Source organism: Psychrobacter sp. UBA3068, assembly GCF_002366815.1.
Lineage (GTDB): Bacteria > Pseudomonadota > Gammaproteobacteria > Pseudomonadales > Moraxellaceae > Psychrobacter > Psychrobacter namhaensis.
Window position 1 is genome coordinate 1 of sequence record NZ_DFBY01000041.1, and the last position, 57,671, is coordinate 57,671.

Consider the following 57,671-nt stretch of genomic DNA (forward strand, 5'->3'; position numbering starts at 1 on the left):
GTCAAAGAATCGTGACCAAGCCGAGGCAAGATCGCGTACCTTTTGTTGTAAGGACACGGCATTTGAGCTTGTTTTTAAGAACTCAAAATCAGGGTTGTTCTTTAAGCCAATGATTTTATTAACGAGGTTGGTGGCATTGATAAACTCATTTTTAGCAAACATCTCAAGCGATATTGCCAGCAAGTGATTCCAAACAAAACGCGCAGAGCCGACAAGATTATTTAGAATAATCTCCTGCTCTATAGTAGGCTCAAGCCTAAATTTGTACGCTTTGTTAATTTTCATAAACATCAATTCATTTTACTGATTTTAATGTGATTTCTAAAGTTTATTATAGCTTGTTTCAGTATATAGTTTTTATGAATATATAATAAACACTAGGCAAAATTCACCGCCACCCTAATGTCGGCTGGCGTCCTCTTTCGCGGTTTTGATAGCTTTTTGCCACCAAACGATAGCTAACTGTGATACGAATTTGTATAGCAGTCACCCTAAGCAACTGACGCAAGTTACTGTAAACAATAAGATTAAAAATATATTTTTAATTATTTACTAAAATTTTTAAAATACTATTTGACAGCCAACTGTAAATCTATATAATACACACCCACAGCAACGGAGCTTAGTGACAAACTTAAGAGCTCAGTTGATGTTGAATAAATTGCATAGCAATTATTCGAAGGGTGATTAGCTCAGTTGGTAGAGCGTCTGCCTTACACGCAGAATGTCGGCGGTTCGAATCCGTCATCACCCACCACTTCTTAGCGAGTGGGTAAATAAGCTAAGACGACCTAAGCAGCGGTAGTTCAGTTGGTTAGAATACCGGCCTGTCACGCCGGGGGTCGCGGGTTCGAGTCCCGTCCGCTGCGCCATATTTAAAACGAATTTAGACTATTAAGTTTAAGCAAGTTTCGCCTCAAACATTAGATTGTTTGGGGTTTTTTTGTGTCTGTAGAATCGTATAATTTGTATTAAACCTCCTAGTAAAAACTATAAAGTAAAGAGTATTGAAAATTTGTTAAACACTTTAGCTTGATGAACGCTGACTCATTCGACTGACGCTCGCAATCAGGGCAACCATGATGACACCCATAATAATGAGAAGGCCTGACATCATGTGCGCCGCCTCGTAGTTCAGCGCTTCAACTTGCTCATATATCGCAATCGACACCACCTTAGTCTCACCTGAGATACTACCGCCTATCATAAGTACAACGCCAAACTCACCAATAGTATGAGCAAAGCTAATCAAACTGCCCAGTACAATACCCACCCGCGCTTGCGGTAAGACCACCCTTATAAAACGCCTCAAATAGCTGGGCTCTAATAAATGAGCAACATCCATGACGTTTCGAGGAATACGCAAAAACTGAGCATACACAGGCTGGATATAAAAAGGTAATGAGTAAATAATCGAGCCGATAACAAGCCCTTCAAAAGTAAAAATCAACGAGCTCATGTTGTGCTCGTTAAGCCACTGACCAATGCCCATGCTGGGACTTAGCAATAACAAAAGATAAAAGCCTATGACCGTAGGAGGCAAAACAAGGGGCATGGCAATAGTGCCCATGAGCAAAACTTTAAGACGTGCCCCAACTTGCGTACGGCTGGGCTTAGCAAGCCAATACGCTACAGGGGTGGCAAACAATAATAGGCATAAGGTGGTAATACTAGCAAGCTTGATGCTTACCCAAAATGGACTTAGCATATCTGACATAAGAGCCTGATCTATCATAATGTCACTGCTCGTTCCATTGGTAGAATTTATATGGGATTTAACTATTGAATACTCAAATACCCTGCTTGCACAAAGTGTTGTCTACCTGCCGTCGAGCGTAGATAATCGGTAAAGGCCACCGCACCGGCTTGGTCACTGATCACAATGCCGTCTTGCAAGATAGCTGGATAAGACGCTGGCGGTAAGGTCATAAACTGCTCAGGCGTGGCCTTAATCGCCGTCAACTGTGATTGAGCCACCAACCCATAATCAACACTGCCCGTATGCGCATACTGAAACGCTTGACCAATGTTTTCAGCTTTTATCACACGTTTTTGCTCAGTCAGGTCGTCATAGAGGTTTTGTGCTTGTAAATATGCTTGCGCAGATGCCCCATAAGGCGCCAGCTTAGGATTGGCAATGGTTATTTTGCTATGAGGGCTGCTCATTAATAAGTCGTTTAACGTGGTAGGATCAAACCCTTCTAAAGACTGAGTCACACTATACAGCGCCAATTGACCTTGCGCATAAGTAAACGGTCGATAGAGCACACTGCTTTTCTCAGAGGTACTGACTGGCCTGTCTGCCGCAAGCTTAGCAGGAAATGCTTGATTGGCAGACAAAAACACATCATAAGGGGCACCCGCTTTAATTTGCGCATACAGCTTCCCTGAGGATGCATAAGTCACGTCCACCTGTTGCCCAGCACCGTTGTTATCTGCCTGATAGTCATCAATAATATCTGGCAACACATCAGACAAGTTGGCCGCCGCCGCGATACGAAGCGTTTGGGTTTGCTCAGATGATTTGGTAGTAGAGACTGTATTAGTGCTACTCTCTGGCGTGCAAGCGCTTACCGCTAACAGTAAACAAATAAATGTGGTAGACACAGCTACCGTGAGCTTACCCATTATTGCTGAGCCACTTAGAGGGCTCATCCTCATAATACTCTTGCTTCCACACAGGAATGTCCGCCTTAACCGTATCGAGTATCCAGCGGCACGCATCAAAGGCGGGATAACGATGGGCTGATACCACACCCACCCATATGGCCACATCGCCAATGTCTAACGCACCGATACGGTGTATGGCAATGGCATGCGTAATCTCAAAGCGTTTTTTGGCCTCTTCTATAATAGCGCGACCTTGATTGAGGGCTAAGTCTTCATAACCGTAGTAGGTCAAGCGCTCAACGCTGGTGGCATTGTTATGATTGCGGACGCGTCCCTCAAAGCACACGAATGCCCCGCAGCTGTCATCATCGAGGGTGTCTTTTAGACGCTTCTCATCAATGGCGATGTCTAATAGGGCAAAACCATCCCGTTCAGCAACTGCATATGCTTCGTCAACGCTACGTTTGATGGTCATGGCATGGCTATGGACGTTGTCTGTCATTTTCTCTCTCTATTGTTGTTTCTGATACATGGCGCTTTTTATCGTTGATTCACTTTAAAAATACCAGTAGTACTGGGATGAATTTTTCGTAGCCTCTGTCTGCAACGGCACAGCAAGCGAGAAAAATTTATCCCAGTCGCATAAAACTTTCTATTTATTGATTATGTTGGTACTAATTGTATTAAACACTAACCACCCGCGACTGGGGTGATAAATACCACGCTATCACCATCAGTAATAGGATCTGTCCACTTAGCGAAGTAGTCATTCACGGCCACCCGGAGCTCTGACTGCGAACGGCTAAAACGGTGCTTTTGGCAAAGCTGTTCATACAGTTCAGTCAAGGAGGTTGACGGTGGTACGGTGACGCGCTCTTGTTGGCAATTGGCTTCATCCGCAAGGCTGGCGAAATATAAAACATTAATATGCATCGCGGCTTCGGTGTTTGTGTCGACAGCGCTGGTACTCATAAACCCTTCCTTCTTACAAGCTGCTCAGCTTGATGTTCATCATGTGTTGAATCGATAAAACGACCATTTATGGCGTTATGTGTGTTTATAATCTGATTTGCCACCTGTCTTTTTTACTAGGTGAATGTCATCAATGACGATGTCATGCGATAAGGCTTTGGTCATGTCATAGATGGTCAAGCAGGCAACGCTGACGGCGGTTAAGGCTTCCATCTCAACCCCTGTCTTGTGTGTGACTTTGACAATGGCACTGACGGTTATGCTGCTTAGGGCATCATTATAATCAAAGGTTAAGCCAATCTTATCTAATGGCAGGGGGTGGCAAAGTGGAATCAAGTCATGGGTGCGCTTGGCGGCCATGATGCCGGCAATGTGGGCAGTTTGGGTGATGCTGCCCTTTTTGGTCATGCCGTCAGCGGCTTTGATTTGCTGATATATCTCGCGAGGAAAGCGGACGTGCCCGACAGCAGTAGCCTCGCGCGTGGTGGCACGCTTGCCACTGACGTCGACCATGCTGATGTCGCCTGTACTGTCTAGGTGCGATAGGGATGGTTGACTGTTTTTTTGGCTATTGTTTTTTTGGCTATCCATACTCATCTATATTCTCTTAACAAATATTTTTATAAATCGTCTAAAGCCGCGCAAGCATGCGTAAACTCTGTCGGCGTATTAAAATTGGTTAAGTGCCGCCAATCGTTTAAAAATCGCACCGTTTGGACCACGGGTTTGATAAACGGCATGACTCTACGATGACCACTATCAATATACGCCTGTAAATCGGCTTCAATACTGACGCGATAAATGCCCAACAGCGGATATAAATGATCCTCATCTGTTAAGCAAATCACTTGTTTGTCTGCAGCATGTACTATGGATGACTGCAGTTTTTGCCACAAATCGGCCGCTGGTATTAAGCTATCACAGCTCATAACCAGCAGCCATGACGATTGTAACAACCACTTAGTTTCTGATGCCGCGGCGTTATTCAGCTTTACCAATCTTTGCAAAGCAGACTCAATCGCAACCAATGCCCCACCTGTAGCAATCTTTCCGTCGCTATTGGTAGAACCGTAATCAGAAATGAAAGAAACTGGTGACTGCGGCTTGTGCAAGGCGAGCGCTGAGCTGACGTTAAAGCCACGCTCATTGTCTGCAATCATAATGGGCACATTCAAATGCAATGAATGCCGCACATGATAGTCCAGCACCTGCTCACCTGTCGGCAGCGTGAGCCCAGCTTTGGGTGTCCCCATGCGCCTAGATGCGCCGCCCGCTAATATAACCACACCTGCCAAGCCATCTAGATGATTAGAGGGGTCAGTCATGACTTGGATTGGTACGCAAGAAATGCGGTACAAAGTTACAAGGACGCGTACGGCTATCAAACTGATCTTTTAAGATCTTTGTCCAACCAGTACGGCAAGCACCAGATGAACCAGGTAAGCAGAATATACCCGTACCATTTGCCATACCAGCCACGGCCCGCGATTGTACGGTTGACATCCCAATCTCATCTTTTGAGAGTAAACGGAACATCTCCCCAAAGCCATCAATCGATTTATCGAACAAGACATTCACCGCCTCTGGCATGCTGTCTCGAATATAGAATCCTGTCCCGCCCGTCGTGATCACGGCATGAACGCTTGGGTCTGCAATCCAGCCACTAATCACCGCTCTAATCTGATAGATATCGTCGGTAATCAGCTGGCGGTCTGCGAGATGATGTCCCGCCTCCGTTAAGCTGTCTGCTAAATATTGTCCTGAGGTATCTTCTGCGAGCGTACGACTGTCAGAAACCGTTAGAACGGCGATATTTAAGGGGGTAAATTTTGCAGCGGGCTTACTCATAAGTATTCCTTGATAGCGTTAATAGGTAATAATTAAAGTGTAATGATAATGAATCTTTTATGCTTAAAAAAAGCAGCCTATCAATCAGCCCGTCTAACCGCCAATGATTGACAGATTGTGCATGATGCCACTGTTTGAATCATGGAGGTGATGGTGCTCCGGTTTGATCGGCATAAAGCTGTGTAAGGTACCAACCAACCCTGCGATATCATTCTGCTGTAGATGCTGACGAATATCGTAATTGCCTTGATCAAATAGGCACAAATGCACTTTGCCTTGACTACTGACCCGCAGACGATTGCAAGTATCACAAAAATGCGCGGCATACGGTGCAATCATACCAATGCGGCCGACATAGTTTGGATGACTATACTCTACTGCCGGACCGTCAGCGCTGCCCCGCTGATGGGGCTGCCAGCCGTGCTCTAATAGATAGTCAATGATGATGTCAGACTGCGCATGCTGAGCAAAGAATAAGTCGCTATTATCACTGGTCTGCATAAATTCAATAAAACGATAAGTAACCGCTCTGTCTTTGACATAGTCGATGGCTTGCACAAGGTTTTCAAAAGCCGTTTCTGCCATCAAAATACTGTTTATTTTAAGTTTAATATCTGTGGTTGCAAGCAATGTATCCATGTCTGCGAGCAGTTGCGGCAACGTGTTAAAACCTGTCATTTTATAAAAGGTTGCGGCATCAAAACTGTCCATGCTGATATTCAGCTGATCCAATCCGGCGGCTTGCCAACTGGCCAAATGCTTGCCAAGCTTGTAGCCATTGCTGGTCATGGCAACGGTTTCGATGCCCTTCGTTTGTTTGATGGTTTTAATAATCTCGACCACGTCACGGCGTATAGAGGGTTCGCCGCCCGTGATTCTGACCTTTTTAGTGCCTACTTGGGCGAAGCCGCGTACCAATGTGGCAATCTCAGACACGCTTAATTCATCATCAGGACGCTTGCCTTGATAGCCGTTGGGTAGACAGTATTCACAGCGAAAGTTACAAAAATCGGTAATAGACAACCGCAGATAAGTGAGACGACGGGCAAATCCGTCTGTCAAAGGCCGATAGGATTCATCCGCTTGATCGGCAGGCGCACCTATCATCATTGGTCTATACCCATCGATGATAGGGGACGCGGAGGTAGGCGAGTACCATTGGGCGTTGTCTATTTCAAAGTTAGTATCACTCATATTTTATTGCCACCAGTATTGCTTGTCATCAGCACTACTTTATTATTCGCATTTAGCATAAATTTGTCAGATTGTTTTGCCATTTTCCTTTAGCTTTTTTATCCTTCTTTAGAGCCACCAGCAAATGATAAATTAAGCGTATAGCCAAGGAAAAGGTTGTACCGTGACCATCGTGTTTGCTGACACATTACCACTGTCTTTATCCAAAACAACAAAGCAGTTCGCACGGCTCAATTGTTTGATTCTATGCGATTGTTGGCTTGAAAAACACTCCACTTGGTAACTGCCTACGTCATTTTGTGACAAAAATCCACGCTGAAAGTCTTTGCGACCGGCCATTTTTCTGACGTCATTGGTCAGGGTGGCTTTGACACTCAGCTGCATAGGCTGCTCTTGTATCGAAGCACCTGACATCTGCCACAATGCTGGTATCACAAACTGTAGAGCGCCAACGACTGTGGACAAAGGATTGCCAGGCAAGCCAAAATACAATACAGGTCTAGCCAGATCTTTGTTTAATTCACCAAACACAAAAGGCTTGCCAGGTTTCATCGCCACTTTATAGTGGTTAATCTGTCCCAATTGTTGAATGACAGTAGTTAAAAAGTCATAGTCACCAACCGAGACACCAGCAGTAGAGACAAGCACATCACACTCTTGCATGGCCTCATGGACAGCGGCCGTCGTCTGTTCTAGATTGTCGGGAACAATGCCATAATCACGAATATCAATGGGTAAATCTGACAGCAAGCTTTTAAGCGTTGGGGTATTGGAGTTATATATTTGCGCCAAGCTTTCAAGCGCATGACCAACGGCAACGAGTTCATCGCCCGTCGCCAATAGGCCTACAGTCAGTGGTTTGAACACCTTAACTTTATCGATACCCAAATTTGCCAGTAGGCTGATATCAGTAGGATTCAGTCGTTTGCCTACTGTTAACACCGCTTCACCCAACTTAATTTCTTCACCTTGTTTGCGTATATTATTATCAAGCTGAGCACTTTGTGTCAGCGTTATGGTGTAAGGTTGTGACTTATCAAGCGTCTCTCTTATCTCAGCAAAGTTGGTATTTTCTTGCATGATAACGGTATCACAGCTATTTGGCACCACTGCCCCAGTAAAAATACGAACGCCTTGTCCCTCTGTGAGCTTACCTGTATAAGCACTGCCAGCTTGCGACTCTCCAATGATTTCAATCGTACTGTCTTTTGCTAGAGTACTACCTTGAGCAATCGCATAACCATCCATCGCTGATAGATTTTGTCTCGGTACGTCAAAGGGCGAGACGATATCTTCTGCCAGTATGTGATTACGACTGTCTATCAAATCGTAGATAGCGACTGCTCTTTTACTTAGCGGATGGTCGTTAGTATTGTAAGTGTCTATGCGCTGCTTGATGGCAGACTGCAATGCTTCCATGGTAATCATAAGGGGTCACCCTGTTAGTCGTTCTTATTATTTATATGGTAAAAACACGTTATCAAGAGTTTATCATTCACCGTCACACTTTTCTTGTCCCAATATCAGTTTTTGCAAGTTTGACACAGCCAAATACGTTGCTAAGACTGGTGTGTATTAACAATTGTTGTAGCAACCATAACCAGTCTAGGTCATGTCAATACCGTCGTTTGTACCCGAACGGTAAGCTTTATAAAAAAACCTGTCCTAGAGTAAAGCAAAAAAGCACCCTAATAAGGTGCTTTTTTGTTGTACTTATAAGGTCATAGTTTTAATGCTAGCGCTTTAAAAACTCGCTGAAAAAAGCCGTTTTTAAAACAGTTGTTACTAAAAAGTAGTGCCAGCAATCCACTTTACCATGAGGCTAAAGAGGCGGCGCTACGCTGCGTAATAAAGCCATCTGGTGTCTGTCCGTTATCTGCTTGCCAGCGCTGGAATGCTTTGCGAGTGTTAGTACCAACGATACCGTCAGCCCCTTTCGTGTCGTAACCCATACCCGTCAAACGCTGCTGCAAATTGCGTACTTGCGTCGTTGATAACGGACGCTCATAGCGCGGCCACGATTTTTGCAAGCCCCCTTGTCCAGCAAGTGCCTTGCCCAGTAAGCTCACCCCTAGCGCATAACTTGAAGAGTTGTTATAAACCTTGATGACATCAAAATTTGGACTCAATAGGAGTAATGGACCATCTTTACCAGCCGGCAGCCATAGCTCCATCTCTGTGTTAGCATCCAAGTGTACATCGGCTATCGTATCCACACCCATCGCCGCCCATCTAGCCGCAGGTTGCTTACTGCCCACCACTGAATAATCAAAAGAGGTAGGCACCGTCACCTCATAAAACGGTGCTAGACCACGAACCCAACCTGAGTTACTCAGATAATTGGCAGTAGAAGCCAAAGCATCAGCCGTTGCCCACGGATTGCGATGACCATTGCCATCGCCATCCACGCCTTGTTTGAGCCAAGTGTCAGGGATAAACTGCGTCTGCCCCATTCCACCTGCCCAAGAGCCATCAAGCTGTGACCAAGATACATCGCCACGTTGCAACAATGTCGCTAATGATAATAATTGAGTTTCAGCAAACTCTTGACGGCGACCGTCATAAGCAAGGCTCGCAAGTGAGCTTGGTATACTACTGTTACCAGTCACCGCCCCGTATGAAGACTCCATGCCCCATATCGCAGCGATAATTTCTGCATTGACACCATACTGTGACTCTAATTGCGATAAAAACGCTCGTTGCTCGGCAAACTTACGCTTACCCGTGCTAACTCGACCGTCTGATACGGCAGAGTCGACATACTCCCACGGCATTTTAGAAAACTCTGGCTGTCCTGAGTCAAGTGAGATGACCTGTTGATTCAAATAAGCCAAATCAAGCAGACGCCGAACCGTCGCCGCATCATGACCTGAAGAAATGGCTCGCATAGAAAAGTCTGACTTCCAATCAGAGAAACTGCTATAGCTTGGCTTTGCAACAGGCTGCGGCTTAATGACTGGCTGCGGTGTTGGCTTCACTTGAATGGTTTGAGTCTGGGTGATCTGAACGTTGCCTTGACGCACAGGCTTGCTCGTTTTTTGCATTGCCTGTTGGCTCGTACACCCAACCATCACTAAGGCTGGAAAAAGGGCAATGTATTGTTTTTTTAACATCATAAGAAGTCTCAGGTATGAATAAGTAACGTGGCTTAGATATTACAGCAAACTTAACGCCCCAATACCGCACGTGGGTCAATAGGATTGCCATTTAAGCGCACTTGAAACTCCAACCCTACTTGATTGGTTTGACCACTGCTACCCATATCGGCAATACGCTGACCTCGTTGTACGGCATCCCCTTCTTTGACGAGGAGCTGACTGTTATGTGCATAGGCCGTGATATAGTTATCACTATGGCGAATCATAATGAGATTGCCGTACTCTGGCAAGCCATTACCCGAGTAAAGCACCGTTCCAGATTGGCTGGCAACCACTGGATCGCCGACATTACCAGCAAACCACATGCCCATGGTGCCAGCGGCGGCATCAAAATTGCGGGTTACTTGATTGCGACTTGGATAGTCATAACCTGAGGTTGCGTTGGCTGTGACTTCATACACGGGACTTGGTGAGCTATTATTGGTCGTGTTTGTCACAGGGGATGTGTACGTCGGCTGTGAGACAGTCGGTGTAGAGGCGCCGTAGCGATTATTATTGGCTGGCGCGGCTTGTCCTTGCCACAGCTTAAGCCATTGACCACTATAAATCGTATACTTACTGTCTAAACGATTGAGTGCCCCAATTTGGCGATAATTGAGACGATAACGCTCAGCAATTTGACTGACCGTATCACCGCGCTGTACACGATGATAGTTAGGAACCCCTTGAGCATTGGTGATAATTTTTGGACCAGCTTGGTTGGCTGACTGATAAGTTGGCTTCGTTGCACAGCCGACCATCGTTAACGTTGCTGCTGTCATGGTGCCAATCAATGCCACTGTTGCAAAGCGCGATCCAGCAATAAGCTTCTTCATACAAGATTTCCTATTCTTTATGTTACTCACAAACTCCTTGTGTTACTCACAAGCACTTTGCTAACTGTTATACCGTTTAGTATTGGATAAGTACCATCAAAACACCTGATGGAAACGATTTTCTTTCATTTTTTGCTACCAATAATTCGCCTTACCTCCAACATCACTCCTTTACAAAGCTAACTTGGAGAGCTTCTCCAGCGTGGCTGCTGGCGTATGATGCAATCTTACTGGCGATAGACTAATATAACCTGCTGCTACCGCTTGGTTATCCGTCATGTCCATGGTTAATGGGCGAGCTTCTGTTGAGGCTGTTTGTTGAGACAGCACTGTTTGAGAAACCACGCTTTGCCCTAATGATGACTCATTATCACCATCTGCAGATAACTCATATGGACGCTTGCGCAAAGACAACCAATACGCATCGCGCCCGCGTGGGTCGACTACATGGTGTACAGGACGTGCAATCTGACTGTGCCCTAAAGCGGTTATCTTTCGACCTTTAATCTCACAGGCATTATCAACATCAGGAATATTAACGTTTAATACGTGATAGGGCAAATTTTTACAAGTATCTAATATCGGTGTTTCGACCAATAATTTAACAATCTCATCGGCCGCTATTTTATAGTGACTGGCCTGCTCTTGCCCGCCGCCTTTGGCTCCCCCGCCCACCAGTGAGGTTGCCATAGCCGGTATGCCAAAAAGTTGCGCTGTTAATGCTGCACCAAAAGTGCCAGAAAATAAAACGTCTTGCCCAAGATTGGCCCCTGAGTTAATACCAGTAATCACAAAATCAAAACGGGTGTGACGATACAGCTCATGTAACGCTAAGTAAATACAGTCAGCAGGTGAGCCGTTCACTGCTACAAAGCCAGAGGTTAGTTTGTGAGTGTACAATGGCATTGAGACACTCAAAGCGCTGGCACAGCCACTCTGCTCATTATTGGGCGCAACCACCGTCACCTCTCCAACAGTAGACAACGCCTGATACAGTGCCAACAAACCTGGCGCATACACCCCATCATCATTACTAATCAAAAATCTCATTTCTGCTCAATATCTCATCAATGACCGTCTGTCCACTTATGCACTTTATCATTGTAAAGTTGCTATAATCAGACCCGCAAATGGTGGCTACCCTGGTGAATGTTACCTTGCTTGGTATAGCAAAGTTATAAAATCTTATGGGACCACCATAATGGTGGAGGATTATATCCTAATCATACGCTGACACGAAGTCAGACCGTTACTCAGAGCTCGTTTCACCTTTAGTTGTACTGCGCCCTTTGTCCGCCTCATTATTACCGCCGTAACGCAAAAAAGCGTGGCAACACGTTACAATAGGCAACAACCTACAACAATATAAACTTATATTTTTATGCTGTCGTAACTTATGAGTCTATGCTACTGATATGTTGCTAAAAAACGGCTTTGGCTCACAAGATATCTACACATAAATCAATATTTTATGTGACTTTTGTTTTCTGACCTATTAACATATCACCATTAAATAAAGATAAGCGAGTGTAATGCTGAATGAAAAATCAATCGATATTATCTATAGCTTCTGTGATAGCAAAGACTGCATCAAAGGTGGGTGTTGCAGGATTGATAACATCTGTTGCCATGTTGTCTCAAGCATCCTTTGCAGCGAATAAGCCCGCGACCACCATTCCTCTCGACATGTCTGGTATCAATATAACCAAACATGAAATTGCAGTGATGCAGGTGCTGTCAGAAATATGTCCACCGATGCTGAATGGCAAACAAAAACAGCGCTTTTATAAGTCTTATACCGTGCAGCTTCATGAATTGATGCCGTCTTTAGAAGACCCAAAAGCGGCGATTCAATATCTATCAACCCAGCAAGATTATCGCCAAATATTACAAGGTATTCGTAGCTGGACGATGGGATTCTCAAAACAAGAGAACAAAGCGTTATGCGAAGATTTAGCAAATGCTGAGTACTAGTTAGTAAGGTTTTATGAAGATGTCTCAAAAATAAGACTTAAAACCACGACGCGATCTGTTCTGAAAAAATAAGCTGTTTTGGAAAAATAAGTTCTTCCTGTACAAGTTATCTCTGTAGAAAATTTAAGCATGTTTGTTAAATTTTTACCCTATAAAAGCTTGCTGTCAGCCTGTCCAAAACAGGGGATGCAGCAAGCTTTTTTTACGGCATACAGATAGCTCAGTCGCAATACTGGGCAAATCCTAATATAAGCAACCGTTTGCTCATCACCACTGTTTCTTTTTAATTCGGCCCTTTTTTGCATTTATCGATTCCCCATCGGTTGGCATTTTGCTAAGATAAGGCGTTAATTTTATGTCTGTTGCTTCGTCCTCCCTACCCTCATTAGTGCGTTATTATTAAACCCGGTGTTTAAGACATCCTGTTTAAATGAGAACAAGGTGTAGTACTAGGCACAAGCGATAGATACATTTGGTTTCATGATGCGGTGTAACGATATATGACAGTAAAGCGTGTAAAAAACCAGCTGGTCCAGCTGGTCGTTGGTGTGAGTATCTCAGTGAGCGCAGTGATGGCAAACGCAGCCATACAGCCGCCTGAAATGGACAATACCGCCTATGTATTGATGGACTACAATACGGGTGAAATTTTGGCGCAAAAGAACGCCAATGAATCGCTACCGCCAGCGTCCCTAACGAAAATGATGACCAGTTACATCATTGAGCAGCGCTTAGCATCGGGTGACCTCAAAGAAGACGATCAAGTACTCATGAGTCCAAATGCTTGGTGCCGTGGCAGTAGCAGCCAATCTTGTATGTATGTTCCAGTGAATAAAACTGCCAGCGTCATCGATATGCTGCGCGGTATCATCATTCAGTCTGGTAATGATGCTTCAAAAGCGATGGCTGAGCACATCGCTGGTAGCGAAGCGTCATTTGCCATATTGATGAATGAGCAAGCCGAAAAGCTGGGTATGGATAACACGCATTTTGTCAATTCTACCGGCATGCCTGATGAAGGACACGAAGCTTCCGCCTTAGATTTGGCGAAGCTTGCCCGCGCTATCATTAAAAACAGCGGTGACTACTATGGCATCTATGCAGAAAAAGAGTTTACTTATAACGGTATCACCCAAGGAAACCGTAACGCCCTACTCGCAACCGATCCTACCGTTGATGGTCTAAAAACAGGCCATACTGATGCGGCTGGCTATTGCTTGGTGGCATCGAGTAATCGTGATGATATGCGCTTGATTTCTGTAATCATGGGAACAGAAAGCCAGCAAGCGCGTGCTGATCAATCACGTGAACTTCTCAACTGGGGCTTTGGTCATTTTACGACCGTGACCAAAGCACCTGCTGGACAATTTGTCAGTAAAATTCCAGTATGGTTTGGGGAGGCCGATGAAGTCGAGCTAGTAACTGGTGATAATTTACAAATTCTGACCAGTAAGACGCAAAAAAATAAGATCACTACGGTGGTGGATATCCCTGAGAGCTTAGAAGCCCCCATCAAAAAAGGTCAAGAAGTTGGCAAAATGATGGCAGTCATTGACGGTAAAGCTGTTGCCTCTGTTCCTATTGTCGCGACTAGTGACATCGAACAATCAGGCTTTATGAGCCGTACGTGGCAACGCATTGTACGCTGGGCACAAAACTTGTTTTAAAAAAGTCCTTGTGACATAGCTTGTCTTGAAAAGACGCCTAATTTTTAGGCGTCTTTTTTTGTCTGGGTAACCCTCTCCTAGTGTTTATTTGCTATTCGCTCCAGTCTGTTCACTAGTAGGCTAGGCTAAGTAACAGTGATAAAAATATTATTGGTAAAAGTAATATTCATAAAAGTAACAACAGCAAAGTTGACCGTCTTTTTAGGAGTGATGTTTTTAGGTACGACGTTTTTAGAAATGACGCTACGTCCATACCAACCAGCGTTTTAGCAAGTCGCTGAGCGCCTTATCCTTATAGGTAGCACTGTAACAGCAATCAATACCAGCTGCTTTTAAACCATGCTCAAAACTGTCTACATATCGCGCTTGATGCGGTGGATACCAGTACACTAATAAAGCACGGCGCTCACGTTCAGAGTGGCGAATACGCCTGGCTAAGGACTCCGCTTTACTTGGAGACACGTCCTCAGCAAACATGACCATATCAATCTTCTCCAGCCTTATATCATCGATAACCAGCTGCTCATGCTGCCGGTAGATAACAGTGGCCCCTAACCGCTCTAGCTCATTCGCTAAAACCCCCGTTTCTTGATAGTAATAATAAACAGTCGTCAGGCCGGCTAGTAGCGGCTGCTGCCGCGACTGATGTTGATTGGGCATTGCGATGGTCAGGATAAACTGGGTCCCCACGCCTGGCGCACTATCAACGTCTATCGTAGCCCCTATAAGCTGAGTCATTTGTTTGACTACAGGTAGGCCGACCCCGGACCCTTCATATTGACGAGTTTTTGATGAATCCACTTGAAAAAATGGATTAAAAATATCATCGATGTGATGACTGTCGATACCAATCCCTGTGTCCTCCACACTGATTTGCCAACGATTGCTTTTATCAAAATGCGTCAGTTGCGAGGTCACGGTCACCTGACCTGCTGAGGTAAATTTAATCGCGTTACCAAGTAGGATCGATAGTATCTGGTGGATTTTTTCCGCATCACCTTCGAGGTTGTAGTCTATGTGATGGATGCGACTGATTAACGCCAGTCCTTTTTTCTGAGCAAGAGGCTCAAACTCTGTCAAAAGATCTGCGATCAATTGTAAGGGGTTAAATTCACTGACATTGATACTCATCTGACCTTTTTGTATTTGATTCAACTGAATAATGTGGTCAAGCGATGACACCAACTTATCACTACCGTTACTGATGATTTGAACCGCGTCTCTTTGCTCCCTACTTAGGGTGTCATGATCTAGTAGCTGCAAACCGCCCACAATGGCATTTAGCGAGGTTTTCAGCTCGTGGGTTATCATACTTTGAAAATTGTGCAGCTGTACATCCAGCGCGATGTCTTTTTTGTGTAGCTCCTGCTCAAAAACCGCAAGCGCCGCATAGTCTTGTTTGGCTTTTTGTAAACGACTAAATAACGCAATAAAGGTCTGCTTAATCTGCATCAACTCTTGAAAGCCGAATTTCTGCGGGATAACTGGCAATTGCTCAAGATCTGGGGTTTTGATGACCATGTCACACACATCAGTCAAAGCCTCTATGTCTCTTACAGGCCAACTAAGTTTGCGCAAAATGTATAAACCCACAAGAATCGTTAGTATCGTCGCAATAAGCCACAATAACAGGTTGTTTCGGAGCCACTGTAAACGCAGTGTATTCACATCCAAAGTAATATTAATATAACCCACTAACGTGCTATTTTTAATTTTTCCAGCAGTATCTGCTGATCCTTGCATAGGGTTTGATAAAGGGATAGCGGACTGCTGGTTGGCGGTTAGTGTATTAAGGTCACGATCACCATCGATGTAATTGCTGATGACTGGATAGTTAAAACTGACCGTGTCCGTAAACAAGGCATTCTTCCAATCAGCTCTTGTCTGATTAATGTCATCAATGGGCTGCGGTGTAGAATAAAATACAATGCTTTGAATACTGGGTTCGTTCTCTAACAAAAAGGTCACTTGCTCAGCCACCAAATCCGCATCTTCTGCTGTCGATGCGCTGGTAGCCAACAATGCGGCTAGGTGTTGGACGTGGGTACGCTTCTCTTTATAGTGCTGTAATAAACCATAAATAAAAGACAATAAGAAACCTGCCAAGACAGCCAAGACGATGGCCTGCGCGACAGAGCGCCAGATAAGCACAGAGATGGTTTTAGGCGAACGGTTGTTCATAGCACTCAACCGAGTTAAGACACTTGTTATCTATACTACAGGTATTTTAGGAAAGTGGTAAGGGGGATAATCAGGTATTTGCCTATCAGTTTTATCACAATCAAACAGATATGCTACTGGTATCATACTACCTTTACTTTATCGCGCTCACAGCACGATAAAGTAAATAAGGAGTCAGACAGCTTAGGATATGCCCTAGCGTTTACGAGGTTTTTTATCTTTATCTTTTGTGGTAAATTTCTGTGCTCGATTACGCTCACGTTGACGCAATTGTTGCGTCTTCGCCTTGGTTGGCGTGTCGCTTTTATTGGCGTATGGGTTGTCATTTTGTTTAAAGATAACGTTAAGCGGCGTGCCTTCAAGCTTGAATACCTGACGGAACTGGTTTTCAAGATAGCGCTGATAGCTCTTAGGCAACGCGCTGGTTTGATTACCATGAATCACGATCACTGGTGGATTGTGGCCACCAATATGAGCATAGCGCAATTTAATACGGCGTCCAGCAACGGTTGGTGGCGGGTTGGCTGTGACTGCATCTTGCAGAATTTGGGTCAAACGATTGGTTGACACCTCAAACATGGACGACTTATAAGCGCGCAAGATAGATGGGTATAGATTACCAACGCCCGTACCGTGTAACGCTGATATCAGATGCACTTTTACATAAGGGATAAAGCTAAAACGACGATCCATTTCAAGCTTGATGTAATCTCTTTGATCTGGCGTTAAACCATCCCATTTGTTAATCGCCACTACCAAGGCGCGACCGGCATCAAGGGCGTAGCCAATCATGTGCAAATCTTGATCAACAATGCCTTCGTGAGCATCAATCACAATAACCGTTACGTTAGAATCTTCGATCGCTTGCAAGGTTTTGATGACCGAGAATTTTTCTACCTTTTCATCGATTTTACCACGGCGACGTACACCAGCTGTATCGATCAACACATAGTCTTTACCATCGCGCTGATACGGGATATAAATACTGTCACGCGTGGTACCAGGCATATCAAAAACCACCACTCGATCTTCGCCCAACAGACGATTGACCAGTGTCGATTTGCCAACGTTTGGACGGCCAATGATGGCAAGCTTTAAGCCTCTTGGTTCTACCACATTCTCTTGCGCAGGCATATCAGCGGTCAATACTTCCAGCAGATTGCCCACACCGCGACCGTGACTGGCCGCCATTGGGTACGGCTCACCCAGCCCTAACGCATAAAACTCAGCAGGCGCCGCATCGTGGACACCATCGACTTTATTGGCAACGACATAGACTGGCTTACCAAGGGTGTGCAAAAACTTACCAATTTCGGCATCAGCGCCAATCATACCGGCACGAGCATCAACGACGAACACAATAATATCCGCCTCATGAATCGCCGTATGTGATTGCTCAGACATATAATCATCAATGTTGCCGCTGCCATCGTCTGCCTCACCAATACCACCCGTATCTACCACAATGAAGGACTTGTCTTCATAGGTAGCATCGCCGTATTGACGGTCACGAGTCAGTCCTGACAAATCAGCAACCAATGCCTGCCGACTTTTTGTGAACTGATTAAATAAGGTGGATTTACCGACGTTTGGACGACCAATTAAGGCGACCACAGGCTTGATACTCATGGGTTACTCTCAGTGAAAGGCACAATGACGGACAGAACAGTTACTCCTATAAACACGGTAGTGAATATGCTGAACTTGGCCGAAAATTTAAATGAATGATAAAAAACGATTGTAAAAATAATAATGGGTAATCTTACGATTAGCAAATAGTCTATGTGATAATGCCTACCGCATATCGGTCGCATAGAGTACGCGAAAGCCTGTATATAAACAAGCAATTTACACAAGGCAGTAAACGCTGACCAAGCAGCGTTTACACTTTATAAAGCCATAACCAATCGGCGGGCTAAATAATAGCGAGGAACTACCCGCTATCAAACCCAAGGCTGATCGGTAAAAATTAGCGTGCCAACTGCCAAATAGCCACTTGTCCTGAGGTGCTTTGGGTCATCAAACGGCTACCTTGGACTTGCAAGCTATTTAAGGCGCCTTCGGTCTGTACGCGGCTGACGATTTTTCCACTAGCAGGATCAAACAAGTGCACCACACCATCAAGATCACCCACGGCAATGTAATTACCAATCATCACAGGGTTGGTTAGATGACGATAAGCCAACTCTTCACTTTCCCACAGTGTCTCGCCACTGGTACGGTCATAAGCCACCACTTTACCCTCTAAGCTTGTAGCAATCACTTGTTGGTTGTTGACCGCAAGCGCTTTTAAACTGGCAAGCTCGTTGACGAACATCACTTGACGCGAGGCTAAATCGATACCGAGTAACTGACCGCTATAACTGATGGCAAACAGCTGGTTGTTATCCACGATAGGCATGCCATCGACATCACTCATGCGCTCAACTTCACTACTACCCGTACCGATACCAACGCGTCTTGACCACTGTGGTAGACCATTATCGGTTGTCACGGCATGCAAACGGCCATCGGCAGTCGCTAATAGCGCCGTGTTACTATCTAATAATACGGGCGCCGCACTGCCACGCACACTGATCGCTGGAACTTGTGTGGCAAACTGCCATACAGACTGTCCAGTTTGTAGCGACAAACCATGCAAAAAGCCATCATTAGCCGATAGAATCACACGGTTATTGGTAATAAGCGCGGGTGTCAAAACCGAACCTGACATCTGTTGTTGCCAGCGTTTGTCGCCAGTAGCACTATCAAATGCCATTATTTGACCACCGCGAGTACTGACAATGGCGGTTTGGCTGAGCGCATCTACAGCAACACCGCCTGTAATTTGATCGCCGACATTGATTGACCACACACGTTCGCCAGCACTATTAAAGCCTGTCAAATCACCACCGCGCGATGCAGTCACGATTTCTCCATTGGCATAACCAACTTGCAGATCTAACGGATCTTTTTTGCTGGCTTTTTTATTACCGACATCCGTGCTAAAAATGGGCTGTAGCACACTAATAGGCTCAGCAATCTGTACCAGTTTTACCGGATCATTGACCACTGGTTTGATACCGCGATTACACCCAATCACCGCAGTGCTCATTACTGCCAAAACGGCCACATGCATAACTGTCTTTTTGATGATTGTAGCGTTTAAGGTTTTGCTAGAGCGAATAGATTGAGTCATTATAGGTTCTCACTACAAATAAATTATTAATTATTAGATAAAACGCTAGCACTATTATTAGGCAATAACGCTTATTACTATACAATTACTGTGTAACCTCAGAGGTAGTGCCTTCTACAGCGCCTGCTTCTGCTAGTGGCTGCGCAGGAGTGGGAGACGCTTGAATAAGGCGGGCTTGCTCCTCAATAGGCTCAGGCATACTACCCAAACTCTCCATCTTTAACGCCAATACGGCACGCGTTTCTTGACGGCTGCGTAATAGCTCCCAAGCATTGTTATACGACTGAATCGCTGCGTCTTTATTGCCTTGTGCCAAATAAATATCTCCTAGCAACTCTTGTTGGCTGGCTTCAAACGAGCTTGGGATATCATTATTGGCTGCTGCTAATGCAGCCTCTGTATCGCCAGCAGCCAATAAGGTGGTCGCATAACGCAGACGAGTAATTGCCTTCAGACCTGCATCGCCTAAATCGATTTCTAGGGCTTTTTTAAGGGTCTCACTTGCCGCCGTAAACTCATCATTATCCACTTGCTGCCGCGCTTTGATCATGAGTGCTTGCCAAGCGTAAATGGATTCCCCATGTTGGATTACTAACGCATCAATGTCTTTATTCAATTGTGTACGGCTCTGTACAAGTGCCTCTTGTGCCTCTGTCTCTAAATCTGGATTTTGCGAGGCCAAACTGACTTCTTCATTCAACCGCTGGATATCTGCATAGTGATCGGCCGCCACCGTATCTACCCGCGCATGGTTATCCTGCCAATAGGTCCACCCAAAGTAAGCTGCCAGCGCCAATAAAATTGCAGTGACAATATAGCTGCCATATTGCTTTAACGCTTGCATTGAGTTGTCTGCATTCGGCGAATTAGGTGTCAGAGCCATATATATTTACCTGATAAAATTGTTATTAAATTGCTGCTAGAATCAAAACCGATGGTCTATTGGCTGAGATGACGTTCACGTGGTAAAGGACGATCATCAGTTGCGAGAAAAATTCTCTTGATCCGAGAGCCAATCTTGCGCAACGGTCTGCTGCTCACCTGTCTGCATGTCTTTCACGCTAATGGTATTATCATCAAGCTCTTGCTGGGCGATAATGACGGTCAATGCAGCGCCTGACTTATCCGCTTTTTTCATTTGTGCTTTTAGGCTGGTGGCACTCGCCATTTTGACCCGTACATCTGGGCGACTATAACGCAAGTTTTGCGCATAACCAATACCCGCGCTATACACCTCGGGATGAGCAACCACGAAGACATCACAAGCTGGCACCTCTGCAATTGGCGCGACCGCCTCCATCAGCAATAATAAACGCTCAAGGCCCATGGCAAAACCAACGGCAGGCTCAGATTTTACCGGCTTATTACCATCTGTACCGATGGACTTCAATTGCCCAACCAGACCATCATAACGGCCACCTGCACAAACCGTGGCTTGGCTACCAAGTTTGTCGGTGACCCACTCAAAGACGGTTTTATTATAATAATCAAGTCCACGGACCAGATGGGGATTGATCTCAAAGTCGATACCAAGCGCGGTCAAATAAGTTTGCACTTGCTCAAAGTGTGCCATGCTTTCTGTACCCAAAAAGTCAGCAAGCTTTGGGGCATCTGCCAATATCGCTTGTGTGCTCGCCTCTTTACTATCCAAAATACGTAGCGGATTGGTCGTTAAGCGGCGTTTGCTGTCTTCGTCCAGCTGGTCTTTTTTATCGGTTAAATAAGTCACTAAGGCTTCACGATACGCGTGACGCTCATCGAGCTCACCTAGACTGTTCAATTGCAGACGCATCTCATCTTGTAGACCCAATGCTTGCCACATCAGATGGGTCATGGCAATCAGCTCGGCATCTGCATCAGGTAGCGCACTACCGAAGCTCTCGACACCCAGTTGATGAAACTGACGATAACGCCCTTTTTGCGGACGCTCATAACGAAACATTGGACCGATGTACCATAGTTTGGGTGTATCACCGCGCAGCAAATTGTGCTCGATCACCGCGCGCACAGCGCCTGCCGTACCTTCAGGACGCAGCGCCAATGGCGTTGGTGGCTCAGATTTATCGGTGAAGCTGTACATCTCTTTTTCGACGATGTCCGTAGCCCCGCCGATAGCACGCGCAAATAAGTCGGTTTGCTCAACGATCGGCAAGCGAATATGTTCATAGCCGTATCTGCCGAGCACATCAGCCAAAATCGCCTCTAAACGCAACCACTTTGCCGACTGCTCTGGCAAAATATCATTAAACCCTTTAATCGCTTTAATCATGGTACGGTCGTATCCTTAAAATGTTTAACAGGTCTCTCTATTATTGTTGTTTTTGCTCATCATGTGATTGAGCATTACTTTTATACAGACAGCGAATCAGTATGGCCGCTTTTATGCTAAGGCGGCACGTTATATGACGACTTATTTGACGCGAATAATCTCATTTTCACGTTTTTTGGCCAAATCTTCTGCATGGGCACGTACCATGCCTTCTATTTCATCGACTAAATTATTAGTATCAATCAAATGGCTTTTTTCACCCATTCGGTACACCAATGACTTCGGCGCGGCACCAACGATGCCAATGTCTGACTCTTTCGCTTCACCAGGCCCATTTACCTTACAGCCAATCACTGACAAATTCATTGGCTCACGGATGTCTTCTAAACGTGACTCTAACGCTGTCATTACTTTAATGACGTCAAATTCTTGACGTGAGCAGCTTGGGCAAGCGATAAAATTAACGCCATTGGAGCGAATATTTAGCGATTTTAGAATATCAAAGCCAATTTTGATTTCTTCTTCAGGCTCTGCGGCAAGCGAAATGCGAATTGTATCGCCAATACCATCCAGTAATAAACCACCCAGTGCAATGGCCGACTTTACGGCACCCGTACGGTAAACACCTGCTTCAGTGACACCCAAATGCAAGGGATTATCAATTTGTGCTGATATCAGGCGATAAGCATCTAGCGTCAAAAACACATTACTGGCTTTGACGGAAACCTTATATTGGTCAAAATTTAAGCGCTCTAGAATATCAATATGGCGCATTGCCGACTCAAGCATCGCCTCGCCTGTAGGCTCTTTGTATTTACGCTGGATGTCTTTTTCTAAGGAGCCGGCGTTGACACCGATCCGAATAGGGATATTGTAATGTTTGGCACAAGCAACCACTTCCCGTACTTTGGCATCACTACCGATGTTACCTGGATTGATACGCAAGCAATCTGCCCCTGCCTCGGCAACCGCTAAGGCAATCTTATGATCAAAATGCACGTCGGCTATTAAGGGCACGCTGACCCGCTTACGAATTTCACCAAACGCTTTGACGGTATCCATGGTTGGCGTCGAGACCCGCATCAAATCAGCGCCTGCTTCTACGCAGCGCTCTATTTGCGCGACAGTTGCTGCCACATCACAGGTATCTGTATTGGTCATACTTTGGACACTAATCGGCGCATCACCACCAATCGCGACATCACCGACATAGATTTTTTTGGTAAGACGACGGTTAATAGGCGCTGACGACGTTGACATAGACAAACCCTTCAATTGGAGCGAGAAAAACGGAAACAAAACACACTTTTATGACCTTTAGAGTCAAGGCGCCAACTCAAAATTGGCTTGCTCATCAGTGGCATAAGCCTCTAAAGCGACCGCTTCTTGGTTAAGCATTAAACTGACATTATCGACATTATCAATTTGTACATTAAACGGCGGCATACCTGACAATTCATAGTCACCAGCGGTTTGAGTCCCACTGATTAGACTGCTACCAGAGGCATCAGTAATATTGACGGTCGCGGTATCAGTGAGCGTGACGTTTAAAGAAGCCGTGCTGGCACTAGCCTCACCGCCCAAATTTAGAGCAGAGCCAGAGGCACCAATACCAGTCGCGTCATCAATAGCAGCACCCTGAGCTTGCTCTGTCGCTGATATGTCTTCGACTACGGTTATCGATTCAGCACTGTTTTCTTTGCTGGCGTTACTCACCATACGAAACAAGAATATCGCTAAAATAATGACGCCAATGACTGCGATGATCAGTAACGGATTAAAACGAATACGATTGTGAGTATCGCGCTGTAATGTGCCCATCGGGCGCAGCGGCGTATCGGTACTATTCAACGATTTGGCTTTGAGCTCATTGGGGTAAGCGGCATCAAAACTGTTCGCGATTTTTGCAGAGTCCAATCCCAAATATTTGGCATAGTTAATCGCAAAACCACGAGCAAACGCTGCTTGCGGTAAATCAGCAAAATTTTCATTTTCAAGCGCTTGTAAATGGCGCTTTAAAATAAACAACTCGGCGGCCGCCTCTTCTAAACTGACCTGCTTATTTTTACGGGCTTGCTGCAACATGGCACCAAATGATCCCTGAGCGTTAGATTGAGTGTTTGATGATGGGGTGGTCATTTCCATGGTGCCTCTGGATTGTTAAGCCAAGTCTTAAGTTGTTTTGCTTCATCACTTAAGGGGTAAGTAGATAAAAGCTGCTGTGCCAATTGCTGGCGCGTTGTTAGGTTATTTTGCGCGGCCGCAAGTTTGATACCTTGTAAAAGCAGACGCGGGCTAATGCCCTGCCCTTGTATCAGTATCAACGTTTCATCATAAAGTCTCTGCGCCTGCGGTACACGCTGCTGCTCTAGCAATAAATCCACCAATTCGATATGAGCGATAAGGCTATTGCGATTGCCATCGAGTGCCCGCAAAAACGCTTTAGCAGCTGCGCTACGATCACCTAGCTGCAGATAAGTACGCCCTAAGTTCTCTAACGCACCGATACGGCCTTCATAACCTAATGCGGCCCCCGCAATCTCAAACTGCTCTGCCGCCTCACGATAGCGCTTCATCTGTGATAAATAAACGCCGTAGTTATTGTGGGCCTGCTCAAAGTCTTTATCAAGCGCGATCGCTTTTTTAAAATATTGATCGGCCTTTTCAAGATTGATTCGACTGCCTTCTTGCTGCAGCAAAACGCCCATCATATCATAGGCTGGCGCGTAACGGCTATCAGCAGCAAAGGCTTTTTCAAGCTGCCGCTGGGCCGTATCGAGCTCATTTTTGCGGATATATTGCGCGGCCAGTGAGGTTCGCACGCGGGCGATTTCTTGTTGATCCAAGTTACGATTGTCACTTGGCCGCGTGGACGTCTGATAAGGCGCGCTACCTATCAACTCATTGGTTGGCGTGCTCTGACAGCCAGTCAGCAGCAAACCGGACAGCGCCGTTATTAGCAGCACACCCTTTGCTGTGGTTACTTGGTTGGTCGCTACCCTGAACTGCTTATAAAATCTAAAAAATGGTTTTTGATATTTGAGCTGACAAGAATTGTTAGAAGTCATCATAGCCGCCATCATAAAACTGTGATTCAATGCGTTCGATCCTCGAGCCAACAGTTTAATGGATTTAGCCCCCATAAGTACAATTTAGTTGTCATTAATTGCGCTGTTCATCAATACTGGCCATTATGGCTACATTTTCATTACCATTGCGACAGATAAAAGACAGCTAACGCTAAACGCTGGGCAATTTGTTTGCGGTTCATACACCTATCGAACTATACACTTTCACGGTCTTTGATGCTTTGTTGCCAAGCCGCTGAGCGTCTGGTGCGATCAGCCACTTGCCCAACCAACTGACCACAAGCGGCATCAATGTCGTCACCGCGCGTTTGACGAATGGTACAAACAAAACCTGCCCCGCTTAAGATATTGCTAAACGCATGAATGCGGTTATTGCTTGATTTATCATAGGGGGCATGCGGAAACGGATTAAATGGGATCAGGTTGATTTTGCTTGGTAAGCCTTCTAATAACGCCACTAGCTGCTGGGCATGCTCATTGCTGTCATTGACGCCATCAAGCATCACATATTCAATCGTCACATGTTTTTTATGACGCGGATTGACGTCATAAACGTAGTTTTTTGCAGCGGCAATCAGCTCAGCCAACGGATACTTTTTATTAATGGGCACCAGTTCATTACGTAGCTCATCGTTTGGCGCATGCAATGAGATGGCCAATGCCACGTCGAGGTCTTGCGCCAGCTGATACATTTTTGGCACAACGCCTGACGTCGATAAGGTCACGCGGCGCTTTGACAATCCGTAAGCATGATCGCTGAGCATGATCTCCATTGAGCCAACCACTGGCTTATAGTTTAACAGCGGTTCACCCATGCCCATCATCACCACATTGGTGACGTTATTTTCCCATAGGCTATGGTCAACGTTTTCCAAACTTTCATTCTCATCCGTCATATAGGAAGCGTTGGCCACCCATAGCTGTCCGATAATCTCAGCGGCGCTCAAATCACGCTCAAACCCTTGCTTACCCGTACTACAAAAGCTACAGTCCAGCGCGCAGCCAACTTGTGACGACACACACAAGGTTTTACGGCCATTTAGCTTACTATCATCCGCTGGTATCAATACCGTCTCAACCAGTGAGCCACCAGTGACTTCAAATACCCATTTACGCGTGCCATCATCACTGTACTGACGATGGATTACTTTTGGCGGCACCACACAAGCATTGGCTGACAATTTATCACGCAAGGACTTACTCAGGTTGGTCATTTTTTCAAAATCCGTCACACCGTGCTGATATATCCACTTGATGACCTGAGTAGCACGAAAAGGCTTTTCGCCAATACTTTTAAAGTAATCAGCCAGTTGCGCTTGCGTCATCCCCAATAAGTTGGTCTTTGCGTGTGCCTCATCTACTAACTTAATGCTGTCAGTAAGTTTAGTCGGTACGTGCTGAGTGGGTGTTTGTACAGTTGACATAATAGGTAACCTTTTTGCATAAGCGGTGCAATTATTGATATGAGCTATGAGTGTTGTCACACATACGTAATACGTGAGTGCATGAGCAATCCGTTATAAGCGCAGACTTTATTGATTTATCCAGTGACTGGGAAAAAATCCAATAAAATTATGCTGATAAGGGATTGATAACGCTAATTAAATACGATAATGAGGGAAACCTTGGACAATTTCAACAAAGACTGTGACTATTATAATCGAAGTTACCCATCAGCAAATAATTAAAACGGCCTATACCCATAAGATATAAGCCGTCTTGCAAAACCAATTATAACCAATCAATTTTGTAAATAACTGGTGCACAGTTGATTTACGATATTAACGCGTACGAGCACAAACTTCATCATCATTGAAGAAGTAGCTGATTTCACGTTTGGCTGATTCCGCTGAATCTGAGCCATGAACCGCGTTTTCATCGATGCTGCTTGCGAAATCAGCACGGATAGTGCCAACAGCGGCGTCTTTTGGGTTGGTTGCACCCATGATTTCACGATGCTTAGCGATGGCGTTTTCGCCTTCTAGTACTGATACCAATACTGGACCTGACATCATGAACGATTTTAGATCATTGTAAAATGGACGCTCAGCGTGTTCAGCGTAGAAACCGCCTGCTTTTTCATCATCAAGTTGTAGCATTTTGGCGGCAACGATTTTTAGACCCGCTTGTTCAAAACGGTCATAGATAGCGCCGATGTGGTTGCCAGCAACTGCGTCAGGTTTGATGATAGATAAAGTACGTTCGTTAGCCATAAAAAGCTCCTAATAAATGCTAAATTCAATAAAAAAAATGAAAGAGTTCATGCTTTGTTTTGTCTTTGGCCACAGTGTTGGCTAGGCTGATTTCAATGAACCACTGCTTACTAACATGCAAACATGAGCGCCAACACAGGATTGCTGCCTATTATAATGATTAAGGCTATAAATGATAGGGTTAATTTATGACCGCACCTTGCATAAAAGTAAATTTATTAGGTAGCAATTGTTAATAACGCTATGCCCTTTTATAAAAGTAAAAACCCCAATGCTCAGCACTGGGGTTTTAATGTTTACTCGTTCAACCTATTTACTAACAGATGATAGTAAACAGAGGTGATAAACTAAGCATCATACGGGTCACGAAGTACGATCGTCTCTTCACGGTCAGGGCCCGTTGAGATGATATCGACTGGGCAACCAATCAAGTCTTCGATACGTTTGATGTATTTTTTCGCATTTTCTGGCAGGTCATCATAGTTGGTAATACCAACGGTAGATTCGCTCCAGCCTTGCATGGTTTCGTACTTAGGCGTCACTGACTCATAGAATTCAGCATCATGGGCGCCTGCGCACTCAGTCTCAGGCAAGTTATAACCCACACCGATGAGTAACTCTTCAAGACCATCTAGTACGTCAAGCTTGGTCAAGCAAATACCGGACATAGAGTTAAGCACGACTGCACGGCGTAACGCTTCTGCATCGAACCAACCACAGCGGCGCGCACGACCAGTCGTCGCACCAAACTCATGACCGACTTTGGCCAAATGCGCCCCTACATCATCGAACAATTCTGTTGGGAACGGACCGCTACCCACGCGTGTGGTATAAGCTTTAGTGATACCAAGGACGTAGTCTAAATACAGTGGACCAATACCCGTACCCGTTGATACGCCACCAGCGGTCACGCTTGAGCTGGTCACAAACGGATAAGTACCGTGGTCAATATCCAGTAGCGTACCTTGGGCACCTTCAAACATGAGGTTTTTGCCAGCAAGGCGCAACTGGTTTAGATCTTCGGTAACGTCAGTGACCATACCAGTGATCTCAGCTTTCCACTCTTGGCACAGCTTGTACGTCTCATCAAAATCAATCGCGTCAACTTTGTAATACTCAGTCAATTGGAAGTTATGATATTCAATTAAGTTACGTAGCTTTTCTTCTAAATCTTCACGGAACAAGTCAGCAAGTTTGATGGCACGGCGAGCCACTTTGTCTTCGTACGCAGGCCCGATACCACGACCCGTCGTACCGATTTTACCAGTACCGCGCTTGGCTTCACGCGCTTGGTCAAGAGCGACGTGATATGGCATGATCAGTGGACAGTTAGGAGAGATACGTAGACGCTCACGTACGGGTACGTTGTTGTCTTCAAGCTCTTTCATTTCTTTGAGTAGGGCGTCAGGTGCCAACACCACGCCATTACCGATAAAGCAAGTCACGCCTTCACGTAAGATACCTGATGGGATCAAATGCAATACGGTGGTTTTGCCATCGACAACCAACGTGTGACCAGCGTTGTGACCGCCTTGAAAGCGAGCAACTGCTGAGGCTTTTTCGGTAAGTAAATCAACGATTTTACCCTTACCTTCATCGCCCCATTGGCTACCCAAAACTACGACATTCTTACCCATGATCAATCCTTACCTTTATGTATTGAGGTGTGTGCAATAACGGTTGAAAAATTAAATAACTTTGTTGACTGTCTCTTTGTCTCTAACAATGTATCTCAGAGCTTGTATCTAATAATTTATATCTAACCAACGACTTAGCTTATTAAATGGTTTGTAGCTGCCACTGATTGTCTACAAAGTTTAAATGATGCGTGATAGCGGCTGGGCGGTCTTCTGCATTTAACGGCATCGTGACACGATAACCCTGCTGACGTAAGCTCTCAACTTGTTGTAACAATATCTGTTTTTGCTCGTGATCTGCGGTATTTAATGCATCAAAATCCACCAACACGATGGTTGGCGCATCAAGCTGAGTGTGAGCGAGCAAACGACTGACGTCCATACTAAAACCAGTGGCTTCACGGAGCTCATGTCCCGTTAACTGACTGCCGCTTTGCATCCCATCGAAACGGCCGCCACGTACCAGCGGTTGGGTCTCGCTATTGATATAACCATTGAACACAATACCCGTGTGATAGTGGTAGCCTGATAGCTCCGTCACATCGATACTGACATCGCATTGCCATTGGTCTTGTAAATGTGTTTTTAACCGTTGCAGCTCATCAACCGCCGCCGTAATTTGTGCATCTTGCTGAGCGGTGGCTGACAGTTTAACCAATAGATTTGCAATATCGTGGCCAAAGCGGGCTAATGCATAAAAGTCATCACCCATCGGTAATATTTGGCACACACGTTTTAGCTCTGGTAAGTTTTTGTTGGCGTATAAGTGCATCAAGTGTTCAGTATCACCCTCTGCCAGCTCAGCCAATTCAGCCAAACGCTTAAATATGGCTACGTGACCCAAATCGATGTGCAGCGCAGCACTCATGTTTAGCTTATTGACCATGCCAAACAACACATCTATCAGCTCGATATCTGCGGCAAGTGAGGCACAACCAAATATCTCAGCACCCAACTGCAATGGCGTGCGTGAGCCAAACAGTCCTGACGGTAATGTATGGATCACATCCCCTGCGTAGCAATAACGCGCAATACCTGTACCACCGTGATGCGCGTCAATACGTAAAATCTGCGGCGTGATATCAGCGCGCAGCCCCATCAACCGACCCGTTAGCTGATCGATAATCTTAAAGGTTTGACGCTTTAAATCCTCTGAGGCATCACTTAACAACGATTCAGTGAACTCAATCATTGGCGGATTCACCAGCTGATAACCATGCGTAATGAGCTGCTGCGTCAACTGATACCGAAGCACTTCTTGCTTATGGGCATCTTCGAACAACACGTCTACTACCCCATCAGGCAGCAACCAGCTATTGGCAACGTCGCTCGCAAAGTTGCTAAGAGAGGGCATGCGATTGGGCATAGCATTGTTTTCAGCGGACTGAGCCGCCGCTTGATTGAGAGTATTTGACTGGGCGGGTTTTACGGAATCAGAACTGACAGACACAATAAATCCTTGTTTGGCGTATCGCTTACCAAAAACGCGGTACTGATGCGGTACTTAAAGGTTATATTTACAATTGCTTTGACGTCGGCATTTTTTATTTTTAACGCGCAACATCATTGACCCAATTATTGATAAACAAACTAGGTAACCGCAAAAGCGTGAGTAATAAGTATAATTTAGAATGATAAGACGAGTATCTATATGCGCTAACAAACTGCGATAAGCTAACAGACCTTAATAAATCACCAAGGCACTTTATGCTTTAGTTTAGCATAGCCGTTTAGGTTCGCCTAGTGACAATTGGCCACAATCACTATCTAATTATGCTTCCTTGTTATTCTGCATCGGCGCTAAAGCGAGACAAGTTATAAAGAAAACGGTGAGCGCGGTAGAACCACGCCGCCAGCACAAACTCATGGTACACTAACGTATATTTTTATCTCGGACGCCTTATGTCAACTGACTACCATCCAAACCCCGCCATCAACCAAACCAATGTTTTAGGGACGGCACTTGCGAGCTGCTGCTTTGATCCGCTTACCGGCTATTATCGCAATGGCTTTTGTCATACTGGCAATCATGACGTCGGCCAGCATACCGTCTGTGCCAAAATGACCAGCGAGTTTTTGAACTTTTCGGCCAGTCGCGGCAATGACCTTATCACGCCCCTGCCTGAGTATGGCTTTGAAGGTCTCAAACCCGGTGACTACTGGTGTATCTGTGCCCTACGCTGGGTCGAAGCACTCGACTTTGATATTGCACCGCCCATAAAACTAGAAGCCTGTCATGAAAGTTTATTAAGCTTGGTCGATATTGACACCTTAAAAAGCTACGCGCTTTGACAAAGTGTGGTTGATTCACCCAAAAACCGATATAGTGCTGCTGGGATGAATTTAGCGCAGCCTCTGTCGGCGTAGGCACAGCACGCAAGGTAAATTTATACCAGTGGTACGGCGATAGCAGTATTAACCTGTCGATTTTATTTTAAACTAACTATACTGTGAGTTTTGATAATTAGCATTTTTTACTTTAAAAAGGGAAGGTGTATGGAAGACAATCACGATCAGTTGATTAAAAAAACAGCACGGATTGCACCCAACTCTAACGTCAATCATATTTATGCCAATATGAGTGACAAACACCTGTATCTAGACAATGATGACAGCTATATCTATGGTGATGCGGATGCGACCACTGAGGACACCATTGAGACCATGACGGTCTACGATCCAGACTCTGAACGTTATGAAGATATCGATTTGTCCAGTGTGGACGAGGTGGTCAACTGCTACGCCTACTCGCGCAAAACGGGTGAAAAGCTCGATCAAGTGGCCCTCAATGACGTCAGTCGCGCTTTGAGTAACAATGGCCAATTTATCTGGTTGGGTCTATACGATCCAAGCTTAGAGACCATGGTCAAAGTCAAAGAAGCCTTTGATTTGCATGAGTTGGCGATTGAGGATGCTTTTGCTGATCATCAACGTGCCAAAGTGGAAAACTACGACAACGACATGGTGTTTGTGGTGCTGCGTACTGCCAAACTTGAAGATAATATTATCCGCTATGGCACCACAGCGATATTTATGGGCAAAAACTACCTGATTACTATCCGTAATGGCCCCTCAAACTCCTATGCACCCGTCCGTGAGCACTGCCATCGTCGCCCTGAAAAGCTACGTATGGGACCTATCTTTGTCCTACATGCCATTCTCGATTTTATCGTTGATAACTATATGCCGATCACCGACCGCTTAGGTCGTTACTTACGTGAGCAAGAGCGCTATGTGTTTACCTATGAGTTTAATAAAGAAACGTTAAAAAATCTTTATGAGCTTAAATCACAACTGGTACACATGCGCGCCATTATCTTGCCGGTGCAAGACATCTGTAGCTTCTTTATCAATCATAAAAAAAGCGAGCTGGTCTCTGGTTTTTCGCAAGCAGCGAAGCCCTACTTTCGCGATGTGAATGACCACCTTTTGCATTCTCTCGATGCGATCAACGGTCTTAATGAGATGCTGAGCGTGGTCATGAACACCTATATGGCCATGGTAAATACCGGACAGAACGAAGTGGTGCGTAAGCTTGCCGCTTGGGCAGGTATTCTAGCTGTTCCAACCGCCATCGCTGGTATCTATGGCATGAACTTTGACTTCATGCCTGAGCTGCATTGGAAGTACTCGTATTTTGTCATTATGGTGGTTATTGGGTCATTGTGTGGCTATCTTTACTATAACTTTAAAAGGTTAAAGTGGTTATAGCGATTTTTTCTTCGTAGAAGTTTGTCTATTCAGCAAAATAGCATCGACGCCGATGCTATTTTTTTAATTCATTATTGATAATAATTCTTATTTGTAATATTATTCGCATCTAATATTACTAAATTCTTGCCCTTACTCCTAATAAACCCATTCCAAAAGTTACGATTGGCACTATTAACACTGCTAAGCCTACAAAATTACGAAATGTAGGACATGCGCCCCTCTTTTACGCTGCTCTAATTTTTGCCATGGTACTACTTGTTCCTATTGAGGTTTTTATGCGCTTATCCCATCTCACTCAAGCCGTAGCACTCGTTACCGCAACCTTGCTGCTTACGGCTTGCTTTGATGACTCCGACACCACTATCATTGATGGAACACCGCCATTATTAACGACCGATAGCAACTTTACTGATGGCTATAGCGCTGTTGCTGCGGTGTTTGTCTCAGGGCAAGTACAAGACAGCAGCGGTATCAAATCTTTAACTTACACGCTCAATGAAACACCAGCACAAGCGCTGTCAGTCGACCCAGAAGGATACTTTAGCGATCGTATTTTATTAGCCCGGGGTAGTAATACCATTACGTTAGAAGCCACAGACAACGCTGGTAACATCATGCGCTCAACCAAAACCATCTATTTGGGTGATACCATCGCGGCAAGCGGCTCTCATACGGGTGCGCTTCGCGATGGCGAACTCTATGGCTGGGGGCGTAACAACTACGGGCAAACGGGTCTTGGATTTACCACCAACCTGTCAGACGCCATGAGCCATCCTAAAACACCAATGCTGATGAACAATGCGCCAGACAACTTGCTTTCTATCAACTTTAATCAAAACCACTCACTTGCTATCGCTAACAATGGTCAAGTTTATAGCTGGGGCGAAGACAAATATGGCCAATTAGGCCGCGGCGATACAGGTCGTAATAACTGCAGCAATGTGGCTGACTGCCGCCTTGATATCAGTACCATTGCAGGTATTGAAAACGCAGTGATGGTAGCGCCTGGCTACAAGCATAACTTGGTACTAACCGAAGACGGCAGTGTTTGGGCATTTGGTGCCAACGAGCAAGGACAGCTGGGCAATGACACGACTGCCAATCCTAGCACGACTGCCAATAGCAGCGTACCAGTCAAGGTTGACTTCTCGGCAGCAGAGGGTGCCGGCCACATTGTGCAAGTTGTCGCCAGCGCGAATAGCTCCTACGCCTTAGATGATAAAGGTCAGGTCTGGGGTTGGGGCAGCGATGCTTATGCCAATCTTGGAAAAGGCAAAGCTTGCACCACTGCTAATAATTGCGTCAACATCAACCCCGCGCCGGTTCTTATTAATGTCATTAATGAGGATCCAGTTAATGCGACCCAAACTACCCACTCTACACTCGCTATAGATGTAGAGAAAGTCACGCAATTGGCAGCTGGTAGAGATCATGTATTGGCGTTAACCAATAAAGAATCTGTTTATGGTTGGGGTCTCAATGCCAGTAGTCAATTAGGTTATTATGGTGAATTATTCAAAAATACCGAAGCTGCGTGGGCCAGTATCGTGGCCACACCGACCAAACTGCCATGGTTCACGGATAAAGACGTGCGTCGCGTTTATGCCAATGGTAATGCCAGCTATGCGTTGTTAGACAACGTTGCTGTCGGCACTGACACCACTACCGATGGCATCCTCTATGCTTGGGGCGCGTTTGGTGAAACAAACAGTGAAGGTACGACGGAGTATGACAATCTAGATGAGCCGACCAATAAGCTGCCCAATTTAAAGAATATCGATAACATGGCAATGGGCGCCATGCACTTGATTGCTCATGAAAAACCGCTTAACCAAGACGGCGCTATCAATACCGGATATGGTCAGCTATTTACTTGGGGCTGGAGCTTTGAAGGCTCGTTAGGCAACGCGGACACCACTCATGTCTGGATGTACAACACCCCTATGCCAGTTGTGCTACCAAACCAGCTATAGCTGACAGCGGCTTCATTTAAAAACTGAATAAGTTGAGAATTTAACAAGGGTTGCATCATTTTGCAGCCCTTGTTGCCTAACAGGTATCCCTACTCGTTTTTAGTTTACTACTTAACCCTATTATCCTTAGGTAACACCATGCCCTTACGCGCCAACCCCTCCACCATTTTAACCGCCCCACCATTAAGCGTATCTTTATTAAATATTGTGCGTAGTACTCTACTCGGTTTGATTATAACAGTGCTACTTAGTGGCTGTGGAGGGTCAGACGGCTCAGATGGCTCAGATGATAGTACTTCCAGCACACCCAGCCTTCCTAGCGACCCCAACCCACCAACCACACCTGACAGCCCAGAAGTCGATACCGACTGGCAACCAGCAGGTGGCAACGCCACGATCTCCGCTGATGTATCACGCCCATTTCTACAAATCATGCCAAACCTACCAAGCAGTGCGCTAGGCGGCGTATCACCCGGGCGTGAGTTATTTATCACACAGTGGACGCCTGCCAATGAAGGTCGCGCCCTCTTCGATGGTGTGGGTCCGCTTTTTAATGCCAATGCCTGCACCCAATGCCATAGCGCTGAAGGGCGCAAGCCTGTTTATGCGGCTGATGGTGTATTGAGCGATGCCATTTTATTCAGACTCGGCGACCAACAAGGGTTGGCGCATCCTTACTATGGCGAACAAATGCAGCATCAAAGTATTGATCCCAGTATCGCCACTGAAGGCAGTGTACGCTACGCCATGACTGCCGCTCATGGTGAGACGCCTGCTGGTGTACAGTTTGGCTTTACGCCCACTGACCCGAATCAGCCTTTAGGAAATATGGCCATTAGCGGTCGTATCTCGCCGCAGCTGGTCGGTATGGGCTTGCTTGATCTGATTCCTGAGGCTAACATCATCGCTGCTGCTGACCCTGACGATAACGACAAAGACGGAATCAGCGGCCGGATACACTGGGTGGATGAAGGCATGCAACAACGTATTGGACGCTTTGGCTGGAAAGCCATTAACGCAAGTCTACGCACCCAAAATGCCAATGCCATGTCACAAGATATGGGCTTGACTACCTCAGTGTTTATGGAGCCCAATTGTACGGTGAACCAACCGATTTGTTGGACCGCGGCAAACGGCGGCTCTCCAGAAGTCTCAGACAGTAGCTTGGATGCGGTGAGCGACTTTATGACGGCATTGGCCGTTCCTGAGCGGCGCACGGGTGACTTAGCGACCTTTAATAAAGGGGCGAGCCTTTTTGCGCAAGTCGGCTGTACAGGCTGTCACACGCCCAAGCAGAAGACAGGCGATAGCAGTCGCTTTCCACTACTATCACAGCAGACCATTTATCCTTATACCGACTTGCTGCTTCATGATATGGGCGCAGGTTTGGATGATGGAGTAAAAGAAAAGAACGCAGAGAGCTATGAATGGCGCACACCGCCATTGTGGGGTATTGGGATTGTGGCGCGTGACCCAGAAGCCCGTTTTTTGCATGATGGTCGCGCCAATAGTTTGACTGAGGCCATACTCTGGCATGGCGGTGAGGCAGAAGCAGTAAAGACACGCTTTAAGCAACTGTCTGCCACGCAAAAACAAACATTATTGACATTTTTGAACGGTATTTAAGAGGCAAAGTTAACGTTCCAGCAGTTACAAAAAAGGGCTACCATCGGTAGCCCTCTTTTGTACATGATACTTGTACTTAGTCATCATTCTCGGCGATGTTTCGTAGTGCTATCAGGTGCCTGAGCGTCATCAGGCAAAAGGGATTTGACCGTTAGGTTGGCATGATGCTGATCGAGATTGTCTTCTGGACGACCAAACGTTCTTGCCGTCCATGTCAGTACCACGATAGCAGCGCTTAACAACATGATAGCCACCGAAATCGTCGCCAGTAGCCATAAGTGAAAGTAATCTGAGACAGCCTGCACATCGACGACCAAATGTCGTGACAAGGCTGTAATGGCAATAAATATCAAAAACTGTACGGGCAGACGATGGGTCTTAAAGTAAATACCTATCATCGCCAGTAGCTCAAGATAAATAAACAGCATCAAAATATCTTTTAAATCCGCTGAGCCTTTTTGGAGGATATATATAAACTCTTTACCCGCCGTCCAAACCACCACCACACTGATTAAAAACAAGATTACGTAATGACAGATATCGACAAACTCTCTACCAACACCTTGTAATCGCTCATGAATACCGACGTTTTTTTTAGCCATGCTTTTAGCTCCTATCAACTGGGATGGGGTTGACTGAGCCTGAGTCTGTGCTGCTCAGACCCTCTTATCCATTGGCGATTAGCACTCGTATGAGTCGTGGCTTAGCTGACAGCCAAACCAGCTGATTTTTCAGCCGCATCGACCGTTTGGCGAATGAGCGTGTTAATGGTCATCGGACCGACACCACCGGGTACTGGCGTATAAGCACTGGCGATATTTTCCACGCCCTGCATTTCGATATCACCAACGCCGCCATCATCGGTTGGGTGGAAACCTGCATCAATAACAACCGCCCCTTTCTTAATCCATTCTGCTTTAATCAACTCAGGCACCCCTACTGCCCCAACCACGATATCTGCGCGCTGAATATGAGCGGCCAAGTCCTGAGTTTTGGAATGGCAAATGGTGACGGTACAGTTGGCGTTCAATAGCATCATCGCCATTGGTTTACCCAAGATGGCACTGCGCCCTACTACCACGGCCTCCAAGCCTGCCAGCTCTATATCGTAATGCGCTAATAGATGCATGATGCCTTGCGGTGTGCATGAACCATAAGCGGACTGTTGCATCGCCATACGGCCAAAACCAAGACACGTCACCCCATCGACGTCTTTTGCCAAATCGATTTGCTCAAAGCAGGCACGCTCATCAATATGGGCGGGTACGGGATGTTGTAGCAAAATACCATGCACATCAGGGTTATTGTTTAGCTCATCTATCTTTGCCATCAATTGCTCGGTAGTGGTCGCAGCTGGCATCTCGACACGTATAGAGTCCATACCGACACGCTTACAAGCATTACCTTTCATCCGCACATACGTCGCTGACGCTGGATCATCACCAACCAATATCGTCGCAAGGCTTGGTGTACGTCCAGTTTTATCCTTGATGGCATCCACGCGGGTGCGCAGTTGCTGTTCTATTTGTTTGGCAAGGGCTTTGCCGTCCAAAATGGTGGCGGATGGTTGGGCAATAGACATAGTAACTCCAATAGAGGAAGCGTTAAAAAAGTAAAGACAATGCCCGCAATGACCTTGCACGCCTGTCTTTTGCTTGGGTAGTATTGAATGAACTGAAGGTGTTTTTGCCTTTGGTATTGTACCTGTCTGCGCTATAGAATCCTAGCGTGTATTGAGGGTCAACCAAAAATTCACGCATCGAGAATGAGACTTTAAGATAAACAAAAGGAATTCACTGATTAATTATTAAGAGAAGGTTTTAGCTAAAAATGTACATGAGCAGGAATGTCAACAAGTGTATAGCTTTAGAAGGTTTAAATAAAAAACGGCCTATTAGCATTTAATAGACCGTTTTATAACTTTTAAGAGTTTTAGATAGTTAAGTGAACTGCAATCTAGTAGGTTTGTAACTCTAAGCCTACTGCGGCACCAATATCACTGGATTGGCTATCAGAATCTACCGCCCACAGTCTGGTGGTAACCAGCGCTTTCGGCTGTAGCTGATGCTCCCATGCCACATCGATACCTGTCAGCTTATCGGTAGTAGGAAATGCTTGATTAATAGCTTCATCTGCTTGATTGACTTTTGCATACTGCACTTTAGCATTAATAAAATTGCGATTATCAAGCCATAGGCGACCACCAAGCGCGATGCTCTCCGCATCACCGCCTAACGCATACCCCAATGGATAGCCTTGCTGATAATACCCATCTGTATAAGTACCATGGTCATAAGAGACACCCCGAACGTCGCCACTAGTGCGTGTATCTGTGTACTCCGCATAAAGCTGATAAGGCTTACCGTAAGCACTAGAAGCATAGTCTGCGCCCGCTAGATACATATTTTTGGCAGGTAGTCCCCCTGCTTCATCCTCACCGACATACTGAGCATAAACGCCAGCAGGTACATTCACCAATAGTGCTAAATTTAAGCGTGCATCGAACCCACCAAGTTGATTAGCAGGGTCGCCCTCTACATTACCATCATCAGCATTATCTTTGGTTCCCAACACTGCATCGGTAAAAGAGCTAAAGCTTTCTGGTCGGCCCTCTCCGCCCCACATAAAGGTACGAGATGCACCAACCTCTAACCATGGCCAAGGACTCGCAGTAAGGCGCGCACCAAATAGTTTCGCATCTGGAATGGCTTCATAATCTTCTAGCTGACCCGCGAACAGCTGATACTGCCAAGGCCCTACCCACGATAAATACTGATTAGTCGGAGCGGTTTGCGTATCACGCTGCATGGTAAAACCTGCAACCGGTAAGCTCGCATCGCCTCGAATGAGACTACCATCATGACCTGGCCCCCACCATGCTGGTACTTTACCCGCTATTAACCATTGATTGGCTGCTGTACCGGCGATATATGATCCTTCAAAACTGACATCACTATCATCATCGATAAGCTCATCGTTCTTCAGGTTGGCTTGCAAATTAAACTCCCAATCCGCTTCACTCAGCGATACGCCTACTGTTGCCTGTTGACCAGCAAGCTGATCATCTGCAAACGTTTGTGGGAGCTGCTCTCGATCGGTCTGAACGTATAATCCTGCCGAACCTTTAACCAATGAATCACGATTTTGATTGAGCCTAGCCTGTACCGACTGTAGTATCTGCTGCTGCGCTGGCGTCTGGGCATTAGCGGTATTGACAGCGCGTTTGATCTCGTTAGCAGTCAGTGGCCAAGTGCTGGTGCTAATGTGCATCACCCCTTGAGTATCCAGCCAATCCAGATCTGCCTTTAGCTTCAAATCATTCATATACAGGTTTTGTGCGGATGCCCACATTGACATCATCCCAAGACCTACTAACAAACTAAATTGCTTATGTTTTGGTTGCTTATACATGGTTACCACCTTTTTATAAATGGGACTTATCTATGCCAGATAAGCAATTAAGTAATAAATACACTTTTAAAGCATACATATCAACGCACACGTTATAAGCAAACTAGGCTTGACTGGCCTTATCAATATTTGCCAACACACTATCCAATGCCTGTACGGTTTGCGCAATCTCTGCTTGTGTCAGCGTTGGATGCACGAGAAACATCAAGCTGGTCTCGCCAAGCTGCTTGGCGACTGGTAATCTGCTTTTTGGACGTAAACCCGTACCATCAAACGCTTTTTCCAGATACACCTCAGAGGCTGATCCAGAAAAACAAGGCACGCCTTGCTCATTGATCTCTTGAATAATACGATCTCGCGACCAATCTTCAGGTAGGCTCTCTGACCGCACATAGACGTAGAGCTTATAATAGGCGTGGGTCGAATCTGCAAACTGAAGCGACTCTTCTAATCTTGGCGCAGAAAGGTAGCCTTTTGCTTCCCACTTAGCACACGCATCTAATATAGCGTGAGCATTGGCGGTACGAGCCGCTGTCCAATCGCTCATACGCTCAAGTTGAATACGACCGATGACCGCTTGCATTTCGGTCATGCGCCAGTTGGTACCAAAGCTCTCATGCAACCAACGATAACCAGGTGGGTGTTCCGTTTCATATACGGCAGCATAGCTTTTGCCATGGTCTTTATACGCCCACATCTTGCGCCACAACTGCTCGTCATTGGTGGTAACCATACCGCCCTCACCGCCTGTAGTCATGATCTTATCTTGGCAAAAGCTCCATGCACCGATATGCCCAATACTACCAACGCTGCGACCTTTATAACGCGCACCATGTGCTTGAGCGCAGTCCTCAATCACATAGAGATTGTGCTGCTCTGCCAACGCCATGATGCCATCCATATCACAAGGCCAACCTGCCAAATGTACGCACACGATGCCCTTGGTTTTATCCGTCAGTACTGCAGCGATTGACTCAGGCGTAATGTTACCTGTGGTCTCGTCAACATCAGCAAAAACCGGAGTTGCTCCCGTATTGACCACCGATGAGATACTAGCAATAAAGGTCCGCGGCGTCACAATCACTTCATCGCCTGCGCCAATATCTAGTGCTTGTAAGGCTACATCTAAGGCAAGCGTACCATTACTCATGGCAACCGCGTAACGACTGCCTGTCCAGTCAGCAAACTCTCGCTCAAATTGACGGCACTCTTGCCCTGTCCAGTAGTTGACTTTATTAGATAGTAATACTTGGCTGACGGCATCGGCCTCGATTTGAGTAAAGCTTGGCCAAGGTGAAAAAGGGGTGTTTAGCATAGTCGTCTCAATAACTCTATTTATGGATAACGGAAGCACTTAGCTTAAGGTTTGTTTAGTGGCCTTGCAGGGTTGCCGACTACTACCACGCCAGCTGGCACGTCTTTGGTAACGACCGCCCCCATCCCGACGATGGCACCTTTGCCAATAATTAATGGCTTATCAGGCGTCCCTTGCTTGATGACTGCACCTGTGCCGATATAGGCATGGTCATGGATATGAATATTACCATTACAACTGACGCGAGGGGCAAAGGTGACATAATCGCCAATGATACAGTCATGCTCGACATAACTATATAAATTGGCATGAAAGCATTTACCGATAGTGACGTTAGCGGCAATGGTGACAAATGGACTGAGGGCAGCACCGGCAGCGATACTGACTGCATCCATAATTAAGGTGTTCGCTCCCTGTACTGTCCACAGTGAGATACCATCTTCAACCAATTGTTCTGCTATTTTTTGACGAATATGGCTATTAGCAATGGCTATAAGAACAAACTTACCATCGCTATTTATACTCTTAAATTTTGCATAATTCATCGCCGTATAGCCGTTGACAGTCGTCTCTTCCTCTAATGCGTCGTCAATAAATACGATTTGACTATCTGCTTGAGCATTTAAGCGCCGTAATTGATCAACGGCGACTGGCATTAAGCTACGACCACAGCCTGAGGCACCATAGACGGCAAATACTTTACTCATAGCTATTTTCTAAAGCTGACTGATTTTGAGAGCCAGTAAATTTACTCATTGTCGCCTCACCGTCGGCACTAATGCCATCTTTGATCACCACTTTTTTTACCGTCTTAAGCAGTATCTTGATATCTAACCACAATGATTGATTATCGACATACCATGTATCTAACTCAAACTTTTTATCCCAACCAATAGCATTACGACCATTCACTTGCGCATAACCGGTAATGCCAGGGCGTACATTATGACGACGCGCTTGCTCTTTACTATATAGCGGCAGATATTCCATCAATAACGGGCGTGGTCCGACTAAGCTCATATCGCCTCTGACAACATTCCACAGCTCAGGCAGCTCATCCAAACTACTATTACGTAGCATTTTACCAAAGTCAGTCAAGCGCTCACTATCAGGCAAAGGATTGCCCGCACTATCTATGGCATCCTTCATGGTACGAAACTTAATCATCTCAAACGGCTTACCGTCTAGACCCGGGCGGGTTTGACGAAATAGCACTGGCGAGCCTAAGTTCTTTTTAACTTTGTAAGCAGTGATGGCGTATACCGGAGATAGGGCTACTAAAGCGGTGGTTGCAGCAGTGATATCGAAAAGGCGTTTTATCATTTATAAACCCAACATATCTATAAATCGTTTATTTACTTTATCAGCATCGAATTTTTCTTGCGCTATTTTATAACTTTCATAGCCCATTTTCTTAATCTCTTCAGGATGCTCTATGAAATAAATCATTTTTTCTGCTAACGCTTGTGGATTCCACTTCTCTACTAAGAAGCCATTGACGCCATCAACCACTGTCTCGCGACAACCGGGCACGTCTGTAGTGACTACAGCACGTCCAATAGCCATCGCCTCTTGGGTACTACGGGGTACGCCTTCACGATATGAAGGCAATACAAACACATGGCTGTCTGCAATCCATTTTTGGACGTCATCGACCTGACCAGGATAATTGATAATATTTAATGAAACTAGTCTGTCTAGTTCTGATTGCTGCAGAGCACCGGGATTAGAAGAGTCTATCGCTCCTAATACCGTAAACTGTACATTAGGATAACTCTGTTTAACGATTTTCGCTGCTGCTATAAAGTCATGTATTCCTTTCTCTTTTAACATACGTCCAATAAATAAAAAGTTAATAGGTGAGTCAATATTTTCTATAGGTTGATGGCTGTACTTATCTAAGTCCAAACCTATACCACCCAATACGTCTAGTTCCTTTACTTTTATACGATAAGCCTCTAATAGATCCTTTGGATCATCTGGATTTAGAAATATGATGTTGTCAAGTTGTGGTAAAGCTATTTTATAAAGAAGCACTTGAATGCTTTTGATTAACTGTGCTTTTTTACTCAGTCCTTCCGGTTGTTCTGTAAATGCATACCCTAGACCTTCTAGCATACCAATCACTCGTGGTACTTTAGCAAGTTTTGCTGCTAAGGTACCAAAGATAACGGGCTTAGAAAAGTAGGAAAAAACCAAATCTGGAGCTATTTCTTTGATTTTTTTAGTTAAGGCGTAGGTTGTTTTAGCATCAGCTAAGGGGTTCATTCCTCCACGATTTGATTCGTAAGTTATAGGTATCGCACCTGACGCCTCTATTTTACTTAGCTCTTCTTCCGTATATTCAGAAGTAAAAGCATATACAGTATAGCTTTTCGCAAGCAAAGCTTTTATCAAATCAGCACGAAAGCCTAAAAAACTAGAAGCGACAGTACCTATAATAACTATTTTCATTTTATCTAACCTATAATCTCTTTGACGACAATCTTTTAATTCTTAAAATATAAAAGAAACTGATGTAAATAGCTAAGTAGTTATATATTCTTAATCTAACTGCAGTACCTAGGTTGTCATTGCCAATCAACCATACACTGCCATAGACAACGAAAAATATAATAAGAAAACGAACAAAATTATCCGCTAGTCTAATATTTTTGACTACATATACTAGCATGAAAAAAAATGGCACAGTCTCAACTAAAAACAAAATTATCGCAAGTGGGTTTGTAACATATAGGCCGAATAGTTGACCTAAAGCACTTAATATAAAGTTTGGAATGAACATGATAGGGTTAGAAAAATCTAAGCCTAGGGTAGAAGCACCTCCAACCTCTTCAAAACCTGAACGATAGTCAGTAAGAAAATCAAGATAACCTAAATAGTTAACGAAAAACAAAGCTGAAAAATATAATACCGCAAGAAAGACTAAACGTCTCTTAGTGAATCTTATTTTCCAAAGAAAAAGAGCTAATAGGAATGCATAACCTAAATACGGTCTTAAGCCTAATAAGAAAAAGCCAATAATTAGTGAAAATATAAACAACAGTAAGAAATTTACATAATTTGAACTATTCAAACATCTTTTTACTACCAAACAGCCTACTAAGAAGCTAAAAACCATGAATACATCACGATAAACATCAAATGTATAAAAGAAAATTGTTGGGTAGATCAAACATAACAGAATTATATAAAGATAATTCTTTTGATCCTCTTTAAAGTTAAGGTCTGCAAGCTTGTTTACTAAACCAGGGATAAAGAATAAACTTATAAAAAATAATAGGTAGGAAGTGATAATACGTGAATATAACCCACGATCATTAAGATACCTCAACATCACTGGCCATATATTCACAGCAGAATCAGCGTAGCCTAAAGCATAATCATTGTAGTACTCAGCATCATTTCCTCCACCCAGACCAATTGAAAAAAAGTCGTTTTGTATCGCAATAAAGAATAGGCTTTTTATAAAGACCAGTAGTACTATAGTAAATACCAGAAAGGCACTTGGTAAAATTTTAAATACTTTCATTGACAACTTCTCTTAGAAAGCCCTCGAAATTTGAATGAGATAATATATTTTCCCAAGAGTAATCTTTCATAACAGAATAATTAAAACTATTCAAATTTTCAAATTTTGTAATATCTAGTGTAGTATCACAACTTAACCAAAAAGGCTGATAATTTATGTTCTTAAAAAAATATTCTGCCCACTCATATCTATTAGAAATAACTTTCAAGCCTGATGCTAAATACTCTAAAGTTTTAGTGCTAGTTTGGATATTATACGGATAGATATCAGGTGTATAATTTAACCCAAACCTGGCATTTCTATAGATCTCTGGAAGCAATTCACGATTGACCGCACCTATAAGAGTAATATTTTCAGAGTTCAATAAATCTCGATCTTCTATCGTTAGCTTTCCAACTACTAATACCTTGTAACTCTTAGCAAGATTTAATAAAGTTTCTATTAAACCATTGCGTCCAGACACAGAACCACAATAAACTATATCATAATCTGGATTTTCATTGGGTTTTTGAAAAAGGTTTTCATCAACACCCATATCCCTGTAAATAAAAGGTATTTTATCTTCAAAAAATAAATGCTCATGAACAAAATTATTTAAAAAAATACGACCATTAGGTTTATTGTTTATTAGTTTTTTACCGAAATTTTTCAACTTCGCATAAGGAGGAGTAGATAAACTTTGATATTCATGAATTTCTTTTGCTCTACCTTTCTTTTTCTCCCAAAAAGGCTTTAATCCCGTGATATATAGATTAATATCATTATCGGGATCTAATTTGTAATCCAGTTGTACAATATGGCCCTTTCTAATTAAATATTTCTGATAAGCATAAGATTCTGGAGTATATGCATTTTCTGAAATTGGTATGCCAATGATCATTGACTGCTATCCTTGGTTTATAAAATCTGTTAAGAAATATCCTCAAGAGGTAATGTATCACTCAAGTCAATATGGCTATCCAATCACCAATAATTTTATCAATCTGATAAGTTTTAGCTTTTATTAAGCTATCTTTTCTTATTTCTGCTCTTCTAATATCATCGTTCATAAGCTCAATAAGAGACAAGCTTAATTCTTCAATATCTTCTGGAGGCACTAGAATAGATCCCGTTTTACTAAGTATTTCTGAAGGTCCTACCTCACAGTCAAAGCTAACTATTGGTAGGCCAAATGATAATGCTTCAATAAGCACCATTCCAAATCCTTCAAATCTAGAGCTCAAACAAAAAATATCAGCTTTCTCATAATATTTAGAAACATCATTGGTGTTTCCTGTAAGTGTAACACTAGAGGATAATTCATTATTTACTATGAAGTTTTCTAATTCATATCTTTCCTCGCCTTCTCCCACAATTATAAGCTGCCAATCTGGATTAGCCCTGCTTACTTTTATCCATGCCATTAGCAATAAGTCGAATCCTTTTTGGTGAGCAAGCCTACCCGTTGCTATTACAGTCTTATTATTAGTATTAACTGGAGAAGTCTTAACACTAAAAGGACTAGGGTTTGGAATAGATATTATTTGATTATTATGTTTAGTATTATTAAGCCAAAAATTCTTATCAGTTTCAGTAAGAGTAACAACTAAATCACAGTAGCGAGCCGCTAGTTTGCGAGCTATATCTCTACTTGGTTTCCCTAAGTTATATTTAAAATTAAAATGCTCCCAACATACTTGCTTAGTTTTTAAGCCAATTAAAGCAGGTAACGTAAAAACATAAGAATTACTATCTACTAAAATCAAAGAATGAATATTATTTTTTTTCACAAAATCTCTAATTTTTAGAATAGTGCTAAAATAATTTTTCTTAAAAGAAACGTTCGAAGGAAAAATCGCATATAACTTTATATCAGCTTCTAATTCAAAAAAAGATTGATTCCCTTCAAAAAAACTCAATATAGTTATATTGAAGCTATTTTTCGTAAGCTCATTTGCAATCAGACTAGTTACTCTTTCAGTCCCACCAGAATAATTCATATTACCAATTAAAAAACATATATTTTTCATAAAAACCTTATTATTTTTATCTATTCTTAATTTTACTTCTAATCGAGAAAAGAGGAAAAAAAATCATAGGTAATAAAGCTGCGATTTTAAATACCGATTGCTCAAAACTTACATTCTTGTATTTTAACGATTTATCTACATACCTTCTAAACAACTCTATATCTTTATCATATACTGCATAGCTATACGCACATCTCAACATAGCTAGCGAATATGATTTTTGTATTAACTCTAATTTATAGCTATCATCTTTAAAGGTATTAAAAGCTTTTGCAAAGACTCTTTCCGCTCCTAATGATAAATCCCTATTGATCTTCTTATTATCAAAACTAATACCGACACCTACTCTATATGCACCTAACATTTCATTCGTATGATAAATATAATCACTTTCCAAACTTGCAACATGTATATCAATATCTAATATTTTAGGATTGTTTAAAAGTTCTTCCCAAAAATTAGAATCATACTTATTTCTGAACATTTTAGAGGAATGAGCAAAAAATGGTAGATTCTGATACAAATGGAAAATATCATATTTTCCCTGAGGATGTGTTAAACCTCTATTTTTAAATTCTCCATTCGAGTCTATTTGCTTTACATCATGAGTACAGATATTACAATCTATGTTACTTTCTAAAATGTCAAATTGTTTTTGTAGTTTAGCTGGGAATGCCAAATCATCACCATCTATATGAGCAATATATTTACCCTTTGCTGCAATATAAACTTGCTTAATGTTTTCAACAGCTCCTACATTTTTACGATAAAAAATAGGTCTTATTAAATGTGGATACCTATCAACATATTGCTGTACGATAATACGAGTATTGTCCGTAGAACAATCTTCACCAACTATAATTTCGAATTTAAAATTTGTTTCTTGGCTTACTAAACTTTCTAAGCATTCGGCTATATATTTTTCTTGATTATAGCAAACCACACATACAGATAATTCAATCTTTTCATTCATTTATAGAAAACCTTTTATTTTAGTAGCTATTTTTTCACGCATTATATCAGAGGCTAAGCTAGCGACAGCTATTGCTATTGCACTAATTATTCCTAGGCTTAGGATAATAATCCAACGATCATTACCTGTTAAAGGCCATATAAAAGAGCAGCTGATCAATAAAATAGAAACTGGGATATAAATACAAAGCACATCTTTAATAATCCAACTTAGATGTAGGCCTGGAACTAACTTATGATGAACATATCCCACCCAAGTAATCAAATATAAAGCATTAATACTTAACCACGCATAACCTGCCCCTACGCCACCATAGTAAGTAGCAGCAACAATTACAGCAGGAATTAATGTCAAAACTATAATTGCATTACCAATTAAATGATATCGTAAGTTGCCTAAAGCATATTGAAGGTAATAAGGAAAAGCAGCAACAGCTAAAGCACCGTTACCTAATACATATAAACGTAGAATAGGGGCTGCATTGGATGAAATGAGATTATCGCCTGTCCATGCATAAACCAGTGCTTCGGCATAAACTGCGACAACAATCGCTGCAGAGCCTGCTAGAACGCTAACTAATTGTGTGGAGTTTCTATAGACTTTAATCATTTCTTCATGCTTACTTTCTGCATGAAGTCGGGCCATTCGAGGCATGATTACAATACTGATAGGCGTACTCAAAATCGTAATACCTCCTGCCACTAAAACAGCTAAGGTAAAGTATCCATATTCAGTAAGAGGTAATATTCCTGATAAAATCAACTTATCAGTTTGCGTGACCAGTATCCAAACTGACGATGTAAATGCTATAGTCACAGCAAATTTCAACACAGGTCTGACAGGCTTAAATGACCAGCCTATAGGTTCTGTTAATGTACTCAATGAAGGCTTCAACAAGCTTGTCATAAAAAACAAGCCAGAAACCTCAAAAAACGCTACCGCAAGTTGATGTAAGAAAAAAACTAAAGGCGTAAAACCATAAAGCCACATGCTTACAAATACAGCAATAAATCTAAGCGAGGCAATGACAATATTGAATCCACTTAACCAGACTAAACGCTCTGATCCTGTTATAACACCACGATATAATCCACCAAGCCAACGCAGCGCTAAACTAATTGCCATGATTTGTACTGCGATAACAACTTCCCTCGTGCCTAATTCCTCGATATTTAACCATTTATTTGCAATGAAATCAGACATAAACCATATTATGCCTCCTCCCAACATTGCAATGAATACAAAAATAACACTCAATGCTCTAAATAATTGCCTATAGGCTAATGCCGACATCGAACCACCACGATAACGAGCTGTCTCACGGGCGATTGTTGGAGTAAGTCCCATATCTAGCAAGCCAAACCATGCTTGTAGCATAGTAAAGACACCGACCAAACCATAAGCCTCGGCACCCATATATTTAATATATAAAGGAAGAATTAAGATGCCGATAGCTGCTACATAAATTTGACTAGCATAGTTGGCTATTACATTTTTTCTAAGAGACAAAGGCTTTCACCTTATTTAATTTCTTTTCTAATTCAAGTAAATCTCTTTTTCTCTCTTTTATTTTCTTTGCAGGAGTACCCATGTAGATACCAAACTCTTCACAATCTTTTGTAACCAAACTTAAAGCACCAACAGCGACACCTTCATTAATATTTATATTTGGTAATATGACCGTTCCTGAGCCTACTATCGCATGCCTACCAATAGTGACTGCCCCATCTGTTACATTTGTAAATTCAGCAGGTATGGTAGGGCCTGTCATGAACATGCCACTGTAATCGTCATTGCTACTATAAACAGAAACCCTTGAAGACAATCCAGCAAAGTCTTCTATCAATATTTTACCAGCTCCCATTATGCTCACGCCAATTGCAATATGGACGTGACAACCTATTTCAATACCACCTTCACCAGCAGATAAAACGGCAAAATCATCAATACGAGTGTTATTTCCAATACTGATATTTTTACAATTGTAATAAGAGGCTTTACTCGAAAGAAGAACATTTTCACCGACTGATTTAAAGCCCATAGACTTTATTTGTTCACTATCTAAGAATGACATACTAACTCTCTTTGATCAGATTTATAATTTTTTCAATATTTTCATTATTTAAACTCGGATACATAGGTAGGCAAAGTATTCGACTAGCAATATTCCTTGAATTATCACACACTTGTTTACTGTTTATATACTCTAAGGTATCTAAGCTTGGATAAAAATAACGTCGAGGCAAGATGCCATTTTCTTTGAGCTTGCTTTCAATCTTTAGTAACTGTGCTTCACTATCAAACAATGTAGGGGCGTAAGCTGCATTGTTTTTGCTATACTCATTCCACTTTTGCAACTTGACTGCATCTAATAAACCTTTACTATAAGTTAGCCAAATAGTTTCACGTTTTTTTCTAACTTCCTCTATATCATCTAATACACATAAGCCCATTGCTGCCTCGAACTCATTCATTTTAGCGTTGGTACCCAATGACGTAACAGAAGTTGGACTACTAATACCAAAATTAATCATCAGTCTGATTTTTTTAGCCAGCTCATCGTCATTAGTGATGACTGCCCCACCTTCGATAGTATGGAAAAGCTTAGTCGAGTGAAAGCTCAGTGTACTGATATCACCGTAATTCAAGACGCTTTGAGATTTATACTCTGAACCAAAAGCATGTGCAGCATCATAAATAACTTTTAATTTATGCTTATCAGCAATGGCCTGAATTGCTTCAACATCACATGGATTGCCAAATACATGTACAGGCACAATAGCGCTGGTATTAGAGGTTATCTGATCTTCTATCTGTGCTGGATCTATATTAAAAGTTTTTGGATTGATGTCAGCAAAGATAGGAGTCAAACCCTCCCAGGCTAGCGTGCTAGTTGTCGCAGCAAAACTAAAAGGTGTAGTGATCACGTCACCTTTTAACGCTAACGCTTTATAAGCTAGTTGCAGAGCAAACGAACCGTTAGCTACCAGGATTATATTTTTAACCCCTAAATATTCTGCTAGCCTACGCTCTAACTCTTGCAACAAACTACCATTGTTAGTCAACCATCCACTATCAAAAATACGATCAACATAAGATTGATATTTTGCTTTGTTAGGTAGATAAGCTTTGGTAACTGGTATCATAGTACTTACTCTTGAGCTAGAGAAATTAAATATTGACCATACGCATTTTTGCGCATTGTTTGGCCAACCTTAGCCACTTGTTGTTTAGTCAGCCAGCCGTTATTAAGAGCAATCTCTTCTAAGCAAGCCACTTTATAGCCTTGGCGCTTTTCAATAGTTTCAACAAACTGCGCCGCTTCTAATAAGCTCTCATGTGTACCCGTGTCTAGCCAAGCAAAACCACGACCTAGTAGTTCTACATTTAGATCACCACGTTCCATATACATCTGATTGACGGTAGTGATCTCGACTTCGCCTCGATCAGAAGGCCTTACCTTTTTCGCAATTTCTATGACATCGTTATCATAAAAATACAAACCAGTTACCGCATAATTAGATTTAGGCTTGACAGGCTTTTCTTCTATTGAAATCGCGCGCTTATCTTCATCGAATGCCACGACGCCAAAACGTTCTGGATCTTTGACTTGATAGCCAAAGACGGTTGCACCTTTTTGACGATTGACTGCTTGACGGAGTAATGGGGTAAAGCCTTGACCATAAAAGATATTATCCCCAAGCACTAAGCAGACATTACTATCACCAATAAAGTCTTCGCCGATAATAAAGGCTTGAGCCAAGCCATCTGGACTCGGTTGAACCGCATAACTGATATCGATGCCAAGCTCTTGACCATCAGCGAGTAAGCGCTTAAAACCGTCTATATCATCTGGTGTGCTGATAATAAGCACCTCACGGATACCTGCGAGCATCAGTACAGACAAAGGATAATAAATCATTGGTTTATCGTAGATAGGTAGCAGCTGCTTAGAGACGCCTTTAGTAATGGGGTAAAGACGCGTACCTGAACCACCTGCTAAAATAATACCTTTAGTATTCATTTATTTACCTGCTCCTAGTCTCTCACGTTGGTAGCTGCCATCTTGAACGCGGCTGCACCACTCCATATTATTCAAATACCATTCAACCGTTTTTCTGATACCACTATCAAACGTCTCTGTCGGTGTCCAATTTAACTTATCGGCAATTTTGCTTGCATCAATAGCATAGCGCAAGTCGTGCCCTGGACGGTCTTTTACAAACGTAATTAATGATTCGTACGGATGACCATTTGCCTGTGGTTTTAGTTCATCTAAAATGTGACAAATCGTTTTGACCACTTCAATATTTTGCTTTTCATTATGTCCACCGATATTATAAGTCTCACCCACTTTGCCTTCAGTGACTACTTTGTATAATGCACGCGCATGATCCTCTACAAATAACCAATCACGTATTTGATTGCCTTTACCGTAAATAGGTAAAGCTTTGCCATCCAAGGCATTCAAGATAACTAATGGGATAAGCTTTTCAGGAAAATGGTAAGGACCATAGTTATTAGAGCAGTTAGTCACTAAAATAGGGAACCCATAGGTACGATGCCAAGCTCGAACCAAATGATCAGAGCTAGCTTTACTTGCTGAATAAGGTGAACTTGGCGCATAAGGGGTATTTTCAGTAAATAAATCCGTCGTGCCTTCTAGATCACCATACACCTCATCAGTAGAAATATGATGAAACTTAAATTGTTGCTTATCTAGGTCATCAAGATTTTGCCAATATTGACGCGCCACCTCTAATAAATGATACGTACCTACGATGTTGGTATTAATAAATTCGGCAGGTCCATCGATAGAGCGATCTACATGTGACTCTGCTGCTAAATGCATCACAAGATTGGGTTTAAAGCTATCGAATGCTTGCTCTAACGCTTCCTTGTCACAAATATCGATCTGTTGAAATGTATATCTTGAATTTTTATCAACTTCTTTAAGGGATTCTAAATTACCTGCATAGGTTAACTTATCAATATTTAAGACTTCGTCATCCGTATTATGGATAATATGGCGTATAACAGCAGAGCCAATAAAGCCTGCACCACCAGTAACTAATATTTTCATAAAAAACCTATTTTTTAAAGCTAAAATTAAATGAGTGCTTTAAGACATTTATTGCTTGGTATTAGAATTAGATATTTATAGATATGTTTTAAATTACTTTTTCTTATTTATTTTGTGCTTTCTTTATAGCCATCTACAAACCGCTTAAACTGCTGCTTTAGCCAAGGGACATCAAACTCTTTTTGTTTTTCAGTCAGCTCAAACAATACCGATTCAAGCTCATCCAATGGAAAGCTATGCTCTATTGCTTGCATGATAAGAGGGTGATCAGTCGATTCGACATTATCTTCACCAATGATCAGCTCTTCATAGAGCTTCTCTCCGGCCCTAAGTCCAGTAAAAATCACTTCGATATCACCTTCAGGATGAGCAGCATCTTTAATATCAAAACCACTTAAATGAATCATTCGCTGTGCCAGGTCAACTATTTTGACTGGCTCGCCCATATCAAGCACAAACACCTCACCACCTGATGCCATTGCACCCGCTTGGATGACCAAGTTTGCCGCTTCTGGAATCGTCATAAAGTAACGAGTCACATCAGGATGGGTGACCGTAATCGGTTTACCTTGTTCTATCTGCTTGGTAAATAAAGGTACGACAGAGCCTGACGAGCCGAGTACGTTACCAAAACGCACCATACTGATACAGGTTTGGTTATCCGTATGGCTTAGCGCTTGGCAAACTAACTCTGCCAGACGCTTAGAGGCACCCATCACATTGGTCGGTCTTACGGCTTTATCGGTCGAGATCAGTACAAATGTTTCTACATTTGCTGCAATCGCCGCTCGGGCACAGTGATAAGTGCCTTTGGTATTATTAATAACGCCTTCAAAAGGATTATGCTCTACCATTGGCACATGTTTATAGGCAGCTGCATGATAAACCGTTTGGATGTTATAGAGATTTAGTATTCTAAGCAGGTTGGATTCGTTGGTGACATTACCGATGACCGCAATAATTTTAATATCTTGATAAGCAGGCGTATTTGCTTGCTTAATGGTTAGCTCTTGATGGATGCTATAAAGCGCAAACTCAGATAGCTCATAAAGAACGAGACATTTTGGCTTATTCTTGATTACTTGACGACATAGCTCGCTACCGATAGAACCACCAGCGCCTGTAACTAACACGCACTTATCTTTAATATTTAGTTGGAGTAATTTTTCATCAGGTTCGACAGTCTGTCTGTCTAGCACATCTAAGATATCCACTTTACGCATACTACTGACGGTCACTTTTTCGTCAGCGATTTCTTCTAGACTGGGCAGTTCTTTTATTTTTATAGCAATGCCTGAAAGTTTGTCTATAATCTGTCTTTTTTGCGCGCGGCTGATAGAAGGAATAGCCAAAAATACCTGCGCAATATCTAATTCTTCTACTAAGCTTACTAAATCATAAGCCGGATAAATCTTTTTACCGAGCAAATAAGCACCAGCAAGCTGTGGATCATCATCAACGTAAGCCACAACATTATATTTATGTGAGTTTCTTAAACCCTCTAATAAATCTCGACCAGCCTCTCCGGCGCCGTAAATAACAACATTATCATAAACACCATCGTCTTTGAGGCGACGCTGAGCTCTACCGCTCCAGCGCATTAAAATCTCACGAATAATAAGACGACTATTCCATAACCAGATAAAGAAGAAAAATAGAAAGATAATAGGAACGGAGCGCGGTATATCTTCTGAAGGATTTAAATAGATGATAATCTCGTAAACAACGATGAGCACAAAGAATAGCTTTGCGACACTACCCATCACCGTATCTAAAAAACCACGTGCTACGCCTTTATAAAAACCAATCAAATATAAACCGACGATGGGCAGCGTACCATAAGATAATAATATGATAGGACTAATGTTATGAGCGATGTCACCATAGCGCAACGACAACGCTAAGAACAGGCACACTAAAGATGCTACCAAGTCTGTAGTGAGTAAAATCGCTCGTTTTACACTACGGGGCAACGATAACAAGTATTCGGCTATACGTTGTAGCCAGCCAGTTTTGCCATTAAGTGATGGATAATCACTTGACGGTTTTGAATTAGTAGACATAACACTCAACCACTTAAAAACGTGAATTTTGGTAGAATTTCCAAAAAGCTAACTATTGGTTATTACCATAAGCATAACTATAGTGATAACTATATTTGCTCATAATCCCTTGTTGTACATCGTTGAGAATGATACCGTCGACCTTTATATTGGCTTTATTCATCTGATTAACCGCATAAACCAGCTGCCCTTCTATAGAATCGTCGTATCTAGTTACCATCAATACCTTATCCGCGTGCTGCGCTAATATCATAGCGTCAGAAGCGGCCAATACTGGTGGCGAGTCGATGACAATATAATCATAATGCAAATTAAGCTCTGCCATTAAATGATTAAAACTGCCATTTGCTAATAATGAAGCAGGGTTACGCGGATGCTGACCGCGTGGTATAAAGTCAATATTATCTATGCCAGTCGGATGAATAAAGCTTGCTAGGTTACTAGTCTCTTGACTGGTAATAACTTCTGTAGTTTGGGCTTTAGATTTTGATAAATGAGTCTTATCCTGTGATAAATAGTCCGCTAAACCATTATCTTGGCTCATGCTAAACATTCTATGTAGCTCACCCAAACGCATATCAGCATCGATAATCAGCACTTTTTTATCTAACTGCGCAAATACTTCTGTCAGATTCGCAGAGATAAAGGACTTACCAACGCCCGGGCTTTCGCCAGTAACAAGAATAACTTTGGCGCGCTGACCTGCTCGCCCTTTCACTGGCATGCCAAACATCAGATTTGTTCTTAAGCTTTTGATGGCTTCGTAGCTTAAGCTATTGTGATCGACATAGGCTAATAAACGATTAGGCGCTTTCTTATTCTTACGCAGTCTTGTCAGCAGTGGAGAGCGTGGGACTGTTGCTACCACAGGCACACCAGTTTTAGCTTCAATACGTTCAGGATCTTTGACCACATTTCTAAGCATATTTTTGAGAAGTACTAACATTGTCCCAAGCATAGCGCCCAACAGCATGGCCAATATGATAATTTGCAGCGTCTTTGGTGCAATCGCTCGATAAGTACTGATAGGCAAATCAATGATACGCGCAAAACCAATTTGACCCGCTTTAACGATCTTTAACTGCTCATAGTTTTTGAGTAGCGTGAGATATATCTCTCTATTGATCGTCGTGTCAGCTGATAACTGTAAAAACTCTCTTTGAATCTCAGGTAAACCTGCAATAGTATTATCTATTTCCTGTCTTCTAGCATCAAGTACTGCAAGCTGCTCATTGATCTGGACCACCAATGGATGCTCTTCCGTATAGTAAGTCGTTAGATCCGCTTTTTTTAATTTAAGCTCGTTAAGCTGCGCATCAATTTGCGAGCTTTCTATCAATAACAGTTCGGCTTCTTTTGCCACGTCGATAGTACCGTATTCTTCACGGAAATCATTAAATATAGCTTCAGAATCTTCCAGTTTTTTCTTCAGGGTTGGAATCTGAGTTTCCATAAAACTGATCGTTTTGGTGGTTTCTTCAGAACCACGAGACTGGTTTTGATCAATATAAGATAAAACGATTTGTTTTAAAATCAAACTGGTTTGCTGCTGATTGTCACCGGTCATAGACAACTGAATAATGCCCGTCTGCTTGCCTTTTTCAACCACAGACAGTACCTCGTTTATCTGCTCTGTCGTTACTTGAAGCGATTGCTTAGTAATATTAACCGGGTATCCATCAGCAGGAAGGTCATTAACGGAGATTTGAATCTGCCCATCCGAGCCTCTAAACTGCTGCGGCTGGCCAATCTGACCTTTAAACTCCTCAAAACCATTGCTTAACACAAATCCAGTCGCTGAGCGTGTTAAAGTAAATGGTTGATTTAAATACGCTTGCGACACGTTAAACTGACTGATTTCTACTTCACCATCTTCAGTTTTAAGTGACACACCTTCAGATTTATTTATTTGAGTAGCAGTACTATTATTTTTTATTCTATCTAAAGCCCCAATATTAGGATCAGATAGACGAATACGTAGATGCAATAAATTAACAACAGGTTCTAAGATCATCCGCGATCTTATTAGTTCTGCTTCTGCTTGGGCTTTACTGACTTCTGACCCGACTAGCTCAGAGATATCAGCTCCTAATGCTGCCACCCCTTTAGAGTTCTCTTCAATTTGAATCAGTGCATCCGACTTAAAGGTGGGATTGACATATCTGCTATATAACACTCCAACTACCAGACCTAATACAGCAAAAAATACGATGATTTTCCAGCCACGCAAAATGGCAAACAGCAGCGCCATAAGATCAATTTCGTCATTATCTTCTTTAGAAGCAGAGTTTGATAAATTCTTTGAATCTGTATTCATAACTGTATGTTCATCACTTAAGGTTAATCGTTTAATGGCCGTTATTTAGTTAATTTTATCATCCCATTGCGCGAGACTATCAACAATATCTTGGTATGCTGTTTCAAAAGCACTCATATCATGTTTATAAGGGTCAGCAATATCTTTGTCTTGCCAATGTCCAAGCTTAAAGGTTTTGCCACGGCAAAACGGCCAACGTTCCTCAATCCACTTTGTCTGACTGTCTGACATGGTAAAAATCAGATCCGCTTTTTTTACTAACTGCTCATCAATCTGTTTTGCTACATGATTGATGATGTCAAGCTGTTGTTCGGCCATGATTTCTAGCGCAGCAGGGTCTGCAGGATGGCCGACTAAAGCGCCAACACCTGCAGAGTCGATATTCTTATAAGGATAACGTTGTTTTAATAATGCTTCTGCCATGGGACTACGGCAAATATTACCCACGCATACCACTAAAATATTATCAAACGCCATGCTGATGACTCCCTATAAACTTGAAAAGCTTCTGATTGCTGTTGTAGAAGGTAGTATAGCGCTAATAACACGATTCCAACGCGTCAAGCCAGTTGGGTCAACGTAGACAATATCATTGGGGTGCATCTCAAAACGATTGGCAAGCGCAAAGCTGGTAATGGTCTGCATATCTACATAATAGATATCCGTCGCTTTCATACTCAGATTATCACGGACAACATATATTTTAGCAGCGTTGGCGGTAGTAGAATTAAGCCCTTTAGACTCACCCAAAACCTGCGCTAAACTGATACCCTGTTCCAAAATAGGTACAGGCTCTACTTGTCCAAACTCCCCTAATACATATACTTTATTACGGTCTTGGCTATTAACA

At 43.3% G+C, this 57,671-nt stretch carries 51 protein-coding genes and 2 tRNA genes (1 of these 53 running past the window's edge); 8 read left to right on the forward strand and 45 right to left on the reverse strand.

The annotated features are described in order from the left end of the window. The coding region (locus B2P60_RS09310; RefSeq protein ID WP_286740954.1) for a helix-turn-helix domain-containing protein at positions 1–285 on the reverse strand (285 nt) is incomplete at its 3' end. Between the two features lie 396 nt (positions 286–681). On the opposite strand from B2P60_RS09310, the gene B2P60_RS09315 reads away from it, so the two are divergent. After that, positions 682–757 (forward strand) — tRNA-Val (locus B2P60_RS09315). A 38-nt stretch (positions 758–795) separates the two neighbouring features. Beyond that, a tRNA-Asp gene (locus B2P60_RS09320) sits at positions 796–872 on the forward strand. A 155-nt stretch (positions 873–1,027) separates the two neighbouring features. Here the strand turns inward: B2P60_RS09320 and modB are convergent. The 12 genes from modB to surE form a co-directional block, all read right to left on the reverse strand. Next, positions 1,028–1,735 carry a molybdate ABC transporter permease subunit gene (gene modB / locus B2P60_RS09325; protein ID WP_193006132.1) on the reverse strand — a complete coding sequence of 236 codons (708 nt, stop codon included), beginning with the start codon at positions 1,733–1,735 and terminating at the stop codon, positions 1,028–1,030. A gap of 44 nt (positions 1,736–1,779) precedes the next feature. Next, a complete protein-coding gene (modA, locus tag B2P60_RS09330; RefSeq protein WP_286740964.1) occupies positions 1,780–2,655 on the reverse strand; it encodes a molybdate ABC transporter substrate-binding protein in 876 nt (291 codons plus the stop codon). After that, positions 2,621–3,112, reverse strand: a complete 492-nt coding sequence (locus B2P60_RS09335) for a molybdenum cofactor biosynthesis protein MoaE (RefSeq protein ID WP_201547793.1) — start codon at positions 3,110–3,112, stop codon at positions 2,621–2,623. Before B2P60_RS09335 ends, modA begins: the two co-directional genes overlap by 35 nt. 188 nt (positions 3,113–3,300) lie before the next feature. After that, the gene (locus B2P60_RS09340) at positions 3,301–3,582 is read right to left on the reverse strand and encodes a MoaD/ThiS family protein (RefSeq protein ID WP_286740967.1); all 282 of its coding nucleotides are present in this window, start codon (positions 3,580–3,582) and stop codon (positions 3,301–3,303) included. 75 nt (positions 3,583–3,657) lie between these two features. Beyond that, positions 3,658–4,179, reverse strand: a complete 522-nt coding sequence (gene moaC, locus B2P60_RS09345) for a cyclic pyranopterin monophosphate synthase MoaC (RefSeq protein WP_286740969.1) — start codon at positions 4,177–4,179, stop codon at positions 3,658–3,660. A gap of 23 nt (positions 4,180–4,202) precedes the next feature. Next, positions 4,203–4,907: a molybdenum cofactor guanylyltransferase gene (gene mobA, locus B2P60_RS09350; protein ID WP_286740970.1), complete on the reverse strand. Its 705-nt coding sequence runs from the start codon at positions 4,905–4,907 to the stop codon at positions 4,203–4,205. Further along, positions 4,900–5,430, reverse strand: a complete 531-nt coding sequence (gene moaB, locus B2P60_RS09355) for a molybdenum cofactor biosynthesis protein B (RefSeq protein ID WP_201547772.1) — start codon at positions 5,428–5,430, stop codon at positions 4,900–4,902. The genes mobA and moaB overlap by 8 nt, the downstream gene beginning before the upstream one ends. Before the next feature lie 93 nt (positions 5,431–5,523). Then, positions 5,524–6,624 carry a GTP 3',8-cyclase MoaA gene (gene moaA, locus B2P60_RS09360; RefSeq protein ID WP_349678347.1) on the reverse strand — a complete coding sequence of 367 codons (1,101 nt, stop codon included), beginning with the start codon at positions 6,622–6,624 and terminating at the stop codon, positions 5,524–5,526. A 132-nt stretch (positions 6,625–6,756) separates the two neighbouring features. After that, complete coding sequence (gene glp, locus B2P60_RS09365) at positions 6,757–8,052, reverse strand: gephyrin-like molybdotransferase Glp (protein WP_286740973.1); 1,296 nt, start codon at positions 8,050–8,052, stop codon at positions 6,757–6,759. 383 nt (positions 8,053–8,435) lie between these two features. Next, positions 8,436–9,740: a lytic murein transglycosylase gene (locus B2P60_RS09370; RefSeq protein ID WP_286740975.1), complete on the reverse strand. Its 1,305-nt coding sequence runs from the start codon at positions 9,738–9,740 to the stop codon at positions 8,436–8,438. A gap of 50 nt (positions 9,741–9,790) precedes the next feature. Further along, positions 9,791–10,597 (reverse strand): peptidoglycan DD-metalloendopeptidase family protein, encoded by an 807-nt coding sequence (locus B2P60_RS09375; protein ID WP_286740977.1) that lies wholly within the window; start codon positions 10,595–10,597, stop codon positions 9,791–9,793. Between the two features lie 171 nt (positions 10,598–10,768). After that, the gene (gene surE, locus B2P60_RS09380) at positions 10,769–11,647 is read right to left on the reverse strand and encodes a 5'/3'-nucleotidase SurE (RefSeq protein WP_230709566.1); all 879 of its coding nucleotides are present in this window, start codon (positions 11,645–11,647) and stop codon (positions 10,769–10,771) included. A 561-nt stretch (positions 11,648–12,208) separates the two neighbouring features. Between surE and B2P60_RS09385 the strand changes: the two genes are divergently transcribed. Both B2P60_RS09385 and B2P60_RS09390 read left to right on the forward strand, forming a co-directional pair. Then, positions 12,209–12,571 (forward strand): MCR_0457 family protein, encoded by a 363-nt coding sequence (locus tag B2P60_RS09385; RefSeq protein WP_226949549.1) that lies wholly within the window; start codon positions 12,209–12,211, stop codon positions 12,569–12,571. A 500-nt stretch (positions 12,572–13,071) separates the two neighbouring features. Next, positions 13,072–14,238, forward strand: coding sequence for a D-alanyl-D-alanine carboxypeptidase family protein (locus tag B2P60_RS09390; protein ID WP_286740981.1), 1,167 nt, complete (start codon positions 13,072–13,074; stop codon positions 14,236–14,238). Between the two features lie 243 nt (positions 14,239–14,481). On the opposite strand, the gene B2P60_RS09395 is transcribed toward B2P60_RS09390, so the two are convergent. The 12 genes from B2P60_RS09395 to B2P60_RS09450 all read right to left on the reverse strand — a co-directional run bounded on the left by B2P60_RS09395 (position 14,482) and on the right by B2P60_RS09450 (position 30,255). Beyond that, positions 14,482–16,419, reverse strand: a complete 1,938-nt coding sequence (locus B2P60_RS09395; RefSeq protein WP_286740982.1) for a sensor histidine kinase — start codon at positions 16,417–16,419, stop codon at positions 14,482–14,484. A 195-nt stretch (positions 16,420–16,614) separates the two neighbouring features. After that, on the reverse strand, positions 16,615–18,048 hold the full coding sequence (gene der / locus B2P60_RS09400) for a ribosome biogenesis GTPase Der (RefSeq protein ID WP_193006613.1): 1,434 nt from the start codon (positions 18,046–18,048) through the stop codon (positions 16,615–16,617). 340 nt (positions 18,049–18,388) lie between these two features. After that, positions 18,389–19,597 carry an outer membrane protein assembly factor BamB gene (gene bamB / locus B2P60_RS09405; protein ID WP_286740983.1) on the reverse strand — a complete coding sequence of 403 codons (1,209 nt, stop codon included), beginning with the start codon at positions 19,595–19,597 and terminating at the stop codon, positions 18,389–18,391. Positions 19,598–19,682: 85 nt separating this feature from the next. Further along, the gene (locus tag B2P60_RS09410; RefSeq protein ID WP_286740987.1) at positions 19,683–20,480 is read right to left on the reverse strand and encodes a YfgM family protein; all 798 of its coding nucleotides are present in this window, start codon (positions 20,478–20,480) and stop codon (positions 19,683–19,685) included. Between the two features lie 96 nt (positions 20,481–20,576). Next, positions 20,577–21,866 carry a histidine--tRNA ligase gene (hisS, locus tag B2P60_RS09415; protein WP_286740988.1) on the reverse strand — a complete coding sequence of 430 codons (1,290 nt, stop codon included), beginning with the start codon at positions 21,864–21,866 and terminating at the stop codon, positions 20,577–20,579. Positions 21,867–22,007: 141 nt separating this feature from the next. Next, a complete protein-coding gene (gene ispG / locus B2P60_RS09420; protein WP_193006609.1) occupies positions 22,008–23,126 on the reverse strand; it encodes a flavodoxin-dependent (E)-4-hydroxy-3-methylbut-2-enyl-diphosphate synthase in 1,119 nt (372 codons plus the stop codon). 63 nt (positions 23,127–23,189) lie between these two features. Continuing rightward, positions 23,190–24,005 (reverse strand): helix-turn-helix domain-containing protein, encoded by an 816-nt coding sequence (locus B2P60_RS09425; protein WP_286740990.1) that lies wholly within the window; start codon positions 24,003–24,005, stop codon positions 23,190–23,192. Beyond that, positions 24,002–24,937, reverse strand: a complete 936-nt coding sequence (gene pilW, locus B2P60_RS09430; RefSeq protein WP_286740991.1) for a type IV pilus biogenesis/stability protein PilW — start codon at positions 24,935–24,937, stop codon at positions 24,002–24,004. The genes B2P60_RS09425 and pilW overlap by 4 nt, the downstream gene beginning before the upstream one ends. Positions 24,938–25,149: 212 nt before the next feature. Then, positions 25,150–26,379: a 23S rRNA (adenine(2503)-C(2))-methyltransferase RlmN gene (rlmN, locus tag B2P60_RS09435; protein WP_286740992.1), complete on the reverse strand. Its 1,230-nt coding sequence runs from the start codon at positions 26,377–26,379 to the stop codon at positions 25,150–25,152. Between the two features lie 357 nt (positions 26,380–26,736). Beyond that, on the reverse strand, positions 26,737–27,168 hold the full coding sequence (ndk, locus tag B2P60_RS09440) for a nucleoside-diphosphate kinase (protein ID WP_193006607.1): 432 nt from the start codon (positions 27,166–27,168) through the stop codon (positions 26,737–26,739). Between the two features lie 347 nt (positions 27,169–27,515). Continuing rightward, entirely contained in the window at positions 27,516–28,805 is a 1,290-nt protein-coding gene (locus B2P60_RS09445; RefSeq protein ID WP_198334952.1) for an adenylosuccinate synthase, read from the reverse strand. A 142-nt stretch (positions 28,806–28,947) separates the two neighbouring features. After that, the gene (locus B2P60_RS09450) at positions 28,948–30,255 is read right to left on the reverse strand and encodes an ATP phosphoribosyltransferase regulatory subunit (protein WP_286740994.1); all 1,308 of its coding nucleotides are present in this window, start codon (positions 30,253–30,255) and stop codon (positions 28,948–28,950) included. Between the two features lie 452 nt (positions 30,256–30,707). On the opposite strand from B2P60_RS09450, the gene B2P60_RS09455 reads away from it, so the two are divergent. The 4 genes from B2P60_RS09455 to B2P60_RS09470 all read left to right on the forward strand — a co-directional run bounded on the left by B2P60_RS09455 (position 30,708) and on the right by B2P60_RS09470 (position 36,118). Next, positions 30,708–31,097: a DUF2237 family protein gene (locus tag B2P60_RS09455; protein WP_193006604.1), complete on the forward strand. Its 390-nt coding sequence runs from the start codon at positions 30,708–30,710 to the stop codon at positions 31,095–31,097. Positions 31,098–31,301: 204 nt separating this feature from the next. After that, positions 31,302–32,516 carry a magnesium/cobalt transporter CorA gene (gene corA, locus B2P60_RS09460; protein WP_286740995.1) on the forward strand — a complete coding sequence of 405 codons (1,215 nt, stop codon included), beginning with the start codon at positions 31,302–31,304 and terminating at the stop codon, positions 32,514–32,516. 278 nt (positions 32,517–32,794) lie between these two features. Further along, positions 32,795–34,492 carry a chromosome condensation regulator RCC1 gene (locus B2P60_RS09465; protein WP_286740996.1) on the forward strand — a complete coding sequence of 566 codons (1,698 nt, stop codon included), beginning with the start codon at positions 32,795–32,797 and terminating at the stop codon, positions 34,490–34,492. 138 nt (positions 34,493–34,630) lie between these two features. After that, a complete protein-coding gene (locus tag B2P60_RS09470) occupies positions 34,631–36,118 on the forward strand; it encodes a di-heme oxidoredictase family protein (protein ID WP_286740997.1) in 1,488 nt (495 codons plus the stop codon). Positions 36,119–36,201: 83 nt separating this feature from the next. Here B2P60_RS09470 and B2P60_RS09475 read toward each other — a convergent pair whose 3' ends face one another. The 20 genes from B2P60_RS09475 to B2P60_RS09570 form a co-directional block, all read right to left on the reverse strand. Continuing rightward, on the reverse strand, positions 36,202–36,720 hold the full coding sequence (locus tag B2P60_RS09475; protein WP_230709528.1) for a phosphate-starvation-inducible protein PsiE: 519 nt from the start codon (positions 36,718–36,720) through the stop codon (positions 36,202–36,204). Between the two features lie 101 nt (positions 36,721–36,821). After that, the gene (gene folD, locus B2P60_RS09480) at positions 36,822–37,700 is read right to left on the reverse strand and encodes a bifunctional methylenetetrahydrofolate dehydrogenase/methenyltetrahydrofolate cyclohydrolase FolD (RefSeq protein WP_286740999.1); all 879 of its coding nucleotides are present in this window, start codon (positions 37,698–37,700) and stop codon (positions 36,822–36,824) included. Between the two features lie 374 nt (positions 37,701–38,074). Then, positions 38,075–39,529, reverse strand: coding sequence for a capsule assembly Wzi family protein (locus B2P60_RS09485; protein ID WP_414706651.1), 1,455 nt, complete (start codon positions 39,527–39,529; stop codon positions 38,075–38,077). A gap of 103 nt (positions 39,530–39,632) precedes the next feature. Further along, positions 39,633–40,844, reverse strand: a complete 1,212-nt coding sequence (locus tag B2P60_RS09490) for a DegT/DnrJ/EryC1/StrS family aminotransferase (RefSeq protein WP_286741001.1) — start codon at positions 40,842–40,844, stop codon at positions 39,633–39,635. Between the two features lie 44 nt (positions 40,845–40,888). Beyond that, the gene (locus tag B2P60_RS09495; RefSeq protein ID WP_286741004.1) at positions 40,889–41,551 is read right to left on the reverse strand and encodes an acetyltransferase; all 663 of its coding nucleotides are present in this window, start codon (positions 41,549–41,551) and stop codon (positions 40,889–40,891) included. Next, on the reverse strand, positions 41,544–42,167 hold the full coding sequence (locus tag B2P60_RS09500) for a sugar transferase (protein ID WP_286741005.1): 624 nt from the start codon (positions 42,165–42,167) through the stop codon (positions 41,544–41,546). The genes B2P60_RS09495 and B2P60_RS09500 overlap by 8 nt, the downstream gene beginning before the upstream one ends. Further along, on the reverse strand, positions 42,168–43,298 hold the full coding sequence (locus tag B2P60_RS09505; protein WP_286741007.1) for a glycosyltransferase family 4 protein: 1,131 nt from the start codon (positions 43,296–43,298) through the stop codon (positions 42,168–42,170). A gap of 10 nt (positions 43,299–43,308) precedes the next feature. Then, the gene (locus tag B2P60_RS09510; RefSeq protein WP_286741008.1) at positions 43,309–44,376 is read right to left on the reverse strand and encodes a hypothetical protein; all 1,068 of its coding nucleotides are present in this window, start codon (positions 44,374–44,376) and stop codon (positions 43,309–43,311) included. Next, positions 44,363–45,256 (reverse strand): glycosyl transferase, encoded by an 894-nt coding sequence (locus tag B2P60_RS09515; RefSeq protein ID WP_286741009.1) that lies wholly within the window; start codon positions 45,254–45,256, stop codon positions 44,363–44,365. The genes B2P60_RS09510 and B2P60_RS09515 overlap by 14 nt, the downstream gene beginning before the upstream one ends. Before the next feature lie 61 nt (positions 45,257–45,317). Continuing rightward, positions 45,318–46,355: a glycosyltransferase family 4 protein gene (locus tag B2P60_RS09520; protein ID WP_286741014.1), complete on the reverse strand. Its 1,038-nt coding sequence runs from the start codon at positions 46,353–46,355 to the stop codon at positions 45,318–45,320. Between the two features lie 46 nt (positions 46,356–46,401). Further along, positions 46,402–47,358 carry a glycosyltransferase family 2 protein gene (locus tag B2P60_RS09525; protein WP_286741017.1) on the reverse strand — a complete coding sequence of 319 codons (957 nt, stop codon included), beginning with the start codon at positions 47,356–47,358 and terminating at the stop codon, positions 46,402–46,404. Further along, entirely contained in the window at positions 47,359–48,867 is a 1,509-nt protein-coding gene (locus tag B2P60_RS09530; protein WP_286741020.1) for an oligosaccharide flippase family protein, read from the reverse strand. It lies immediately after the preceding gene. Then, on the reverse strand, positions 48,857–49,432 hold the full coding sequence (locus B2P60_RS09535; protein WP_286741022.1) for an acyltransferase: 576 nt from the start codon (positions 49,430–49,432) through the stop codon (positions 48,857–48,859). Before B2P60_RS09535 ends, B2P60_RS09530 begins: the two co-directional genes overlap by 11 nt. A gap of 1 nt (position 49,433) precedes the next feature. After that, entirely contained in the window at positions 49,434–50,504 is a 1,071-nt protein-coding gene (locus B2P60_RS09540; protein ID WP_286741024.1) for a DegT/DnrJ/EryC1/StrS family aminotransferase, read from the reverse strand. A gap of 5 nt (positions 50,505–50,509) precedes the next feature. Further along, positions 50,510–51,382, reverse strand: coding sequence for a glucose-1-phosphate thymidylyltransferase RfbA (gene rfbA, locus B2P60_RS09545; protein ID WP_286741026.1), 873 nt, complete (start codon positions 51,380–51,382; stop codon positions 50,510–50,512). Beyond that, entirely contained in the window at positions 51,383–52,441 is a 1,059-nt protein-coding gene (gene rfbB, locus B2P60_RS09550) for a dTDP-glucose 4,6-dehydratase (RefSeq protein ID WP_286741028.1), read from the reverse strand. A 107-nt stretch (positions 52,442–52,548) separates the two neighbouring features. Beyond that, complete coding sequence (locus B2P60_RS09555) at positions 52,549–54,504, reverse strand: polysaccharide biosynthesis protein (protein WP_286741029.1); 1,956 nt, start codon at positions 54,502–54,504, stop codon at positions 52,549–52,551. Positions 54,505–54,556: 52 nt separating this feature from the next. Then, positions 54,557–56,821 carry a GNVR domain-containing protein gene (locus tag B2P60_RS09560; protein ID WP_286741031.1) on the reverse strand — a complete coding sequence of 755 codons (2,265 nt, stop codon included), beginning with the start codon at positions 56,819–56,821 and terminating at the stop codon, positions 54,557–54,559. Between the two features lie 45 nt (positions 56,822–56,866). Continuing rightward, positions 56,867–57,298, reverse strand: a complete 432-nt coding sequence (locus tag B2P60_RS09565; protein WP_286741033.1) for a low molecular weight protein-tyrosine-phosphatase — start codon at positions 57,296–57,298, stop codon at positions 56,867–56,869. A gap of 12 nt (positions 57,299–57,310) precedes the next feature. Beyond that, positions 57,311–57,671, reverse strand: partial view of a polysaccharide biosynthesis/export family protein gene (locus B2P60_RS09570; RefSeq protein ID WP_286741035.1) — the final stretch only. Its footprint extends 740 nt past the window's final position; only the last 361 of its 1,101 coding nucleotides appear in the window; the start codon falls outside the window, past its right edge — the gene reads right to left on this strand; it ends in the stop codon at positions 57,311–57,313.

Bases quoted from the DNA above. Each gene is read 5' to 3' on its own strand.
- folD (WP_286740999.1), bottom strand. From the start codon at position 37,700: ATGTCTATTGCCCAACCATCCGCCACCATTTTGGACGGCAAAGCCCTT.
- B2P60_RS09515 (WP_286741009.1), bottom strand. From the start codon at position 45,256: ATGATCATTGGCATACCAATTTCAGAAAATGCATATACTCCAGAATCT.
- B2P60_RS09375 (WP_286740977.1), bottom strand. From the start codon at position 10,597: ATGAAGAAGCTTATTGCTGGATCGCGCTTTGCAACAGTGGCATTGATT.
- B2P60_RS09525 (WP_286741017.1), bottom strand. From the start codon at position 47,358: ATGAATGAAAAGATTGAATTATCTGTATGTGTGGTTTGCTATAATCAA.
- B2P60_RS09410 (WP_286740987.1), bottom strand. From the start codon at position 20,480: ATGGCTCTGACACCTAATTCGCCGAATGCAGACAACTCAATGCAAGCG.
- B2P60_RS09520 (WP_286741014.1), bottom strand. From the start codon at position 46,355: ATGAATTATTCTGGTGGGACTGAAAGAGTAACTAGTCTGATTGCAAAT.
- B2P60_RS09390 (WP_286740981.1), top strand. From the start codon at position 13,072: ATGACAGTAAAGCGTGTAAAAAACCAGCTGGTCCAGCTGGTCGTTGGT.
- surE (WP_230709566.1), bottom strand. From the start codon at position 11,647: ATGAGATTTTTGATTAGTAATGATGATGGGGTGTATGCGCCAGGTTTG.
- rlmN (WP_286740992.1), bottom strand. From the start codon at position 26,379: ATGTCAACTGTACAAACACCCACTCAGCACGTACCGACTAAACTTACT.
- B2P60_RS09335 (WP_201547793.1), bottom strand. From the start codon at position 3,112: ATGACAGACAACGTCCATAGCCATGCCATGACCATCAAACGTAGCGTT.
- corA (WP_286740995.1), top strand. From the start codon at position 31,302: ATGGAAGACAATCACGATCAGTTGATTAAAAAAACAGCACGGATTGCA.
- B2P60_RS09565 (WP_286741033.1), bottom strand. From the start codon at position 57,298: ATGGCGTTTGATAATATTTTAGTGGTATGCGTGGGTAATATTTGCCGT.
- B2P60_RS09535 (WP_286741022.1), bottom strand. From the start codon at position 49,432: ATGTCATTCTTAGATAGTGAACAAATAAAGTCTATGGGCTTTAAATCA.
- B2P60_RS09490 (WP_286741001.1), bottom strand. From the start codon at position 40,844: ATGCTAAACACCCCTTTTTCACCTTGGCCAAGCTTTACTCAAATCGAG.
- B2P60_RS09555 (WP_286741029.1), bottom strand. From the start codon at position 54,504: ATGTCTACTAATTCAAAACCGTCAAGTGATTATCCATCACTTAATGGC.
- B2P60_RS09425 (WP_286740990.1), bottom strand. From the start codon at position 24,005: ATGACCACCCCATCATCAAACACTCAATCTAACGCTCAGGGATCATTT.
- der (WP_193006613.1), bottom strand. From the start codon at position 18,048: ATGAGTATCAAGCCTGTGGTCGCCTTAATTGGTCGTCCAAACGTCGGT.
- moaB (WP_201547772.1), bottom strand. From the start codon at position 5,430: ATGAGTAAGCCCGCTGCAAAATTTACCCCCTTAAATATCGCCGTTCTA.
- B2P60_RS09455 (WP_193006604.1), top strand. From the start codon at position 30,708: ATGTCAACTGACTACCATCCAAACCCCGCCATCAACCAAACCAATGTT.
- B2P60_RS09475 (WP_230709528.1), bottom strand. From the start codon at position 36,720: ATGGCTAAAAAAAACGTCGGTATTCATGAGCGATTACAAGGTGTTGGT.
- B2P60_RS09370 (WP_286740975.1), bottom strand. From the start codon at position 9,740: ATGATGTTAAAAAAACAATACATTGCCCTTTTTCCAGCCTTAGTGATG.
- modB (WP_193006132.1), bottom strand. From the start codon at position 1,735: ATGATAGATCAGGCTCTTATGTCAGATATGCTAAGTCCATTTTGGGTA.
- modA (WP_286740964.1), bottom strand. From the start codon at position 2,655: ATGAGCCCTCTAAGTGGCTCAGCAATAATGGGTAAGCTCACGGTAGCT.
- hisS (WP_286740988.1), bottom strand. From the start codon at position 21,866: ATGATTAAAGCGATTAAAGGGTTTAATGATATTTTGCCAGAGCAGTCG.
- mobA (WP_286740970.1), bottom strand. From the start codon at position 4,907: ATGACTGACCCCTCTAATCATCTAGATGGCTTGGCAGGTGTGGTTATA.
- B2P60_RS09495 (WP_286741004.1), bottom strand. From the start codon at position 41,551: ATGAGTAAAGTATTTGCCGTCTATGGTGCCTCAGGCTGTGGTCGTAGC.
- B2P60_RS09395 (WP_286740982.1), bottom strand. From the start codon at position 16,419: ATGAACAACCGTTCGCCTAAAACCATCTCTGTGCTTATCTGGCGCTCT.
- B2P60_RS09485 (WP_414706651.1), bottom strand. From the start codon at position 39,529: ATGTATAAGCAACCAAAACATAAGCAATTTAGTTTGTTAGTAGGTCTT.
- rfbB (WP_286741028.1), bottom strand. From the start codon at position 52,441: ATGAAAATATTAGTTACTGGTGGTGCAGGCTTTATTGGCTCTGCTGTT.
- B2P60_RS09340 (WP_286740967.1), bottom strand. From the start codon at position 3,582: ATGAGTACCAGCGCTGTCGACACAAACACCGAAGCCGCGATGCATATT.
- glp (WP_286740973.1), bottom strand. From the start codon at position 8,052: ATGATTACCATGGAAGCATTGCAGTCTGCCATCAAGCAGCGCATAGAC.
- bamB (WP_286740983.1), bottom strand. From the start codon at position 19,597: ATGACTCAATCTATTCGCTCTAGCAAAACCTTAAACGCTACAATCATC.
- rfbA (WP_286741026.1), bottom strand. From the start codon at position 51,382: ATGAATACTAAAGGTATTATTTTAGCAGGTGGTTCAGGTACGCGTCTT.
- B2P60_RS09510 (WP_286741008.1), bottom strand. From the start codon at position 44,376: ATGAAAGTATTTAAAATTTTACCAAGTGCCTTTCTGGTATTTACTATA.
- B2P60_RS09540 (WP_286741024.1), bottom strand. From the start codon at position 50,504: ATGATACCAGTTACCAAAGCTTATCTACCTAACAAAGCAAAATATCAA.
- moaC (WP_286740969.1), bottom strand. From the start codon at position 4,179: ATGAGTATGGATAGCCAAAAAAACAATAGCCAAAAAAACAGTCAACCA.
- B2P60_RS09505 (WP_286741007.1), bottom strand. From the start codon at position 43,298: ATGAAAATAGTTATTATAGGTACTGTCGCTTCTAGTTTTTTAGGCTTT.
- pilW (WP_286740991.1), bottom strand. From the start codon at position 24,937: ATGATGACTTCTAACAATTCTTGTCAGCTCAAATATCAAAAACCATTT.
- B2P60_RS09470 (WP_286740997.1), top strand. From the start codon at position 34,631: ATGCCCTTACGCGCCAACCCCTCCACCATTTTAACCGCCCCACCATTA.
- B2P60_RS09500 (WP_286741005.1), bottom strand. From the start codon at position 42,167: ATGATAAAACGCCTTTTCGATATCACTGCTGCAACCACCGCTTTAGTA.
- B2P60_RS09560 (WP_286741031.1), bottom strand. From the start codon at position 56,821: ATGAATACAGATTCAAAGAATTTATCAAACTCTGCTTCTAAAGAAGAT.
- B2P60_RS09445 (WP_198334952.1), bottom strand. From the start codon at position 28,805: ATGGGTAAGAATGTCGTAGTTTTGGGTAGCCAATGGGGCGATGAAGGT.
- ispG (WP_193006609.1), bottom strand. From the start codon at position 23,126: ATGTCAACGTCGTCAGCGCCTATTAACCGTCGTCTTACCAAAAAAATC.
- ndk (WP_193006607.1), bottom strand. From the start codon at position 27,168: ATGGCTAACGAACGTACTTTATCTATCATCAAACCTGACGCAGTTGCT.
- moaA (WP_349678347.1), bottom strand. From the start codon at position 6,624: ATGAGTGATACTAACTTTGAAATAGACAACGCCCAATGGTACTCGCCT.
- B2P60_RS09465 (WP_286740996.1), top strand. From the start codon at position 32,795: ATGCGCTTATCCCATCTCACTCAAGCCGTAGCACTCGTTACCGCAACC.